Below are 57,671 nucleotides of genomic sequence, written 5' to 3' on the forward strand. Positions count from 1 at the left end.
CTCTCCGCGGCAAAGGGTCTGCTCTACGGCTGTTTGAATTTTTGGGCAGTTGTTCAGCGCAAGGCCCGGGAGATATCGGTGCGGTGTTCCGGAATGGTGCCGTTCTGCCGCGCCAGCCCGGGATGACCTGGCTATTCTCGGATTTTTTGTACGAGGACGGGGTGGAAGAAGCCTTGAAATATTTGCTGGCTGCGAAACAGGAAGTGGTTGTTGTGCAGGTGCTCGCCCGCGAAGAGCTAAGTCCCGGTCTCTCCGGAGAGCTGCGGCTCATTGACAGCGAATCCGGGGAGGCGAGGGAAGTGGCCATGAGCGGCAAAGTGCTGCAGGCGTACAGCGAAGCCGCCCAAGCGTATATTCAATCCTTAAGAGCATTCTGCCATGGGCGCGGTATCACCTATTTGCTTGCCGTCACGGATGTGCCTGTCAGTGATTTCCTGCTTGGGGAGCTTCGCCGCAGCGGATTGGTCCGCTAAAGTTTCACCGCTGCGGAAGAGGCATGCTGCGCTGCGCTTGCCAGAAGCTCCAACCGTAAATGATCAGGAAGATGACGATGAGTACAGTCGAGCAGCGGTACATAAGCGCATAGCTGCCCGTGATGTTAGCGAATGCTCCTAACACCATGGCGCCAAGTCCGATGCCAAGATCGTTGGCGGAGAAGAAAGTGCCGCTAGCGGCACCGCGCCGGTCCGGCGCTGCACGCGCGATGGTCCAAGCCTGCAAGGCCGGCTGCAAGGAACCGAAGCCTACGCCGTAGCACAGCGCGGCGATGGCGAGACTCAATTCCGAATGCGCGTAGGAGAGGAGCAGCAGTCCGCTGATAGTGAACAAAGCTCCCAGCAGCAGTACCCACACGGGACCTTTGCGATCGAAGAGCACCCCGGTTATCGGTCTCACGATCAACACCATAGCGGCATTACATAGGAAAAACCAGCCGACATTCGAAATGCCGGCTTCATGACCATAAAGCGTGATGAAGGTCACGATGCCTCCATAGCAGATGGCGGTGAACAGCAGCATAACCGAAGGGAGAATGGCAGACCGCTCCCACAAACGGTCGATAAGCTTCGGACGTTGTGCCTGTTTACGGGGAGACACGGGCTTCTCATAGGAAATAAACAGTGAGCTGAACAAAGAAAGAAGTGCCAGCAACGTGGAAATTAGCAGCACGCGATGGAAGCTGAAGGTTTGCATCAGCCATAATCCCGTCAGCGGGGCCAGCGCCATGGCAAACGTATTGGAGAGGCCGTAATAGCCCATGCCTTCGCCTCTTCGTTCAGGCGGAATGATGTCTGCGATGACCGTCCCTAAGGATGTGGTCGACATTCCCCATCCGATGCCATGGACGAAGCGGGCGGCTAAGATAAGCGCCACAACGGCCATATATGAATAACCGGCGATCGTCAGCGTACAGATGGCGAGACCGACAAGCAGTACATGTTTGCGTCCCAGCAAATCCAGCGCCCTTCCGGCAAACGGCCGGGTGATGAGCGATGATATCGTGAAAATGCCAATCACTAGCCCTACCTGCATATCGTTTCCACCTAATTGCGCTACGTGCGTAGGGATCGTCGGGATCAGCATTTGGAAGCTGAAAAAGAGCAGCAAATTCGATAGCGAAGTGATGAGAAAAGCTTTGGTCCAAAGCGGCTTACGCTTTTTTCTTTCATTTAGAGATAAAGATTCCATGGTACCTCCCTAGTTGGACATAGGCAAACCTGTTAGACAGGGGAAAACGGAATGACACGACTGTTTCGTAGTATGTCCAATGTCAAACAGCCTGACGCATGTTCACTGCGAACGATTAACGCTACGGAAAGGTGAGCAATTATGCAATTCGCAACGTTAAGCGGCCTATGGTTCGCGCTTGCAATCCCGATCATCATCCTGCTGTATCTGCTCAAAAGGCGGTATGCCGATACGGAAGTCTCCAGCCATATGCTTTGGCGGCGCGTGCTTCGCGAACAGGAAGCCACCCGTCCGTGGCAGCGTCTCCGCCGCCAAGCGCTGCTGTTCCTTCAGCTGCTTGCCGCAGCGCTGCTCGTCGTGGCGTTGATGCAGCCGTTCGTTCGGGGCCAACAGACGGCGAAGGCTCATATTTTTTTCGTTATTGACGCTTCGGCCAGCATGCAGGCGGTAACCGAACAAGGATCGACTCGGCTGGAGCAAGCGAAGCGGCATCTGATGGCCTATGTTCGCAATGAAGCCAGTCATCGGATGTATTCCTTGCTCGTCATGAAAGATCAACCGGAGTTGCTGGTACAAAGGGAAACGGATGTATCTGCACTTCAATCGGCGCTTGATAAAGTAACGCCTTTCTATGGCAGATCCAATGTCCAGGAATCCCTGTCCTTAGCCTCAGCCCTGACGCGAGAGGACCCTGACGGCGAGGTGCGCATTTATACGGACGCCCAGTGGGCGGAGCAGCCGGAAGAGCTGGTATTTTCAGTTCCGTTTCAGGTGGTTGGTCTGCAGGAGTTCCAAGCCGATCAGGTGCGGGAAGAAGAGGCGCCGATCAATGTATCGATTGCCCAGTTCGGGGTTAAAAGTGCCGACGCGGATACCCATCGGGCGGTTGCCGTTCTGAAAAATTGGGGAAATCGCAGCACGGACATCGAACTCCGTCTTTACGGCGATTCGCAGGTCCTTCGCTCCGGCGCCTACAAGCTGCAAGCGGGAGAGCAGCATACGGTCTTTTTCGACAAGCTGGCTTATGCCGGCCGCTATCGGCTTGAACTCGGAACAACCGATGCCTTGCAAGCTGACAACGCCGCAAACGCTTTTCCCGAAGGGACGGGGCGAACGCAAATTACCTATGTAGGCGAAGGCAATCTGTTTTTGCAGAAAGCGCTTCTTTTGGCGAAAACCGATGTCCTGCAAATTCAACGAAGCGATGACGGTACGTATCCGGTGCCAACCGTCCCCCCTGACATCATCGTGCTGGACGGAATTGACGATTCGGCGCTGCAATCGCCGTCATGGAAGAAACTTCTGGCATCAAAGCCTCTGTGGAGGTTTGCTTCTTCCGCCCAGGCAACTTCGAATCTAGCTTCCGAACGAAAGTTCGAGATTGCGGACCATCCTGTTACACGTTATATCTCCATGCAAGACGTTACCTTGGCACATGCGTACAATCGGAAACTTGCACCTTGGGAGAAAGTGCTTGTTTCCGCTGCGGGGATTCCGCTTATTGCGGCAGGCACCGAAGACGGCGTGGCAAGGATTTCGTTTGCTTTTCCGTTGGCGCAGTCAGACTTGGCTCTCCGCTCAGAGTTTCCTATTCTCGTGCAAAATACAATCACATGGTTGAATCAACAGCATGGGGGTCAGTTGGGCCGGGTCGTGGCAGGTGAACGCATCGATGTTAATTTCCATCCGCAGGCTGTGAAAGCGACTTGGACGCCGGAAACGGATGTCGCTGGTACAAACGCTGGAACTAATGCTGGAGGAACTAACGCTGGCACTAACGTCGGCGCTGGCGCCCCCGCAGAGCAGGCGGAGCTTCTGAATCATAGCTTGGCTGCGAGGCAGCCTGTACCGAAGCTTCCGGGTCTATATACTTTGAAGGAATATGACGAGTCAGGCAATCAAGTTCAGGAGAGACAGCTGGAAGTCGTCATGGACGCAAGAGAATCGAATGTGAACGGGAAGGCGGAGCTTAAGCTCCGCTATGCAGGTGAAGCGGAGGATCATCACCGGCCGGACGGTGCGGATACGACAGGAGCCTCTTCTCTCGTTCCATGGATCGTTGTTGCGCTGCTGTTGCTGTTAACCGTGGAATGGGAGGTGTACCGGCGTGGGTATTCAGCTTGATCACCCATCCATCTTATTCATGCTCTTGATGCTCCCAGTCTATATATGGTGGTTATGGCGCAGTGTTAACCGGCTGCAAGGCATGAGGAAAAAACTCGTCATCACGCTTCGCACCGGAGTACTGCTGCTTCTTGTATTGGCGCTCTCCGGTGCGCAGCTGTATACGAGCTTGCATCACAAGAACGTCGTCTTTGCTGCCGACCTCTCGGACAGCGTGAAGCAGGAAACGGCGGGAGCGCAGTGGATACGCGACGCCGTGAGAGGGCGCACGTCCGCAGAAGACGAGGCTGGGGTTATCTCGATGGCGCTGCAGGCTTCCGTTGAGAAGCCGCTGGATGCAAGAGACACGGACAGCTTCCAATTCGCCTCTCCGCCGCAGCCGCAATTCTCCAATATTGCGTCCGGTTTGCAGCTCGCCTCCGGTCTTCTTGCCCAAAGGAGCGGGCGTATTGTTCTCATGTCGGACGGCGAAGAGAATGTGGGGGACCTGCTGCGCCAGGGCAGGCTGCTGCGCGATCGCGGAATTGCGGTTGACGTTCTCCCGCTGGCGGGTCAAGAACGCAAGGATGCGGCAATCGCGTCTGTGTCGGTGCCGGAGAAGCTGTTTCAAGCGGAAGCTTATACGGCCGAGGTTGCCATACGTTCCACGACCTCGGGACCTGCGGCGCTTCGCGTGTTTGAAGACAATCAAGAGATCAGCTCGCGATCGGTTCAGCTGAATAAAGGGGAGAATCGCTTCGCTTTGCAGCTTCTTGCCAAAGAGCCGGGCTTCCACCGCTACCGGGCCGAAGTGTATATGGAAGGCGATGAGCTTTCGGCCAACAATACGCACTACGCTTTCAGCCGAGTAGAAGGTCCTCCGAAGGTGCTCATCGTTGAAGGGAAGTCCGGGACTTCCCCTAACCTTGAGGGAGCGCTGCAAGCTTCGCTCACTCCATACGAAACCGTACAGCCGGAGCTGCTTTCCAACGATTTTATGACGTACACCGGCTATGAAAGCATTATTCTGAACAATGTAGCGGCTACGCAGCTGCCGCAGCTCAAAATGGAGATGATCGAGACAGCCGTTCGTGATTATGGCGTCGGGCTCGTGATGTTCGGAGGCGACAACAGCTATGGGCTTGGCGGTTATTTCAAAACGCCGATCGAGCGCGCGCTGCCGGTGTATATGGATTTGCGGGGGAAACGGGAAATTCCTTCGCTCGGCATCGTGCTTGTGATCGATAAGTCCGGCAGCATGTCAGGCGATAAAATGATGCTGGCCCAAGAAGCGGCGTCCCGTACGGTCGATCTGCTCAGAGAGAAGGATACGCTGGGCGTTCTGGGGTTTGATTCTTCGCCCCAATGGTATGTGGAGCCGCAGAAGCTCAGTCGGAAGCAAGACGTCATCGCCAAGATCAATTCGATACCGGCAGACGGCGGAACGGAAATCTATACGGCGGTGGAAGAGGCTTATGCCAAGCTGTCCAAGGTGGATGCGCAGCGGAAGCATATGATTTTGCTGACGGACGGCCAATCCGCGACAACGCAAAGCTACGAGGCATTAGCGGAGCGCATGCAAAAAGATAACATCACGATGTCCACGGTCGCGATCGGTACGGATGCGGACCAGGCTCTGCTTAGCCGTATCGCGGAGCTGGCGAAGGGCAGGTATTATGCCGCCGTCGATCAAACGACGATTCCGGCGATTTTCAGCCGCGAAGCCGTACTGATCTCTCGAACGTACGTCGTCAATCAACCTTTCGTGCCAGCCATCACCGGCGGTGCGGATTGGTCCCCTCTGCTGGCCGGCGGCCTGCCTGAGCTGCAGGGGTATATCGCCACCACGCCCAAAGAAGCCGCCGAGGTGGTGCTGTCGAGTCCGGAGCCTGACCCCGTGCTTGCACGGTGGCAGTACGGTTCGGGCCGGTCAGTTGCCTGGACGAGCGACGTGACCGGCGCCTGGAGCGGCAATTGGGTGGGATGGCCGGCATTTGCTCCCCTGTTAACGGGAATGATCAAGTGGACGTTCCCGCAATTTCAAGCATCGCCGCTGGAACTTAACGGACATCTTGACGGCAGCCAGATGATGTTGGAAGCCAAGATCGGCCAGCTGGCGATGGACCAATCGGGCGGTAGCGGCGAGCTTCGGGCGACGGTGACGGATGAATCGTTAGGCACGCGGGAGATTGCCTTTACGTCGACGGCGCCTGGAGATTATTCAGCACAGCTATCTGTGGATAAGTCTGGCGTCTATTTGGCCAAAACCGAGCTGCTGGCCGGAGGCGAAGCCGAAGGGAGTTCGAAGCGCGTCATCGGCACTTCGACGACGGGGTTCGTGATCCCGTATTCGCCGGAATACCGGATCACGGACGGCTCCGGGCTCAGCAAGCTGCAGCAGCTCGCTGAGCTTACCGGCGGCCGGATGCTTTCGCTGGAGCATCCGGAAGATGTCTTCGCTTTCGCTTCCGCCGGGCAGAAGCGATACACCCCCATCAGCCATTACTTGCTGATGGCTGCTCTCGCGCTGCTGCTGCTGGACATTGCAGCGCGCCGCGTGCCTCTGCCGCCCGGCCTGCGGGCGGCAAGGTTCCGGCAGGCCCCTGACCACGCAGGGGGCCTGGCTGCTCCGGAGACGCCGCTGGGGCGTCTCCGGGAGCGCAAGCAGCTTGCGGAGCACAAGCTGCAGCGTAAGCGCGCGGCGGCGGAGGCTCCGCCGACTGCTGCGCCGGCTGCGAAGCCTGCGCCCTCAGGCACAGCGCCGGATGTGCCCGCGCCGCCTGGCGCTGAGCCGCCGTCCGCGCCGCCGCCGGACAGCATGAGCCGTTTGCTTGAGGCCAAACGGCGGGGACGCAAGTAGCGGGAAGGCTAGCAATTTGAGGCCAGGTGCGATACACTCTATGTTGAATGGTGTCGAACCGGACGCCGCGCTGATCATTGAATAGGAGGGAATTCGCATGGCTCGTAACAGCTATTCCATCGGCATCCTGTTAATTGGCCTGGCCGTATTGCTGCTGCTCGGTAAACTAGGCGTTTTTCATTTTCTTTTCTCATTTTTCTGGCCGATCTTTGTCCTCGGTCCGGGCTTGCTGTTTCACATTTTGTACTTTAACCGCACGTGGCCGGCAGGCGTCCTTGTCCCGGGAGGTATCCTTACGACGTACGGTTTGATGTTTTTTTTCTGCAACATATTTGGCTGGGGATCGATGGCGTACATCTGGCCGGGCTTCATTCTCGGCGTAGCCGTCGGGTTATACGAGCTTCATTTATTTGACAGGGGGAGCGACAGAGGCGTATGGATTGCCGCTCTCGTGCTCGGCATCGTCTCCGCCGTCCTGTTCGGGATCACGCTGCTTGTTCAGCTCGGGATCTATGTAATCGCTTTGCTCCTTGTGGCAGCCGGACTTCTTATGATTTTTCGCAGGCGCAGCGGATGGTAATGCAAGCGTTACGCTGGAAAGAAATGGCCCGGCCGCTTGTTAAAGTTTTATGTTGCCGTTCATTTTTCTTGCATAATGTCGAGAAACTGCGTATAATAAACATAAATGTCAAGCGTCGGCGCTTTTGTCCGACGCTTCTTTTATGAACAGAGACGAAAATTATAGGGTAGAGAGGGTTTGACAATTCATGCAGGCAAGAGACAAGATCCGCAATATTGCAATTATCGCTCACGTTGACCACGGCAAAACCACACTCGTAGATAAATTACTTCAACAGTCCGGCACATTCCGTGAGAACGAAGCGGTCCAAGAAAGAGCGATGGACTCCAACGATCTCGAGAGAGAGCGCGGTATCACCATTCTTGCGAAAAATACGGCGATTAATTATAAAGACTTCTTAATTAATATCGTAGATACACCAGGACACGCCGACTTCGGCGGTGAAGTGGAACGGATCATGAAGATGGTTGACGGTGTTCTGCTCGTTGTCGACGCCTTCGAAGGCACCATGCCGCAAACGAAGTTCGTGCTTCGCAAAGCACTGGAAAGCAATCTGTCGCCTGTCGTCGTTGTCAACAAAATCGACCGTCCTAACGCCCGTCCGGCTGAGGTGGTAGATGAAGTGCTGGACTTGTTCATTGAGCTTGGAGCTACAGACGAGCAGCTTGACTTCCACGTCGTGTACGCATCCGCTTTGCAAGGAACATCCAGCTTGGATCCGGATAAACAAGATTCGAACATGGAAGCTATCTATGAGACGATCGTAAGCCACATTCCTGCACCGACGGAAGATGTGGACCAACCGCTGCAATTCCTTGTTACTTTGATGGATTACAATGAATACCTGGGCCGTATCGGCGTTGGACGCGTTAACCGCGGTAAAATTCGCCAAGGTCAATCGGTTGCCGTCATGACGCGCGAAGGCGGTATGAAGCAAGCTCGTATCGAGAAGCTTTTCGGCTTCAACGGCTTGAAGCGCATTGAGATCGAAGAAGCGGCTGCAGGGGATATTATCGCGATCGCAGGTATCAAAGACATCAACATCGGCGAAACAGTGGCGGATCCGGCGAATCCGGAAGCTTTGCCTGTACTCAAAATCGATGAGCCGACGCTCCAAATGACGTTCGTTGTCAACAACTCTCCATTCGCAGGCCGCGAAGGCAAATGGGTAACTTCCCGTAAAATTCGCGAACGCTTGTACAAAGAGCTGGAAACCGACGTGAGCTTGCGTGTCGAAGATACAGACAGTCCGGATGCGTTCATCGTTTCCGGCCGCGGTGAGCTTCACTTGGGCATTCTGATCGAGAACATGCGCCGTGAAGGCTTCGAGCTTCAAGTGTCCAAACCGGAAGTCATCATCCGTCAAATCGATGGCCAGAAGATGGAGCCTATCGAGCGTCTGATCATCGACGTTCCGGAAGACAGCATGGGTTCCGTTATGGAGAGCTTAGGTTCCCGCAAAGCGGAAATGGTCAACATGATCAATAATGGCAGCGGCAACGTTCGTCTGGAGTTCTTGATCCCGGCTCGCGGTCTGATCGGTTACAGAACGAACTTCTTGACATTGACGCGCGGCTACGGAATTATGAATCATGCGTTCGACAGCTATGGCCCTTACCAAGGCGCTAATGTCGGCGGACGTCATGAAGGCGTGCTTGTATCCAGCGAAACAGGCGTCTCCACGCTGTACGGTATTCTTTCTGTCGAAGACCGCGGGATCCTGTTCGTACACCCGCAAACAGAAGTTTACGAAGGTATGATCGTCGGCGAGCATACGCGCGATAACGATATCATCGTTAACATCTGCAAAGAGAAAGCGGTCAACAACATCCGCTCCGCGAACAAAGAAGAAACCGTCAAAATGAAGACTCCACGCATTTTCTCCTTGGAGCAGGCGCTTGAGTACTTGAACGATGACGAGTATTGCGAAATTACGCCAAAATCGGTTCGAATTCGTAAGAAAATCTTGAACAAAAGCGAACGTGAGCGTGCAGAGAAACAACGTAAAATGGCAGAGGCGAACGCATAATTCACAAAGTTTTCTTAATAAGGGAAATGTTAGCCGATCGGCTGCATTTCCCTTTATTTATTTGCTTAATTGAGCGATAATGAGAGAATGAGCGTTGATCTTATTTAAAAAGTGAAATGGAGTGCATCCTGTTGACAGCTTTGAACGAATGGTTTGGCAATCACATTTATATGACTTACTTGATGATTTTTGTCTTCATGTCTTATGTATATAATAAGGTTTTTCGTACGCGTAAACTGCCCATCCTCAAGACAGCCGTCGTCTATGTGCTTATGGCCATCGGTTCGGTGATGCTGCTTGTATTCCAAGTGGCAGGTCTGCCGATCGTGCTGTGTCTGGCTGTAGCCATTTCTTTGATGTTTCTCGTACGCATCCGTTATTTCATCGAGAAGCGCAGCGGCACGAGGAGCACGCCTGAATGACAAGCTATTGGTTGACGCCGGTCGTAAGCGGCTCGCCGCTTGTGCTTGGAGCGGAACGCATCCGATGTACACCGCAAGCAGCGCTGGATTCGCTTCGCGAGCTGGCCGGCCGGAAGCATCCGCGGCTGTTGCCCCTATTCAAAGCCAGCTTATTGCTGAGCGATGACGAGGAGCTTTGCGGCTCTGAAGTCATGGACTTGGATTTATCGATATCCGAAGCGATTGTCTTCGACGGGGCCCCCTTCCATCTGTCCCATTGCGGAGAGGCCTTTCTGGATCATCTGCTTTCACGGGAGCAAGCGCTGCAGCTTGTGAGTGAATGGGAGTTAAACACGGAGGAAGAAGGCAGCGTTCATTACCGTTCGTGGATACGGGAGTGGCGGCGTTGGCTGGCTGCCGGTTATGATGTTATTTTACTCAGGGAGGATGGCTAGGATATGAATCTTCAAGACACATTTTTTAACTGGCTGCAAATGCACATTGTCCAAGAAGGCAGGCCGGATGATGAAGCTGCCAAAGAAACATTGGATTTCTTCGCGATGATTCTCCGTGAGGATCATGGCGTCGGCCACATGGAGCTTGTGAATGAAAGTGATCCGATGAAAATTCATATTTCCTATGAACGAGAAGGAACCCAGAGTGTTGTCAGCTTTGACCGCGAAGCTGCGGAGAAGCTGCTCGAAGACATCCGGGCTAATCCTGTTTACAATAACCAATAGGCTCATTTAGGACATATCTTGAATTATCCGACGTACAATAAGGTATATCTGGGTGATAAAGGAGTGTTCGCATGAGTTGAAAATAGATACATAAAGGTGGAACGCTTGCCACCGGCTATGCTATACTGTTAGTGTAAGGATCGTTTTCATCCACCTTGTAGGAGGCGCAGACGATATGGCGGTACACTTCCCAGCTTTACCGGAGCAAATGATTGACCGCGCCCTGACGATGACAACAGTTGAATATGCGAAAACTTGTGCAAGCCGTGAGTGTGCCAAGCCGCCCGGCCAAGTTTTTGATGTCATAAAAAAAGCCTAGATCTGCTTCGAGCAGTCAGGCTTTTTGTTGTCTTCCGCCAAATTATTGAGGGGGAGCTGCATGCCCGGCATGGTTCGCGTCATGAGCTCCAGTCGTGTCCTGAGGGTTGCGAATGTCACGTGGCAGCTGCGGCATAGCCCGGCCCATGATATCCGCCATTTGTTCAGCAAACCCGGTAATCGGCCTTCCTGCTCTCATATTATCCCGAATGTTGCGCAGTCGTTGATCCAGGTCGAGATCGGCGGTCACGATGGCATTCACTCCGTATGGATCCTTTTTGAGGGCTTCCGCGACCGAATATTTGACGGTTCCTACTTTAGCCCGGTCCATATCTTTGCGGAGATTGATGCCGACAACGGCCGTATTGCCGAACACGACGCAGTGCGCACTCTCCACTTGCGGGATCGAGGTGGCTAAGCTTTCCAAATGTTCAGCAACAGCTTTGGAATCTTTTATTTCCAGCTTTTGCGGAGCGATTTGTTGAACTCTTACTTGCTTTTGATTTGTATCTTGAGAGGGGGCACCACTTTTCGGCGCTTGACTACAGCCAGTCGCGAGGGTCAGTACCAACAAAAATACGCACAATAGTCTCACTAGAATCGATCCTTTCCTTGAATCTCGCGTTTAGTTTATCCGTTACTAACAGGTTGTATGTATGGAAATATAACCACTGATCTAACGCCAAATCTGGGAGGGGACACACCAATGAAAAAAATTTACGTGTTGGATACCAATGTGCTGCTTCATGACCCTAATGCATTATTTTCATTCGAAGATAATGAAGTAGTCATACCCGCCGTGGTGTTGGAGGAAATCGATTCGAAGAAACGGAATGCGGACGAAATCGGCCGTAACGCTAGGCATGTTTCGCGATTATTGGATGGTTTGAGGACCAAAGGAACCTTATCCGACGGCATCACGCTTGAGCGTGGGGGCAGCATCAAAGTGGAGCTTAACCATCGCAGTTTTGCTAAGCTGCAGGATACTTTTTCCGAATTGACGAACGATAACCGCATCTTGGCTGTTGCGTTGAATTATCATCTGGAAGAACAGGCGAATGATTTCCCGAGACCGGTCGTTATCGTAAGCAAGGATACGCTCGTTCGGATTAAGGCCGATGTGCTCGGCATCACTGCCCAAGATTATTTAACTGACCGCATCGTAGCACAAACGGATATGTACACGGGCTATATTACGCTGTATGTGCATCCGTCCGTGATCGATGAATTTTACTCCTATCGTTTCTTAACCGTGACATCGCTGAATTTATCGTATATGCTGCACCCTCATGAATTCGTTATTCTGCGGGATGAACTCGGTTCATCCAAATCGGCACTGTTGAAAGTGACGCCGGACGCCAAGAAGCTGGAACCGCTCTTCCTAAGCAACGATCCCATCTGGGGAATTGCCGCGCGGAATGCGCAGCAGCGCATGGCTCTGGAGCTTCTGCTCAACGACGAGATCCCGCTCGTCACCCTGACTGGGAAAGCGGGTACCGGCAAGACGCTGCTCACGTTAGCCGCGGGACTGATGAAGATCGAAGACGACCGGAAATATAAGAAGCTGCTGATTGCGCGGCCTGTCGTTCCTATGGGCAAAGATATCGGTTACTTGCCAGGCGAAAAAGAGGAAAAGCTGCGTCCGTGGATGCAGCCGATCTATGATAATTTGGAATATTTGTTCGATACGAAGAAGCCGGGCGACATCGAGAAAGTGCTTGCCGGTCTGGGCAGCATTCAGGTTGAAGCGCTCACGTATATTCGCGGACGGTCCATCCCGGGGCAGTTCATTATCATCGACGAAGCCCAGAACTTATCCAAGCACGAGATCAAGACGATCGTTTCCCGTGTAGGGGAAGGAAGTAAAATCGTACTGCTCGGCGATCCCGATCAAATCGACCACCCGTATCTTGATGCTTCAAGCAACGGTTTGACATATGTGGTGGAACGATTCAAGCAGGAGAATATCAGCGGGCACATCACCTTGGAACGAGGTGAACGATCACATCTCGCCCAGCTTGCTGCGGATTTGCTTTAGACAACAACAAACCCTCACTCCCAGACAGGGAATGAGGGTTTTCTTGGCTTAACGGAGGAATTCGATACGTACGCGGTACGCCTTGGCGATCCCCTGCATCAGCTCTTCGAGCTGACGGTCGACGACGTAAATATCTTGGCCCCCATCCTTATAAATGGCGAGAAGATGCTCCTCCATTTGTAGGGAGGCCATATCGACGTCATCTTGCTTACTATCCTCGGTAAAGTGGAAGGAGGCGACGATTTTATCGTACAAATAGTGATGTTCGGAACGGCTAGTAAAGCCATAATCGCCGAAAAGATCGGTTAATTCAGCATTCTCGGGCAGCAAGACCAGCTCCATCCGATCCGTTGGGATGTTGAACTTAGCCATGACGTCCAAGAGGGCGGTATGCTGCTCCTCGCTGCTGACAATGAGCATTTCTTTGTCTCGGTCGAACAGGTCAACCTTTCCTGCCAGTGCTTTCACGATTTGTGCATAGAAGCCCGGCAGTTTGCCTTCGGGTATATCCATGAGCAATCCAATTTTGTGTTCCATTTGAGTTCCTCGCTTCTTGAAATCGTCCTTGTCAGTTTACAAGGATATTTTGAGTTTCACAACAGCTGAGCCGTTTTTGGTTTCTACGCTAATGACATCGAGATAGGAGACGATTTTCTTCGGTATGAAGCCAAGCTGAAATTCTTTGGCGAAATCCTCGATCGTCGTATCCGGGAGCTCGAAGCCGTTGAATTCCAGTTTATCCACGGAGAAGCGTACTTCATTCATCTGGGGATTCTCCTTGAGCAGGAAACGGCCTTCGATGGCGACTTGTACGGAATCTTTCTGGCCTTTGGCCAAGATCGCGCCATCGGCAAATTGGAAATTCAAATTTTTCAATTGTTCGTTTTGGGCATGTAAGTAAGTATTGAAATCCGTATCGCTGATCGTGATGACCGGATTCTGGATGGATGATAAGTCCATGAATTTCTTATCTTGGGTTACATACTGCGGGAGCTCGCGGAAAGCGGCGGATAGGTTTTTCAAATATTCACGGAATAATGGAATGCCCTCTAATTTCCACTGCTCATTCAAGGACTTGATCTGATCTTGGATGGCTTGTGCTTGCGCGCTTACGGCGAGCTGTTTGTCCAATTCTTCCTGCAGCTTTACGAGTCTTTCGCGCTGCGCGAGATATTTCTCTTTGGTCTGTTGAAGCTCTTGGCGAGAGGTTTGGAGCTCTGTTTGCAACGTTTTTAATTTATTGAAAGATTCTATGAATGCAGATACTGCGCGCTGATCGTTCGACAAGATCATTTGCAAATATTCGAACATTCGCAATGCGTCGGCAAAGGAATTTACGGAAAACAGCAGCATCCAGATGGAGTCCCGGTCACCGGTATAGTAAGCTCTGATCACTTGGCCTGCGTGCTTTCGTGTGCTGTCTACATGGACGCTATGCGCTGTGATGTTGAGCTCGTTCTGTTTGATTTGCTCTACGAGCGTTGCATCTTGCTCATTCAGCCGGCTGAGTTCTTTATCAATCTCATAAATGGTAAGCCCTTTCTGCACGAGTCCCTTGGCTTCATCGGTTCCCGTTTCGACAGCGAATGCCGTGCCCAATGGGGCCGTCAGTTGCGCAAGGAGCAGCAGGCTCATCAACACAGCTATGTATGTACGTTTCATTGCATGCATTCTCCCCCTATAAACAGATTATCATATTTCTATTAAATGAAGCACAAAAAAATACTTACCTCCAAAGAGAAGTAAGTATTTCGGTCTGCCCGCTATTTTTTGGGGGGAGCGATAAGCTTCAGGATTTCGTCAAAGCTCTTGACGTTCTTCGGCACTTCCTTCGTTAGCGGCGTGCTTTGATTAATAGCATCGTAGGTTTGGTGGAGGACAATATGGTTATCCTGCACTTTGCCATCAACGGTGAGCTGGAAGACGAGATCGAGAGTTTGATCGCGGATAAAGCCGGCTTCATCGACGGCGACGGCCATTTTGCTTGGCGCTTTGATCTGGGCGGTACCAGGCTGCGATTTTTTGAGAAGCTCTGCCTTGTCGCTTGTAAGGAAGCCGTTATTTTGCAAATTGGAGATGAACTCCGGCAGTTTGGATTGAAATAATGTGTTGATGTCCTTTTCATTCTTGCTGGTCACTTCGACGCTGATGGATTTCGCGGTGCTTCCATCCTTTAATTTGACAGGTTCTTTGGCCTCATTGTACCATTTGGCGTCGATGCCGTTGAAAACAAGCGTAGCCAGAGCTGAAGACAGCTGCGATGTATTGGCGAGCGTATCCGGCGTCAGCGGCGATTTGCTGTTTTGACTCAGTTGCTGCAGATCGACTGCATAATACTCGTCCGGCGTTTTATTTAATGCTGGCATATTAAAATACATTTTGCTATCTTTAATGAGAATTGGTATCTCGATAGGTGAAGATGAGCCCTTAGGCGTAATTTTCATATCGGTCTGATACTGGATCGGGTTCAAGCCTGCTATCCCTTTCCATTCGATCGTGCTTTCTTTCACGAAGGATAGCAATCCGTTCGTCAAAGGGTTGGACCCTTTGAACAGAGCGTCGCCGATCGCAAGCGTTGTGCTGCCTTCAAAGGTATAGGATTTCATTTCCTTTTGCTTGTTTAGCGATTGTTCGAATGCTTCTTTCACTTTGGTATTGTCCGTACATGCGGTTAACGATAGCAAGCTGATAGCCGTTACCGCCGTAAGGGTGATCCACTTCTTTGACATGCGATTGTCGTCTCCTTCCATAATCATTCTTCATTATAATGGTTTCAAGCGGCTTTGTCTTTAAGTAAACAATTGGGGTGATCTTATGAAGCATCAGCTTGGGCATCCGGAAGTGATAGCGGCCTTGATAGAGGCAATCCGGTCAGCGCCGGAGGGGGCTATCACTTTCCGTGATTATATGGAACTATGTCTTTACAGCGAGCCCTACGGATATTATCGGAGTGAACGTCCCAAGATCGGGAAAGAAGGCGATTTCTACACCAGTTCCTCGATCGGTTCCGTGATGGGGGAAATGATTGCCGCTTTCCTGGCGGGACAAGCTAGCCAAGATCGTCCCCTTCATCTCGTCGAGTGGGGAGGAGGCAGCGGACGCTTAGCGCTGCATCTTCTGGATGAAATGCGCAGGATCGCTCCTGGCGTCTATGAATGCCTAACTTACACGCTCATAGAAAGCAGCGCGTATCACCGGAGTTTGCAGCAGCAGGCACTTCAAGGGCATGCGCCGCGGATTCGTTCGCTCAGCGAGCTGGAATGGCTGGCCGAAGAGCCGGAAGAGCAGGTGTATGTCTTGGCGAATGAACTGCTGGATGCTTTCCCTGTGCACCGAATTCGCTGGAAGGAAGGCGGCTTTCAAGAGTCTTATGTGACCTGGCAGGAGACGGATCAGGCTTTCGCAGAAATTTGGCGGCCTATCCGTTCCAAGCTTAGATTAGACAGCATAGAGAGTTTAAAAGTTCAATGGATCGACGGTCAAATCGGAGAGCTGAATCTGGAAAGTGAAGCGTGGATCGCCCGCATTTCACAGCGCATGATTAGCGGAGGCTGCATCCTCATCGATTACGGCGCAATCGAAGCGGAGCTATATGCCCCTCATCGATACCGGGGGACGTTGATGTGCTACCGGAACCACCAGGCGCACGATGATGTATGGGTTCATCAAGGGGAGCAGGATATTACCGCTCATGTCAATTTCTCAGCGGTGGAATCGGCAGCGCGCCTTCATGGGTTCGCCTCCTGCAAGCTTCAAACGCAGCGCGAGTTTCTGGTGGAGCAGGGCATTCTGCAGAAGCTGCAGGATCATGATGATTCGAACCCGTTCAGCGAAGTGTCCAAACGCAACCGTGCAATCCGCCAGCTGCTTCTAAGCGATGGGATGAGCGAGCTGTTCAAGGTATTTACCGCTGTCAAAAGCGGAAATGAAAAAAGGTGATCCGAAGGATAGCCCTCGGATCACCTTTTTTTGCTTTGTTGTTACTAGTGCCGGTATTAGACGGACATTTTGAAAAATGACCAGTACGTAAACCCGCTGAAGGAGAGAATCATATATCCCCAGAACAACAATATGTAAGTACGTTCTGACAAGCGCATATAGCCCAGAATGACGAATACGGCTGTTTGGAAAAAGAAAATCAAAGACATTGGGATCATATCGCCAGCCAAGCTCATTAGCGCGATTACAAGTGTCCAAAAACCTAAAACCCGAAACATGCGATCCATTCTCGTTACATCCCCCTCTCATACCACGTTGCACTTTAACTACATCACATTATACCTTTTGAATTGTTTAGTGTAAACCGTCAAACCGTGACGAAATTGAAAACATTTCATCATATAGTTGTAGTATGTCTTTTTATCCAGATCCCATGTATGAGTGTCAAAAAATTTGGCAATACCATTTAGTATCAAATAGATTCTATGAACTCTAGTACGGGCATAGAAATAGTAATAATGGCGCGAATCAATTTATACACCGGTACCTGCAAATTGATTCTTCTTATTCATACTGAAAGATGACCCCTATTTATCGTAAAAAGCTGGCCTCTTTCAGTTAGATGCATCTGTACATTATGTTAGGAGGTTTAACCTATGTCGGCAATTAGACAGGATGCTTGGAGCGATGAAGACGACTTGATCTTGGCGGAAGTGACATTGCGTCACATTAGAGAGGGAAGCACGCAATTATCTGCGTTTGAGGAAGTTGGAGAACGGATCGGACGCACGGCGGCAGCTTGCGGATTTCGCTGGAACAGCTTTGTCAGAAAGAAGTATGAAGCGGCGATTCAGATCGCCAAGGCACAGCGGCAGAAGAGAACGCAGATGAAGAAGCACGCCGCTGTATCGATCTCGGGCTCCTCTTCTATCGGGTTGTTGGATAGTACGGAGTTAACAACGGGGAAAGCAGAAGCTTTCACCGAGGAAACGCTTTCGATCGATGCGGTGATCCGGTTCCTTCGGCAATGGAGAAACACGTATCAAGATATGAACCGTCATATTAAAAACTTGGAAAAAGAGCTGCAAGACAAAGAGGACGAACTCGAGAGACTCGGCCGCGAGAACAATAAGCTTAACAAGCAAGTGAATGAAGTAGAAACCGATTACCGCGTCGTGAATGACGATTATAAAGCTTTGATTCAAATTATGGACCGGGCAAGGAAAATGGCTTTCTTGGTGGAAGAAGAGGAAGAAGAGAAGCCGCGGTTCAAGATGGATGCGAACGGTAACTTAGAGAGAGTAGAGTAAGTTCGTAAGTTTCAATCGAACTATTGCAGAAAGAGCTTCAGCTCAAGGAGATCCTTGGTCTGAGGCTTTTTTGTTGTATAATGATGACAATGGCAATGAAATGAGGGATCGACATGCGATTGATGATTATTGGAGCGGGTTCGTTGGGGCTCTTGTTCGCCGCAAAACTATCCGCCCTGTGCGAGTATATGAAGGTAGTTACCAGAACGCGAGAGCAGGCAGAACGGCTCAGAGCGGAGGGGATCCGTCTTGCCGGCACGGGCGTGCCGCATCGGACGACGCGCGGGGGAATCATAGAGTTCGAAAGTTATACGGAAGAGACGTCTGCAAGTGATTTGGTGCAATCTTACGACTATATTTTACTGATGGTCAAACAACCGGCGATCACGCCGGAGCTGGCAGCCTATATCCGTTCGAAGCTATCTTCCGGCACGCGTCTCATCAGCTTTCAGAACGGGGTCGGCCATGAATCGATACTAGGCGAGGCGCTTCCGGCAGAGCGACTGCTGCTAGCCGTTACGACCGAAGGGGCGCGGCGCGAAGGGGATACATCCGTTGCTCATACGGGGCATGGCGTTACTTACTTGGGGAGCTTGCGAGCCGATGAAGAAGAATCAACGCACTTTTTGTTAGTGAATCTTCTGAAGGAAGCAGGATTTCAAACATTCATGTCGAACAACATGGAAGAGAGAATCTGGAGCAAGCTGTTGATCAATAGTGTGATCAATCCGTTAACCGCCATCTTGCGTGTGAGAAACGGGCAATTGTTGGATTCTGCTTGGACAATGTCGCTCATGAGGGATCTGTACCGGGAAGCTTGTCTTGTCGTCGAGGCTCGGGGCACTCAAGTGCCCGATCATTTGTGGGACACCATCTTGCAAGTTTGTGAGGCGACAAGGCTGAATCACTCTTCTATGCTACAAGATATCGAACAGGCCAGAAGTACCGAGATTGACCGTATTAATGGAAGCTTGCTGCAGCTAGCGGATGAACTGAATCTTGAGCTTCCTGTACACCGTACGGTGTACCAGTTAGTGAAAGCGTTAGAATAAGCCGGTGTAGGTGGTTATCAGGATGGACATGTTATTCAGTTGGATTTCTACGGTTTACGCAGCACTTGCTGTGGCGCCTTTTATTACGTTTATATTGCTATGGTTCCTCGTATATATGTTTCTTCGCGATAAGAAGATGACGACTCGACTGACCATGGATGTGACGACCTTGTTCCTATTGGGCTCGGTTTCTTTGATGTGGAACCAGCTATTTCATACGGATTTCGGCTTCTGGCTCATTACCCTTGTACTACTTATTGCCTTCGGGATTATCGGCGGTTACCAAACGCATTTAAAAGGGAAGACGGATCTGGTAAGAGTCGGCAGAGTTGTTTGGAGGCTCAGCTTTCTAGGACTTGCGACGCTGTATATTGTGCTGTTCGTTCTCCACGTTGGTAAAAACTACTTGTTTTCGACCTAAGCCGGCTGCTTTGAGGTGAATTTACGAATTGAGCGATAATTCGAAAGTCTTTGTAATATTTATTTGAGTTTTGTAGAAAATAACAATGAATATCGTCTAGATTTTATTGACCGATGGTTGTATAATTAGAAACCGTGGGGCACTTTCATATTCATTATTTTTTTACAAATATTCTTACTTAGGTAAATTAACACTGGACAAAGCGTGGGTTTGTGTTATAATTCCTTGCGTAGAGTCTAGTAAATTTTTTTACCAGAGGTATGGGTTAACTATTATAACATCTATGAAGCGGTTTCATCCTTTTTTGGGTTTAAGGGTGTTAAGATCATGTTAGGAAAACTATCAAACACACCTGACCATAGATATTCTAGACATACATAATTTTAGAGGAGGCGTTTTATGAAAGCGACAAAGTGGGTTTCAACAGCAGTAGCATTAACGCTTATGGGCAGCGTTGCAATTGGTTGCGCGAAAAACGAGGAAAGTCCTTCTGCATCTCCAGCTGGCGATACGAAAGGTACAACAGCTCCTGCGTCCAACAAACCACAAGAAATCAAAATTAACTTCACTGCAGAGCCGCCGGTAATGGATAGCTCCAAAGCAACGGCGAATGCCGCGTTTACATTCATCAGCGCATTTAACGAAGGGCTTTACCGTACGGACAAAGACGGCAAAGCAACTCCAGCTCTTGCGAAAGATTTCCCTAAAATTTCTGCAGACGGTCTAACTTACACAATCGACATTCGCGACAACGCGAACTGGTCTGACGGCCAACCGGTTAAAGCTCAAGATTTCGTTTATTCCTTCAAACGTACTCTTGATCCTGCGACTAAAGGCCAATACAGCTTCATCGTTGCTTGGATTAAAGGCGGAGCAGATGTAACGAAAGCAAAAACGCCTGAAGAAGTTAAAAAAGCGCAAGACGCTCTTGGCGTTAAAGCGATCAGTGACAAGCAAATTGAAATCAAACTGGAAAAACCAGTTGCGTTCTTCACACAATTGCTTGCATTCGCAACATTCTTCCCGCAAAGAGAAGATTTCGTAACGAAAGCCGGCGACAAATACGGCGCAGAAGTGGATAAAGTCATCGGTGCAGGTCCGTTCATCCTGAGCAAATGGGATCACGGTCAAACACTTGAGCTTGTTAAAAACGAAAAATACTGGGATGCTGCTAACGTAAAACTTACGAAAGCAACTGTCAACATCGTTAAAGATAGCAACACAGGCCTGAACTTGTACGAAACAGACGCTGCTGATTTGACAGAAATCAACCGCGATCAATTGAAACTGTATGCCGGTAAGCCAGACAACCTGCCTAAGCCAGAGTTGACGAACTCTTACCTGATGTACCAAACGAAGAAAGTTCCTGCCTTGGCTAACAAGAAGATTCGTCAAGCCCTTGGTATGGCGATTGACCGTCAAGCTTACGTAGATACCGTACTTGCTAACGGTTCCGTAGCTTCCACGGGTCTAGTTCCAGGCGGTACTTCCGACGGTGCAGGCGGCGACTTCCGTAAATCCGCAGGCGACACGCAGCCGAAATTCGATGCAGCCAAAGCTAAGCAATTGCTTGCTGAAGGTTTGAAAGAAGTTGGCTTGACAGCTCTTCCGAAAATGAAAGTGAACGCAGACGATACAGAAACTGCGAAAAAATCACTTGAGTTCATCCTTGCACAATGGAAACAAAACCTTGGATACGAAGCGGAAGCGAACCCGGTTCCACACGCACTGCGTATCGAGCTTTCTTCCAAGCATGACTTCGAAATCGCACTTTCCCTATGGGGCGCAGATTACAACGATCCAATGACATTCTTGGATATGTGGGTAACAGGCGGAGAGTTTGACGAAGGCGACTACAGCAACCCAGAATACGACAAACTCATTAAGTCGGCTCAAACCGAAGTGGATCCGTCCAAACGTGCGAAAGCAATGGTTGAAGCTGAGAAAATCCTTATGGATGATCAAGGCGTATCCCCGCTGTACTTCCGTACACGCGCTTACTTGAAAAAGCCGAACATCGAGGGAATCATTCTTCCTTCCTTCGGTCAAGAGTGGGAATTGAAATGGACGTCCATCAAGTAATATAAAGTTTTTATAGGTTGAAGAATTAAAGGAAGGGGCCGTTCGCACCTCGTGGGAGCGGCCTCTTCTAGATTTCTTCGAGCTTTAAATGAATAAAGGAGGAGCAATATGGTCAGGTTCATTCTTCGCCGCTTCTTATATGCGCTTATCACGTTATGGCTGATCGCATCATTCACATTCGTATTGATGAAAAACTTACCAGGTAATCCACTAGGAGAAGGCGCTGAACGGATTCCTAAAGCTACGAGAGATATGTTGCTGAAGCAATACGGTTTGGATAAGCCATTATGGGAACAGTATTTAACTTTCATGAACAACATCATCCATGGCGATCTAGGAGCTTCCTTTCAATTTCCTGCTCACAAAGTTACAGATATTATCAAGCAAGCTTTTCCGTCTTCGCTTGAACTTGGTTTGATTTCGATCGCGATTGCGATTGTTGCAGGTCTGACGTTAGGGATTATCGCGGCGCTTAAGCATAACAAAGCAGGCGATTACACAGCAATGTTCATCGCCATTCTAGGCGTTTCCATTCCATCTTTCGTTCTTGGTCCACTTCTTTCCTACTATGTCGGCGTCAAATGGGGAATTCTTCCTGCCGGATTGTGGAAAGGGCCAAGCTATCGCATTTTGCCGGCGATTGCGCTTTCATTCGGAACCATTGCCATCCTGGCTCGTTTGATGCGGACATCGATGCTCGACGTTCTTAATCAAGATTACATCAAAACGGCGAAATCCAAAGGCTTATCCAACTTTACGGTCGTTGTGAAGCACACGATCCGGAATGCGATTTTACCGGTCATTACCATTATCGGTCCAATCTTCGTTAACGTCATTACAGGAACACTCGTAGTTGAACAAATTTTCTCAGTACCAGGCTTGGGTAAACACTTCGTTTCATCGGTTTATTCCAATGACTACACCATGATTTCTGGATTAACGATCTTCTATTCGGCCATTCTCATTTTGGTTATCTTTATCACAGATATCGTGTACGGTTTCGTAGACCCTAGAATTCGTCTTGGGAAAGGCGGGAAATAATACATGCAAACTCCGAATAATGCAACAGAGACTAACTACAAGTTTGCTCCCGTTGCAAAAGAAACATTAACCGGCGAAAGAATCGTAAGACCTTCGCTCAATTATTGGCAGGACGCTTGGAGACGACTTAAGAAAAATAGACTGGCAATGGCTGGCTTAATTATATTGGTTGCTTTAATCGTATTGGCGGTAATCGTTCCTTTTGTTTCGAGTTACGACTATCAAACGCAAGATCTGAAAATTAAAAATATTCCACCGAACGGACAGCATTGGTTCGGTACGGATGACTTCGGCCGCGACGTATGGACCCGCGTATGGTGGGGAACTCGGATCTCCTTGTTCATCGGGATCGTAGCTGCACTGATTGACTTGGTTATCGGTGTCATCTACGGCGGTATCTCCGCATACTACGGCGGTAAAGTCGATGAAGTGATGCAGCGTGCGATCGAGATCGTCTATGCGATCCCTTTCCTATTGATTGCGATTCTGCTTATCATGGTTATTGGCTCAGGGATTCCATCGATTATTTTGGCCATGGCCATAACCGGCTGGGTGCCGATGGCCCGCTTGGTCAGGGGGCAGATGCTCACGCTCAAAGAGCAGGAGTTCGTCCTTGCATCCCGTACGCTGGGCGCGTCGCCGATGAGAATTATCATGCGCAGCCTTATTCCGAATGCGCTTGGGATTATCATTGTTCAAATCACGTTCGTCGTTCCTTCTGCGATCTTCACCGAAGCTTTCTTAAGCTTCATCGGTCTTGGTGTTAAGCCGCCGCTCGCTTCATTGGGTAACCTGCTGTCCGACGGCGCTAACTATATCCGTTTGTACCCGCATCGCCTGATTTTCCCGACTATCATTTTCAGTTTGATTTTGTTAAGTTTCAACCTGCTCGGTGACGGGCTTCGTGATGCGCTAGATCCAAAAATGCGCAAGTAAGAAGGGGTGAATAATAATGAGCACCAAATCCAAAGGCAATTTGCTGGAAGTAAAAGATTTGCGGGTATCCTTCCGCACGTACGCGGGTGAAGTTCAAGCTGTTCGCGGCGTTAATTTTTCTTTGAAAAAAGGTGAAGTCTTGGCGATTGTAGGGGAGTCCGGCTGCGGTAAATCCGTAACGGCACAAACGCTCATGCGTCTAATTCCTACTCCGCCTAGTTATATAAAAAGCGGCTCGATCATGTTCGACGGTAAAATGGACATTACGAAGCTTTCCAATAAAGAAATGGAAAAAATTCGCGGATCCGAAATCGGAATGATTTTCCAGGATCCGATGACCTCGCTGAATCCGACGATGAAGATCGGCGATCAGATTACAGAAGGTATCATCAAGCACGAAGGGATCAGCAAGAAGGCGGCTACCGAAAAAGCGATCGAAATTTTGAAGCTTGTCGGGATTAACTCTCCTGAGGGCCGTATTCATCAATACCCGCATGAGCTTTCCGGCGGTATGCGTCAGCGTGTCATGATCGCAATCGCGCTTGCTTGCTCTCCGAAGCTGCTTATCGCAGATGAGCCGACAACGGCACTTGACGTTACGATTCAAGCGCAAATCATCGATTTGATGAAAACCATTTCCGTGAAGACGGACTCATCTATTATTTTAATTACGCATGACCTTGGTGTCGTTGCCGATATGGCGCAGCGCGTCGTGGTTATGTATGCAGGGAAAATTATCGAGCAAGGGACGGTAGACGAAATTTTCTACGATCCTCAGCATCCTTACACATGGGGCTTGCTGCGCTCGGTGCCTCGTTTGGATACGAACAGTGATGAAGAGCTTGTACCTATTCCAGGTACGCCGCCGGATCTATTCGCGCCTCCAAAAGGGTGTGCGTTTGCGGCGAGATGTCCGTATGCAATGAATCAGTGTTTGGAAGTCGATCCGGAGCATACGACGCTTTCCGAAACGCACAGCTCCGCTTGTTGGCTGCTGCATCCGGACGCGCCGAAAGTTGAACGTCCTGTAGGAGTGGGAGGTCATCAACATGTCTAAAACGAATCAACCCATCTTGCAAATTCGCAATATGAAGAAGCATTTTAATCTTGGCGGCGGCAAAGTGCTTAAAGCCGTTGACAATTTCTCGATAGAAATTAACCGCGGTGAAACATTCGGTCTCGTTGGCGAGTCCGGTTGTGGGAAATCGACTGCGGGAAGAACGATTATCAATCTGTACGATGTTACAGATGGCGAAGTCATTTTCGACGGTGAAAATGTTCATAAGCTCAAAGGCAAGAAGCTCAAAGAATTCAACCGGAACATGCAGATGGTATTCCAGGATCCTTACGCATCCTTGAACCCTCGTATGACGGTAGGGAATATTATCGCTGAAGGTATAGACATTCATGGTCTGTACAAAGGCACAAAACGCAGAGAGCGTGTGATGGAGCTGCTTCGCGCCGTAGGTCTGAACGACGAGCACGCGAACCGTTTCCCGCATGAGTTCTCCGGCGGTCAACGTCAACGTATCGGGATTGCCCGGGCGCTGGCGATCGAACCGAAATTCATCATTGCCGATGAGCCGATCTCGGCGCTGGACGTTTCCGTTCAAGCACAGGTTGTCAACCTGTTCAAACGGCTGCAGAAAGAAATGGGCTTGACTTACTTGTTCATTGCCCATGACTTGGCGATGGTGAAGCACATCTCCGATCGTATCGGGGTTATGTATCTGGGTAATCTCGTCGAGGTCACGACATCCGATGACCTGTACGCGAAGCCGCTGCATCCGTATACGCAATCGCTGCTTTCGGCGATTCCGATTCCGGATCCGGAAATCGAGCGTACACGCGAACGCATCATCCTGCAAGGCGACGTGCCGAGTCCGCTCAACCCGCCAAGCGGTTGCCCGTTCCGTACGCGTTGTCCGCAAGCGATGCCGCAATGCGCGGAATCGATGCCGCCTAGCAAAGAAGTGGAGCCTAATCACTTCGTCGCTTGTCACTTGTATTAATCCAATTAGAGCCGTCCCGTCAGGGGCGGTTTTTTTGTGAACAGCTCTCCAATCAATTGTAATTAATTAAAATACAGTTTTGACGATTGCGGTCCTACCGTGTACAATCAAAGGATAGTTGTTTTATTTGGTATGAAGAGGGGACACTAGTCGCATATGCAAATGGAATCTTTTCATTGGAAGAAGAGTCAGAAGCTGGCTGAGGATTATGTAAGCGGGGCGGATGAGGCCCGTTCGTTGTTCCCGTATCATTTCGGCGATGATGCCGATTGGCAGTCGCGGATGAAGTGGCTGGATGAAAGGAAGAGCGCGCCTCGCGCTGACAGAGGCCGCTTGATTGAAGTGCTGCGCACATATAATGAGAGAATCGGCAATAACGGCCCTGCAATGGACCAAATTGCCGCGCTTGCCGGTGAGGAAGCGCTGGCTGTAGTGGGGGGCCAACAGGCGGGTTTGTTCGGAGGCTCGCTGCTCGTTCTGTACAAAGCGATAACGCTCGTACAGTTGGCACGGGAGTGGAGCTCGAAGTTAAAACGTCCGGTCGTGCCGGTTTTCTGGATTGCCGGCGAAGACCATGATTTCGATGAAGTGAATCATATTTATACGCTTTCGCAATCACAGCAAATCGATAAAATCAAAGTGGATCATCCGACAGGAAGGCGCACGTCCGTCAGCAAGCTTCCGCTTGCCCCTGAAGCTTGGCGGGAGGCCTTGTCCGCTATGGACCAGTCGTTGATGGATACGGAGTTCAAGGCTTCGCTGATGGCCAAATTGGAGGGTGTAACGGCAGGGGGAGCGACGCTGTCGGAAGCCTTCGCCCGCTTAATGGCCGTGCTGTTCGGTGAATACGGCCTTGTGCTGATCGATGCCGATGAACCGTCCCTGCGCAGTCTGGAGTCGGGGATGTTCGAGCAATTGGTTGTGCACAATGAAGTACTGACAGCCTCCTTGTTGAAAAGTCAGGAAGAGGTGCTGCATGCCGGGTACAACGCTCAGGCGGATATTGCCGCTGATGGCGCAAATTTATTCGTATATGCGGATGGCCAGCGCTTGCTGCTGCATCGCGAAGGAGACCGGTTCGCCGATAAGAAGCAGGAGCACCGCTTCACGAAGGCGGAGCTTCATGATTTGGCGATGACGAAGCCTGAGCAATTCAGCAACAATGTGATGTCCCGTCCGTTGATGCAGGAGTATTTATTCCCTGTGCTGGCAACCGTGCTCGGACCGGGTGAAATTGCTTACTGGGCGCTGACCAAGCATGCGTTCGAGCAGTTCGGCATGCGAATGCCCATCGTTGCGCCGCGGCTGGAGTTCACGCTAATCGAGGGTACGGTACACAAGCAGATGAATAAATACGCGTACAGTTTCGAGGACGTTCTCCACCGTTTTGAAGAGAAGAAGCAGGCTTGGCTCGATGCGCAGGATACGCTGCACTTGAACGAGCGTTTCGATCAGGTTAAGGCGGACTTCCGCGACAGCTACACGCCGCTCGTGGAGGCTCTAGGGGCGATTAATCCAGGGGTAAGGAAGCTGGGGGATACGAATTTGGCGAAGATTGTGGAGCAGATCGAGTTTCTGCAGCATAAGGCGTCGGAAGCGTACAAAACGCAGTTTGATGCGACGCTCCGCCAGTTGGAGCGGATTCGCCTTACGATTTTACCGTTAGCAAAGCCGCAGGAAAGAGTGTATAATGGGTGTGCTTATATGAATCGATATGGGAATGATTGGCTTCGTGATTTGCTCGAGACGCCGATTCCTGTAGACGGTATGCACCGCGTTTATTATTTGTAGGAGGAACGAACGATGACAACTGTAGACAAAAGTATCGTTGCTGATATGGCGTTGGCCCCTGACGGTCATTTGAAAATTGATTGGGTACAGGCGCATATGCCTGTTCTGAATCGCATTCGCGAGCAATTCGAGAAAGAGCAGCCGTTCAAAGGGCTGAAAGTAACGATTTCCTTGCATCTGGAAGCGAAAACCGCGTACCTGGCCAAAGTAGTGAAAGCCGGCGGAGCGGACGTTACGATTACGGGAAGCAATCCGCTGTCCACACAAGACGATGTATGTGCGGCGCTGGTCGAAGACGGGATTACCGTTTATGCCAAATATAACCCGACTCCCGAAGAGTACAAAGAATTGTTGATCAAAGCGCTAGAAACGAAGCCTGATCTGATTATCGATGACGGCGGAGACCTGGTGTCGATTCTGCATTCCGAACGCAAAGATTTGGCTGCGCAAGTGCGCGGCGGTGCCGAAGAGACGACAACCGGCATTCTGCGTCTGAAAGCGATGGAGAAGGAAGGCACACTGGCATTCCCGATGGTCGCGGTCAACGACGCGTTCTGCAAATACTTGTTCGATAACCGTTACGGTACGGGGCAATCCGTATGGGATGGCATTAACCGGACGACTAACCTGGTGGTAGCCGGTAAAACCGTCGTTGTTGTCGGCTACGGCTGGTGCGGCAAAGGCGTTGCAATGCGGGCCAAAGGACTTGGCGCGAACGTGATCGTGACCGAGATCGATGCGATCAAAGGTGTGGAAGCGTACATGGACGGTTTTGCCGTCATGCCGATGATGGAAGCGGCGAAGCTGGGCGATTTCTTCGTTACGGTAACGGGCAACCGCGATGTGATTCGCGGCGAGCACTACAAAGTGATGAAGGACGGAGCGATCTTGTCCAATGCCGGACACTTCGACGTCGAAGTTAACAAGCCTGAGCTGGAAGCGCAGTCGGTGAGCAAACGTACGGTTCGACGCAACATCGAAGAGTACCAGCTGACGGACGGCCGCAAAATTTACATACTGGCGGAAGGACGTCTTGTCAACCTCGCGGCAGGCGATGGTCATCCGGCGGAAATTATGGATATGACGTTCGCGCTTCAAGCGATGTCGCTGAAATATGTGAACGATGAGTATGAGAAATTGGGCAAAACAGTTGCGAATGTTCCATATGTATTGGATGAGCAAGTGGCCAGATTCAAGCTGGAGTCGCTCGGCACTAGCATTGATTCCTTGACGGAAGAGCAGAAGCAATATTTGGATAGCTGGGCGGAGCACTAAGAGAAGTGAGTCTTCCAAACCACGATGGAGTGGGTTGGAAGGCTTTTTTTGTGTCGCCTCAGGGTGCCGCGCAAGAACCGAGGATCCGTCAGGCTGCATTTAGCAGTAGGGACTCCTGCTGTTGGCGGTACTTTCGGTGGAGGTTCTGGCTGGCTGCGTTTAACAGGAGAAACTCAGCTATGGGCGGGACTCTCGGTGAAGGTGGCCTGTCTTCTTGTTCTGCCACAGGGCGTAACTGGAATTTCTCCTGTTATTCCTGCGAAAATGAGCCCAGTTGTACGAATAGAAGGAATTCCTCCCGTTAATTTTCCCCTTTTTTGCGTAAAGTCGGCGGATGCGGGCTGATTAACGGGAGGAATTCCAGTTATTCAGCATTCGAGGATCCGTTTGGCTGCAATTAACAGGAGAAATTCCCGTTATGGGTGGGGATCTCGCTGAGGGAGGCCTGTCACCTCGTTCGGGCGCTGGGCGGCGCTACGCTGGACGACACTCTGGAGCCGATCTCTCTTCTGCCGCAGGGCGTAACTGGAATTTCTCCCGTTATTCCTGCGAATATGAGCCCAGTTGTGCGAATAGAGGGAATTCCTCCCGTTAATTTTCCCCTTTTTTGCGTAAAGTCGGCGGATGCAGGCTGATTAACGGGAGTTTTTCCTGTTACCCGGCATTTGTCGCTCGGCAAGCTGCAATTATCAGGAGAAATTCCCGCTATGGGCGGGGATCATAGTGTAGGCTTGGCTCGTTGAGGAATCTGACCTTGCACTTTGTAACGCTGGACGACACTCTGGAGCCTATCTCTCTCCTGCCGCAAGGCCCTAACTGGAATTTCTCCCGCTATCACTCATCGTCACCTTTGCTGCCTGCAACCTTTCCTCCTCATACTCCGTTTATAGGGTGTAAAACCTAAAATTTGGTAGCGAAGGGGTTGGCAAAATGGGGGTCAACACGTTAAGAAGAAAGGCAAGTCTGCTGCTTGCCATGTGCATGCTGGCAGGAAGCCTGCTGGCCGGCTGCAGCTCATCCAAGGAGGATTCCGCACCGGGGGCAGCTGCCAGCTCGTCGAAAGCTGATTCGCTTCACGTCGAGGGGCAAACGGCAGCAGTCGCGCCGGCGGTCAAACAGCAGTCGACGAAGAGCTCCGACGCCAAAGAAGCGCCCGCTGCAGAAGCCGGGGCGGCGCCGTCCGAAGGGAAGGACGCTTCGATGACGATCATACCGGCGGCGACAGGCAGCGACGAAGCGGCCGGATTCAACCGCAAGTTGATCTACCGTGCGAATCTGGTCATGCCTGTCGATGACTACGCCAAGGCGCAGACTGGACTGCGCGATCTGGTCGCGCTTAGCGGCGCGTATATTTTGCAGTTCTCGGAGAACGCCAATACAGGCGAGAAGGGCGGCACGTTCACGATCAAGGTGGCTGCCAGCGGCTTCGTTTCGTTACTGGACGGGTTGGAGAAAATCAGCCCCGCTCTTCAGCGCAGCGTGCAGGGGCAGGATGTGACGGAGGAGTACGTCGATCTCAGCTCCCGGTTGAAAGCGAAGCAGCTCGTTGAGGAACGTCTGCTCAGCTTCATGGAGAAGGCAACGAAAACCGACGATTTGCTGGCGTTTTCCAATGAATTGGCGAAGGTGCAGGAAGCGATCGAACAGATTAAAGGGCGCATGCGATATTTGGATCAAAATGTGGCTTATTCCACCATTGAAATTCGGATGTATCAGCTAACGGATAAGAAGCCGCTTTTGTCCGATCCGAGCAAGCTAACTTTAGGAGAACGGATCCAGAAGTCATGGAATTCTAGCCTTAACGTACTAGTCGCAGTCCTGCAGGCTGTCCTTGTTTTTGCGGCTGCCGCCTTCCCGGTACTCGTTATTTTACTGCTCATCGGGGTTCCGATTTGGGTATACAGGCGCAAAAGAAACAAACAGCTTCAAGCGGTGCGAAATGAACTGAAAGAACAAAATGCATCTTTGAACTCACTTGAAGAAGAGAAGCAAGGAACGAAAGACGCAGAATAGACCTAAAAAATGAAAAAATTTTCACAAATCCTGCTCATGAAGCAGGATTTGTTGCGTTTTTGGCGAATAACACTAAAAAAGTGGTGAAAAGTGGTACGAAGTGGAGGGAAAGGGGGCGCCATGCTATGTTCATGGGGGAATATCAACATAGCATAGACGAAAAAGGCCGCATGATTATCCCGGCCAAGTTTCGTGAAGCCCTGGGCGAATCCTTCGTTATCACACGCGGTCTGGATCAGTGCTTATTCGTATATCCCCGATCCGAATGGGCGATACTCGAGCAGAAGCTGAAAGCACTGCCGCTGATGAAATCGGATGCGCGCGCATTTACCCGCTTTTTCTTTTCCGGTGCTACAGAGTGTGACCTTGACAAACAAGGGAGAGCCAACATTCCGGGCAATCTCATCGAGCATGCCAAGCTTGAGAAAGATTGCGTCGTAATCGGTGTATCGAACCGGGTGGAGATTTGGAGTAAGCAAATTTGGGAAAGCTATGCAAATGAATCGGAACAATCATTTAATGAAATAGCGGAAAAGCTTGTCGACTTTAACTTTGATCTATAGTTGCCATAATTAGGAGGACATCAAGTGTTTCATCATGTGACGGTATTGAAAGAAGAATCTGTTGAAGGATTGCATATAAAGCCGGATGGCGTATACGTGGATTGCACGATGGGAGGAGCGGGGCATAGTTCCTTGATCGCTTCCCAATTAGGTCCGGAAGGGCTATTGATTTGTCTGGATCAGGATGACGTAGCTTTAGCGAATGCGCAATCGGTATTGGGACCTTACTTGGATCGTGTAAAGATTGTGAAGAGCAATTTCAGAGATTTGGAGCACGTGCTGCAAGGCGTGCCGAGAGCGCTGCGCGACGGGAAACCGCAGGTTGACGGCATTTTGTTCGACCTGGGCGTATCCTCCCCGCAGTTGGACGATGGAGAACGCGGCTTCTCCTATCATCAGGACGCGGAGCTCGATATGAGGATGGATCGTACCACGGAACTAACGGCCAAAACGATCGTCAACGAATGGCCGCAGGATCAAATCGCGCGAATTTTGTTCGAATATGGCGAAGAGAAGTTTTCCCGCCGCATTGCGGGGGTCATTGTCGAGGCTCGGGCTAAGGCACCGATCGAAACGACCGGCGAGCTGGTGGAATTGATTAAGGAAGGGATTCCGGCGGCAGCCAGACGTACAGGCGGGCATCCTGCCAAGCGAAGCTTTCAAGCTTTGCGCATTGCCGTGAACGACGAATTGGGCGCCTTCGAAGAAGCGTTGGAGCAATCCGTCCGCTGTTTGGCGCCTGGAGGCAGAGTTGCTGTCATCACCTTCCATTCCTTGGAAGATCGCATCTGCAAACAGTTTTTCGTTAAAAATGTGGAAAAATGTACATGTCCGCCGGGTTTTCCAATGTGTGTATGTAAGAAATCCGGAGATCTTAAATTAGTCACTCGTAAACCGATCATCCCAAGCGAGCATGAGCTAGAGGTGAATCAGCGGGCTAGATCCGCCAAGCTGCGCATTGCCGAAAAGCTTTGATACAAAAGGAGGAAATTGATATGCCATCTTATATCCAAGGGAATTTGGCGCTTGACCAGAAACGGAAAGTTCCGGCTGCGAAGGTTAAGATTAAAGAGACAACGAAGGTTGTTTACCGCAACAAGTCGCTGCCCCCTCAAGAGAAAATGCTATATCTGTTTACGGTGCTCCTCTGTGTCATCGTGGCAGGTGTCATTATTTGGCGATACGCGGCGATTTATCAAATGAATGCCAGCATTCTGAAAATGCAAGTCGAAATTCGCGACATTCAAGCTCAAAACAGTGCGCTGAAGCAAGAGGTCGAGAAATTGCAGAGCCCGGAGAGAATAAAGGGAGAGGCTATTCGCCTCGGCTTTAATTTGGACGACGTGAAGAAATCGGATACCCAAGCCAAAGCCTCCAAATCGACCGCCGCCAGCAAAAATACGAAAGTAGCTTCATCTAAACCGTAACGGGCAGGTATATGATATGACAAAAAAAATTAAGCTGCGTTCCTTACTTATCGGAGGGTTCTTCACCCTTCTTTTTGTTGTCCTCATAGTGAAAGTCTATTGGATTCAGGTTGTTGACGCATCGTGGTTGCTAGAGAAGGCCGAGCAGAAATGGGAGACCGACCGGATTATTGCGCCGGTGCGCGGAACGATCATGGACCGGAATGACAAGGTGTTAGCCGTGGAAGGCACGGCTTATACGGTCACGCTGAACCCCAAAATGATAGACGGGCTGCAGGTGGCAGACGATATTTCGCGAGGTTTGGCAGATATATTGAAAGAATCCGATGCGACCAAACCGGCGCTTGAAACGAAAATACGAGAGTTGGCGACAAGAAAGAAGCCGGATGGCAGCGATTATGCCGTCAATGTCGAGATCCGCAATGAAGGGTGGAAAATTGATAAAGAGAAGGCTGACCAAGTTCGCGATTTCATTGCCACGATGCAGACGAGATTGAATAAATCGTCCAAAACGAACATCGGCATAGGCATTATCGAAGAGAAGAAGCGCTACTATCCTGGCGAGACTTTGGCCGCGCATATTCTGGGCTATACGAACAAAGAAGGCAAGGCGTCGCTCGGCATGGAGCTGAAGCTGGACGATACGCTGAAAGGCGTGCCCGGTATGCTTAGCTATGAAAAGGACGGCAAAGGGGTGGAATTGCCCGATGCCAAGGTAGATTTCAAGCCTGCGGAAGACGGGAAAAATGTTCGTCTAACGATCGACAAGAACATTCAATTTTATTTGGAAAGCGCGCTGGCCAAGGTTACGGAGAAATGGCATCCGAAGAGCTTAACCGCGATTGCGGTCGATCCGCAAACGATGGAAATATTGGGGATGGCGAATACGCCGACCTTCAACCCGAACTCATACTGGAACATTAATGACCAAGCCGATTTCAAAAATGCCGCTGTAGCTTCGCGGTATGAGCCGGGGTCGACATTCAAGCTGGTTACCCTAGCCGGTGCCGTAGAAGAGGGGGTCTTTAACCCTACCGAAATGTATCAATCCGGGAAAATCAAGGTAGCGGACCGCGAGCTCCATGACCACAACTATGTGGGCTGGGGGAAAATCTCTTATTTGGAAGGGCTAAAGCGTTCCAGTAACGTGGCCTTCGTTAAACTCGGTTTGGAGAAATTGACAGAACCTAAGTTCCGCGATTATATTACGAGATTCGGTTTCGAGGAGAAGACGAATATCGATATGCCGAACGAGGTGTCCGGGCTCATCGATATGCGGTATAAACCCGAGGTCGCTACGGCGACGTACGGCCAGGGGAAAGTCGTGGTCACGGCGATTCAGCAGACAGCCGCCTATGCGGCAATGGCGAACGGCGGGAAGCTGATGTGGCCGCATATCGTGAAGGACATCGTTGATCCGAAAACCGGTAAAACGATTGAGTCTTTTGCGCCTAAGGTCGTCAGACAAGTCGTCAGCGAGAAAACGGCGAAGCAAGTTAGCGAATATTTGGAGCAGGTCGTATCGGATCAAGACGTTGGTACGGGTAAGCTGGCTTTCATGGAAGGTTATAGGGTAGCGGGGAAAACGGGAACGGCGAATATCGTCCGCCCGGGCGAGAAAACGTACTCGACGGATTCCTGGGTCATTTCCTTCATCGGTTATGCGCCTGTCGAGAATCCGAAGATTCTTGTCACCCTGATCGCGGATCAGCCGGAACTCGGAGGCAATTACCATCTGGGCGGCCAGGTGCTGGCGCCGGCCTTCAAAGAAATCGTCGGCGAATCTCTGCAATATATGGGCGTAAAATCTAGCAAGCAGGCGCAAATGGTCACGAAGGCAGCCAATAAGCTGACGGTGCCGAACTTCATGGCGATGACGGCAGAAAGCACTAAAGCTATGGCGAAAGAGAGCGGACTGACTCTGGAAGTGTTTGGTAAAGGTGAGAAAGTCGTCGATCAATTCCCTAAGCCGGGTACTGAAATCGTCTCGACGCAACGAATATATGTTGCGATGCAAAACGTAAGTGAAATGCCGCTTCCTAATCTGGTCGGCAGATCCTTGCGAGATGCCGTAGAGGCTTGCTCCTTTTTCAAAGTGAATTGCCAAACGACCGGTGAAGGATACGTATCGGAGCAAGCGTCGTTGGGTGAAGGAGAAGCGCGAAGCGTAACGCTGCAGTTGAACCCGCTCAATGAGAAAACGGCAGCTGCGGGTGCCGCGAGCGGAGCGACGCCGCCACCGACGAACAACAGCAAAAATGAAAAAAGCGATGCACAGAAACAAGTAGCCAAAAAGTCGCCTTAAAGCTTGCCGTAGAGCCGGAATAGAGCGCCATAGCGCAGGCAACTGTGAGAGCTTGTTCTAACCCCTGTTTGTCCCGAATAGTCATGTTAGGAATGAGACTGACTTATTCGGGAAGGGAGAATGAACGTTCATGCGAGTTTCTAACGTTACCGTCCGCCGCAGATTGTTCACTGCGCTCATCATTGGCACGATCATCTTCACAGCGCTTATTGTTCGACTCGCCTATGTTCAGCTTTGGATAGGACAAGAGTTGGCGAATAAAGCGGAGGACAGCTGGCGCAGACAGATTGAATTTGCGCCGAAAAGAGGAGAAATTCAAGATCGCAACGGCATTACGCTGACCTACAGTATGAGTACGCCAACGATTGTCGCCATCCCCGTACAGATTGAAGATCCGCAAAGCACGGCAGCCAAATTGGCGGAAGTGCTTCAAGGGAATGCAGACGACATTTACAAGCAAATCACGAAGAGAACGTCGCAAGTCGACATTAAGCCGTCGGGACGTAAAATTACGATTGAAAAGGCGCAGGAAGTCCGCAATCTTCACCTTCCCGGTGTCGTTGTTGCTGAAGACAATAAAAGATATTACCCTTTCGGCAGCTTGGCGGCTCACATTCTTGGCTTCGCCGGAATCGACAAGGGTCTGACAGGTATCGAGGCCAAGTACGACTCCCAGTTGACGGGGATTCCCGGCCATATCTCGTACATGACCGATGCGGCAGGCAGAACGCTCAAGGGGACGACCGACAAATATACAAGCCCCAAAGACGGGCTTAACGTCAAGCTGACGATCGACAGCCACTTGCAGTCGGTCATGGAAAGGGAATTGGATCAGGCGATGGTCCAATACCAAGCGCAGAACGTTGTAGCCATCATGATGGATCCGAACAACGGTGAAATATTGGCGATGGGCAGCAGACCGACCTATGAGCCCGGCAATTACAAAAATTATCCGTCCGAGACTTACAACCGGAATCTGCCGATCTGGAAAACGTACGAGCCAGGTTCGACATTCAAAATTATTACGCTCGCCGCAGCGCTTGAGGAGAAGAAAGTCGATCTCAAGAACGAGCCGTTCTACGATCCCGGCTTCATCGAAGTCGGAGGAGCCAGATTGCGCTGTTGGAAGCGTGGCGGGCACGGCAGCGAGACGATGCTGCAAGTCGTTCAGAACTCCTGCAACCCCGGCTTCGTCGTGATGGGTCAGCGGCTTGGCAAAGAGAAGCTGTTCGATTATATTTCCAAATTCGGCTTCGGCAAGAAGACCGGCATCGATATGGCCGGCGAAGAGAACGGCATCATGTTCAAGCCTTCGCAGGTCGGACCGGTCGAGCTGGCGACAACGGCGTTCGGCCAAGGCGTTTCCGTGACGCCGATTCAGCAGATTACGGCGGTTTCCGCAGCGATCAATGGCGGCAAGCTGTTCAAGCCATTCTTGGCCAAATCGTTCACGAACCCGGATACGGGAGAGGTCGTAAATAGCGTGGAGCCTGAGCTGGTGCGCAATGTCATCTCCGAAGACACTTCCAAACAAGTGCGCGAAGCGCTCGAGAGCGTCGTAGCCTTGGGCACGGGGCGCAACGCGTTTATCGACGGTTACCGGGTCGGCGGGAAGACGGGGACCGCCCAGAAGGTTGTGAACGGCCGTTACTCGCCGGATGAGCATATCGTTTCGTTCATCGGCTTCGCACCGGCGGATAATCCGAAGGTGATCATTTATGCGGCTGTCGATGACCCGAAAGGCATTCAATTCGGTGGTCTGATCGCTGCTCCGCTCGTTAAGAATATGATGGCTGACGCACTTCGCTATATGAAGGTGGAGCCGGACAAAAATCAGCTCAATAAAGAATACCGGTACGGCGAAACGCCGGTTGTCGAAGTTCCGGACTTGGTTGGAGCGTCGGTTGATGATATATTAGAAGATCTGAACATGAATTTTAAACTGGCCAAATCGGGGAACGGCAAATATGTAATCAGTCAGGCGCCCAAAGCGGGAACGCGGGTCGATCAAGGCTCTACGATTCGCATCTTTCTATCCGACAATGCGCCGCCGCAATAAGCCTCGCCAAAAAGATTTTGGCAAGTAAGACATGTTTTGCTTTTCCATATGCATAAAATTGTCCATAATAGTTAGGAAAAACGTTAAGGAGAGGTTGCTCATGAAACTGCAGGAGCTTGCTTCGGTACTCCTCATTACCTATATACACGGCAATGCGGACACGGAAATTACGGGGATTGAAGCAGACTCTCGTAAAATAAAACCGGGGAATCTGTTCCTTTGCATCCCCGGACTGACCGTTGACGGTCATGATTATGCCCCAAAAGCGATTGCGCTTGGGGCTTCTGCTCTTGTTACGGAAAGGGTGCTCGATCTGCCCGTGCCGCAGCTTGTCGTGAAAGACGCCAGATATGCGATGGCAGCCTTGGCGGCGCATTTCTACGGCTACCCCAGCCAACAAATGAAAATGATCGGCGTGACGGGAACGAACGGCAAAACGACGACGACCTATTTATTAGATAAAATCATTTCGGACCAGGGCTTCAAGACGGGTTTGATGGGAAATATTCATATTAAAATCGGCGAGCAGTATGAAGAAAATAAAGCGACCAATACGCAGGAATCTTTGGAGCTGCAGCGGATCCTGCGGAAAATGGCGGACGCTCAGGTCGATTATTGCGTCATGGAAACATCTTCCCACGGACTGGAAATGGGCCGGGTCAAGGGGATTCATTTCCGCTCGGGCATATTTACCAATTTGACGCAGGATCATCTGGACTATCATCAAACGATGGAAAACTATGCGGCAGCCAAAGGTCTCTTGTTCTCGCGGCTTGGGAACGGATTCTCCGGCGATCCGCAAGAGCGTCAATACGCCGTTCTGAACGCGGACGACGCCGCATCGGAGCTGTTCGGCCGATTGACGGCGGCGCAGGTTATTACATATGGCATTGAACAGCCTTGCGACGTACGGGCCACGAACATTCGCATTACGGCCAAAGGGACATCGTTCCAGCTTGTCTCCTTTGCGGGGAATGCCGACTTCCAGATGAAGCTTGTCGGGAAATTCAATGTCTATAACGCTCTGGGAGCGATCTCGGCTGCGCTGGCGGAAGGGTTCCCGCTGGAGGCAATCAAGCGTTCCTTGGAGAGCATTGCCGTCGTGGACGGACGCATGGAGGTGGTCGACGAAGGCCAGGATTACTTGGTCTTGGTGGATTACGCCCATACGCCGGACGGGTTGGAGAACGCGCTGTCCACCGTGCGCGAATTCGCCGAAGGACGGGTTGTGACGGTGTTCGGCTGCGGCGGCGATCGCGACAAGACGAAGCGTCCGTTGATGGGCAAGGTGACGGCGTCCTATAGCGACTATTTATATGTGACATCGGACAATCCGCGAACCGAGGACCCGGAAGCTATTCTTCGGGACATCGTTCCCGGCTTGCAAGAGGCGAATTACCCGGATAACCGGTACGAATTAATTGCCGATCGCAAAAAAGCGATACAAAAGGCTATTGAAGGGGCAGGCCCCAAGGATGTAATATTGATAGCGGGAAAAGGCCACGAAACGTATCAGGATATCATGGGAGTCAAGCATGATTTCGACGATCGTTTGGTGGCCAAGGCTGCGATAAAGGGGAGAACACGATGATTCGGCGCACATTACAGCAGATCGCAGACATGTTGGGGAGTGAATGTTCAGGCATAACAGACGGAGGTGCAGTGAGTATCGCCGGCATTTCTACGGATACCCGGACGATACCTGCAGGCAGTCTGTTCGTCCCGCTGATCGGGGAGAAATTCGACGGGCATACCTACGCGGAAGAAGCTTACCATAAAGGGGCGGCGGCCTTGCTCTGGCAGGAAAACCGTGGCGATGCGCCGGCCGGCGTGCCGCACATTCTGGTCAAAGACAGCCTCACGGCTTTGCAGCAATTGGCGAAGGCCTATCGCCAGGAGCTGCCCGTACGCATTATCGGGATTACGGGCAGTAACGGGAAAACGACGACGAAAGATTTGGTTGCCGCCGTTCTGGGTAGTACGTATAAGGTGCACAAGACGAAAGGCAACCTCAATAATCATATCGGCCTGCCGCTGACGCTGCTGCAGCTGGAAGAGACGACGGAATTCGCCGTTGTCGAAATGGGCATGAGCGGACGCGGCGAGATCGAGCTGCTCAGCAAATTGGCCGAGCCGGATGCCGCCATCATCACGATGATCGGCGAGTCGCATATGCTCCAGCTCGGATCGCGCGAGGAAATCGCTAGAGCGAAGGTGGAGATCGTCAGCGGCATGCCGAGCGGCAGTCTGCTCGTGTACAACGGTGACGAGCCGCTTATCGAGCAGGCGCTGAGCGAAATCAGCCTGCCGGAAGGACTGCGCAGGCTCCGCTTCGGTCAAGGACAGGAGCTCGCGAAGTTTCCAATCAGCATCCGGATGGATGCGGACGGCGCGCACTTCCATATCAATACTCCGGGCTATCCGGAATTGTACATTCCCTTGCTCGGCACGCATAACGTCATCAATGCGTTAGCGGCCATCGCGATCGGCGAAGCCTTCGGCGTTCAGCCGGAAGCCCTTGCAGCGGGGCTTCGCTCGCTGCAAATGACCAGCATGCGCATCGAGAAGCTAACGGCAGCCTCCGGGCTGACCGTGCTCAACGATGCGTACAACGCCAGCCCGGCATCGATGCGGGCTGCGATCCTGTTGACCGAGCAGCTGGGCGGCTTCGGTCGGAAGTTCCTCGTGCTCGGCGACATGCTGGAGCTTGGCGAGCACGAAGAGCGGTTCCATCGCGAGATCGGCGCGATGCTGTCCCCGGAACGTGCGGACTACGTCTTCACGTTCGGCCGGTTGGGCCGCTTCATCGCCGAGGAAGCGGCGGGGCGGTTTCCGAAGGAGCGCGTACGCGCCTTCGACGACAAAGAGCAGCTTGCAGGCGAGCTCGCTGCTGTGGCGCAGCCGGACGATCTCGTGCTCGTGAAGGGCTCGCGGGGCATGCGGCTGGAGCAAGTAGTGAACGCCTTGCTGGCCTAACCGCCGGCTCATTATCAATTATGAATCAGTAGATCGTTTTCGCATGGCGTTAACGAGCAGGGGGAACCAAACGTGGAGAACGCAATTTTATTAACGATGGGCGTTGCATTCGTGCTCGCCTTGATTATGGGGCCGCTGTTTATTCCGATTTTGCGGCGGATGAAATTTGGCCAGCAAATTCGCGAGGACGGCCCGCAAGCGCATTTGAAAAAGCAAGGGACACCGACAATGGGCGGCGTCATTATTTTATTGGCGCTCGCGCTGGCGACGCTTCGTTTTGCCGATAAAAATACGGATTTGCTCATCTTGCTGATCGCGTCGCTTGGGTATGGTCTCGTCGGCTTTCTGGACGATTACATCAAAATCATTTTCAAACGCTCGCTAGGCCTTACGGCGAAGCAGAAGCTGTTCGGGCAGCTGCTCATCTCGGCGATCGTGTGCTATCTCCTGGTCATGCAAGGGCATAGCACGGACTTATATATTCCGTTTGTAGAGTTTCATTTCAATCCGGGCTGGCTGTATTTCCCGCTGATGGCGATTCTCATGCTGGGCGCATCCAACGCGGTGAACTTCACCGACGGGCTTGACGGCTTGCTGGCCGGGACAAGTGCAATCGCATTCGGCGCATATACGGTAATCGCAATGAATAATACGCAGCCGGAGGCCGCGATTTTCTCGGCGGCCATGGTTGGCGCTGTGCTTGGCTTTCTTGTGTTCAATGCGCATCCGGCCAAAGTATTCATGGGAGACACCGGGTCGCTCGGTATCGGCGGCGGGCTTGTCGCCGTGGCGATTTTGACGAAAGCGGAGCTTCTGCTGGCGATCGTTGGCGGCGTGTTCCTCGTCGAAATTTTGTCCGTTGTCATCCAGGTCGTTTCTTTCAAGACTAGAGGCAAGCGGGTGTTCAAAATGAGTCCGATCCATCACCATTTCGAGCTGGTCGGATGGTCGGAGTGGCGTGTCGTAATTACATTCTGGGTCGCAGGTCTCGTACTTGCCGCGCTCGGACTATATATGAATGAGGTGTTGTAGAACATGAGGCATCCGCGGGAATATCGTGGACTTGAAGTGGTTGTTCTGGGCTTGGCTCGCAGCGGCGTCGCTGCGGCTAAGCTTTTTCATCAAAAAGGAGCCCTTGTCACTGTCAATGACAAAAAAGAGCGGAGCGCATGCCCTGAGGCCGACGAACTGGAGGCCCTGGGTATTTCTGTTGTATGCGGGCATCATCCGGAGTCCCTGGTGCACGAAGGGGTTTCGCTTGTCGTGAAGAATCCGGGCATCCCTTACACGGTTGAGCCGGTCCGCAAAGCATTGGAGCTCGGTGTTGAGGTTGTGACCGAGGTCGAAGTGGCTTATCAGTTCTGTGAAGCGCCGATTATCGGCATTACCGGATCGAACGGCAAAACGACGACGACGACGCTGATCGGATTAATGCTGGATGCAGCAGGCTTGTCTCCGGTGGTCGCCGGCAACATCGGACGTGCGCTGACCGAAGCGGCTCCCGAAGTGACGAAGGAGAATTGGATGGTTGTGGAGCTGAGCTCCTTCCAGCTCAAAGGAACGACTTCGTTCCGTCCGAGAATAGGAATGCTGCTGAATGTGTATGAAACTCATCTGGACTATCACGGTTCGATGGATGACTATATTGCCTCCAAAGCGAAGATTTTCGCCAATCAAACGGCGGAAGATACGGCCGTGCTGAATTGGGATCATCCGGTTTGCCGGGCGCTGATGCCGTCGCTGCAAGCGAAGCTGTTCCCGTTCTCGATGAAGGAAGCGCTGGATTACGGGGTTTATTTCGAGCAGGGCTCGGAGAACCTCGTTTATGCGAATGGGCAGGGCGAGGTCGTGACCATTATGCCGGCCAACGAAATGGGGATTCCGGGCAGTTTCAACCTGGAGAATGCTTTGGCAGCGGCTGCAGCCGCCCTGACAGTAGGCGTACAGCCTCAGACGATCGCCGAGGTGCTAAGAAGCTTCCATGGCGTAGAACACCGTCTGGAGCTCGTGAGAGAGCTGGATGGCGTGACCTTCTACAATAACTCCAAAGCCACGAACGCTGCGGCAACTATCAAGTCGATTGAAGTGTTCGAGGGGAAGCTCGTTCTGATTGCCGGCGGCCTTGACCGCGGTTCCGATTATATGGAGCTGCTTCCGACGTTCCGCGACCGGGTTAAAGGTGTCGTAACGCTGGGGCAGTCGAAGGAGAAAATTAATCATATTGCCGAGCTGGCAGGGATTAGCCGCATTCAAACCGTCGATACTGCTAAGGATGCAGCGGATGCGGTGGCTCAAGCCGTGCAGCTTGCCTGGCAGATGAGCGAACCCGGGGATATCGTCCTGCTTTCACCTGCTTGCGCAAGTTGGGATATGTTCCCCTCCTATGAGGAGAGGGGACGCATGTTTAAGGAGTCCGTGCATAACCTTTAAATAGGGCTTATCCACATTTGGCCCAGAACACATAAAGAGGTGTCTGTTATGGGTAAAGCACGGTCCGCTCCTGATATCTGGATAATTATTCCCACCTTGCTGCTTTTGACGATTGGCATTATTATGGTGTACAGCGCGAGCAGCGTACTCGCGTTTCGCGAGTTCGGTGATTCGCTCTACTACTTGAAGCGGCAGTTGATATTCGCCGTTCTCGGTGTTGTCGCCATGTTTTTTACGATGAATGTGGATTATCTCGTTTTGAAGAAATTCGCCAGAATTACGCTGATTGTGTGCTTCATCATGCTGGTCATCGTGCTGATTCCCGGCATCGGCGTCGTTCGCGGCGGCGCGCGCAGCTGGTTGGGGATCGGCGCCTTCGGCATTCAGCCGTCGGAGTTCATGAAGATGGGTATGATTCTTTATTTGGCCAAACTGCTCTCCGAGCAGCAGTCCAAAATCACCCATTTTACGAAAGGGCTTTTGCCGCCTCTTGGCATTATGGGGCTGGCTTTCGGGCTTATTATGCTGCAGCCTGACCTGGGGACCGGCGCTGTGCTCGTCGGCGCATCGCTGCTCATCATCTATACGTCGGGCGCAAGATTGCTTCATCTCTCTTATCTAGGTATGATAGGAGTTGCCGGTTTCGTAGGGTTGGTCATCGCCGCACCTTACAGGCTTAAGCGGATCACCGCTTTCCTGGATCCTTGGCAGGATCCGCTGGGTGCAGGTTATCAATCTATTCAATCGCTTTATGCGATAGGACCGGGCGGTTTGGTAGGTTTGGGGTTGGGCATGAGCCGGCAGAAATACAGTTACTTGCCGGAGCCTCAGACGGATTTTATTTTTTCCATCATTGCCGAAGAACTTGGCTTCATAGGCGGTACGCTGGTGCTGCTTCTGTTTACGATTCTTGTTTGGCGCGGTATGCGGGCGGCGATCACGGCCCCGGATACGTTCGCGAGTTTGATTGCTGTCGGCATCATCGGCATGATTGCCGTGCAGGTTATTATTAATATCGGCGTTGTCATCGGGATGTTCCCGGTTACCGGCATCACGCTGCCGTTCATAAGCGCAGGGGGTTCATCGCTCACGCTCATGCTGACCTCGGTCGGCATCCTGCTTAATATATCCCGTTATTCGAGGTGACAGGGGAATGAAAACGATTGTCTTCACCGGAGGAGGCTCCGCAGGACATGTGACACCCAACATCGCCCTCATGCAGAGGCTGAAGGAGCTGGGTTGGGAAATTAAATACATAGGTTCAGCTACAGGCATCGAGAAAGACATCATCGGACATGAAGGGGTTCCGTTCTACGGGATTTCGTCCGGGAAGCTGCGTCGGTATTTTGATCTGAAAAATTTCAAGGACCCTTTCAAAGTCATGAAAGGCGTGTATGAATCTTATAGATTGCTCCGCCGTTTGAAGCCCGCCATCGTCTTTTCGAAAGGCGGGTTCGTTTCCGTCCCGGTCGTTGTGGGCAGCCGCCTCAATAAAGTGCCGGTGATCATTCACGAATCCGATATGACGCCAGGCTTGGCTAACAAAATATCGATACCGCTGGCGACGAAGGTATGCGTGACGTTTCCGGAATCGCTGCAGCATGTCTCGAAAGATAAGGCGGTACTGACCGGCTTGCCGATCCGCGCGCATATCCGCAGCGGCAAAGCGTCTGCCGGCTACCAGCTGTGCGATTTCCACAAGCAGAAGCCGGTAATTTTAATTATGGGGGGCAGCTTAGGCTCCCAAGCGATTAACCAGGCGGTGAGAGCGAATCTTCCCCGCCTGCTGGAGCAGTTCCAGATCGTGCATTTGTGCGGCAAAGGCAATATTTCGGCGGAGCATGCCGCGCTGCGCGGTTATAAGCAATTCGAGTACTTAAATGAAGAGCTGCCGGATGTGCTGGCGATGACCGAGCTGGTTATTTCACGCGCCGGCGCAACGTCGATTTATGAGTTTCTAGGTTTGGAGAAACCGATGCTGCTCATTCCGCTTTCCTTGCAAGCGAGCCGTGGCGATCAGATCCTGAATGCGAAGTCCTTTCAGAAAGCCGGATACGCCGATGTTCTGCAGGAAGAGGAATTAACACCTGAGACACTGCTGGCGCGCGTAGAGTCGCTATACGCCGACAGAGCTTCCTATAAGGCCGCCATGCAGGCGCGCAACGACAGCGATGCCGTGGCAGCCATCGTGAAACTGATTGAATCCCATAGCTTATCAAGTTAGATTTTCGAAAGCGAATGGGCGATTGTCACACTCTATCCGATTTTACATAAACTATACTATAACCGTGACAGACACCTAAGGCTTGATACGGCACCGCTGAAAGAAGACCGGCCAACTTCAAACAGGGTCCGTATTTATGAAATTATGGAACTTCAAACCGATGGCTCAATAATTTCGCCCTACGTTCTGTGAAGGAGGTTTTCCCATGCAGCAGTTAATATCCGACTTACAGGCAGCAAATATTGGCGAGATTCGAACGAATGAACGACTGGCCCCTTACACGACTTGGAAAATCGGAGGTCCGGCCGATTGTCTTATCCTCCCTCATTCGAAAGAGCAGGTTGCAGCATGCATTCGCTTCCTGCATCAGCGCGGAGTGCCGTGGACGATTATCGGCCGAGGATCCAATCTGCTCGTCAGTGACAAAGGCATTCGTGGAGTCGTCATTAAGCTAGGCTCGGCGCTGGAGACTTTGCGCTTCGAAGGCGCGACCGTATATGCCGGCGGTTCCTATTCGTTCATCAAATTGTCCGTCTTAGCGGCCAAAGAAGGTTTAACCGGACTGGAGTTTGCTTCTGGCATTCCCGGTTCTGTGGGAGGCGCCGTTTACATGAACGCAGGGGCTCACGGGTCCGATGTGTCACGCATACTCAAGCAGGCTGAAGTCATCCTGGACACAGGGGAATTGGTCACCATGCAGGTGGAGGATTTGCAGTATGCTTATCGGCATTCCATTTTGCATACATTACCCGGCATTGTAACGGAAGCTGTCTTTGAACTGCAGGTCGGAGAACGCAAAGAAATTGCGGGCGCCATGGCGGCGTACCGGGATCGGCGTCTCCGCACGCAGCCGCTGCAATTAGCTTGTGCCGGCAGTGTATTCCGCAACCCCGCAGGGGGATTCGCAGCAAAGCTCATCGAAGATGCCGGCCTGAAAGGCAAACGTGTCGGTGGAGCGGAAATTTCTACGCTGCACGCCAATTTCATTGTCAATACCGGAGATGCTAAAGCCGAGGACGTTCTCACTCTCATAACCGAAGTACAGCAGATCGTACAATCGAAGTACGGCATATCGCTCGTACCTGAAGTGCTGGTGATGGGTGAGAGGTAAATCGGAGGTGGAACTTTGGAGAAGCTCGTTATCGAAGGTGGAAGACCTCTCACGGGAGCCATCCAGATACACGGCGCGAAAAACGCCGCATTACCAATCTTAGCAGCATGCATCCTAGCTAGCGGCACTCATACTCTGCACAACGTTCCGAACTTGCTGGATATCGACACGATGATGCGTATTTTGCGCGCACTGGGCTGTCGTGCCGAACAGCAGGAGGATACGGTATCCGTTACAACATCCACAGCACATTCCTCACATATTCCGGAAGAATTGATGGGTCAGATGCGATCTTCCATCTTTCTGATGGGTCCGCTGCTCGCCAGATTCGGCAGTGTCACGGTGTATCAGCCCGGCGGCTGCGCGATCGGCGAACGTAAAATCGATTTGCACCTGAAGGGCTTGCAAGCGCTCGGTGCCAGCATCGAAGAATTCGCGAACAAAATTGTTTGCACGGCCGACTCCTTGCATGGGGCAGAAATCGTCCTCGATTTCCCCAGTGTCGGAGCTACGGAAAATATTATGATGGCCGCTGTTAGGGCGGAAGGCATCACAACGATTTATAATGCGGCAAGGGAGCCGGAAATACAGGATTTGCAAAATTTCCTGAATGCAATGGGCGCCGACATTATCGGAGCCGGGACGGACACCATCACGATTCGCGGTGTAACGTCACTAACGCCTTGCGAATACCGGATCATCCCGGACCGCATCGTTGCCGGTACCTTCTTGGTTGCCGCAGCCGCAACCAAAGGGAACATCACCCTGGAGAAGGTCAATCCCGCTCATTTGACATCGGTAATTCATGTCCTTAAGCGCGCAGGTGTTCAAATCGTCACTGACGATGATATAATACATGTAAGCTGTCCGACGAGGCCGAAAGCCGTTGAACGCATCGTCACCTCACCGCATCCTTCGTTTCCTACGGATCTGCAATCGCAAGTTATGGTGCTGCTCTCTCTAGCAGACGGCATGAGCGTAATGAAAGAAACGATATTCGAAGGTAGATTCAAACACGTAGATGAACTGTCCCGCATGGGTGCAGATATCCGTGTGGATATGAGTTCAGCCTTTATCCGCGGCGTTCCTAGGCTGTATGGAGCGACTGTGGAGGCTACTGACTTGCGTGCTGGCGCGGCACTCGTTATCGCCGGTCTGGCTGCGCATGGCACGACGATTGTTGAGCAAATTCACCATATTGATAGAGGCTATGATAGAATAGAACAAATGCTTTCCAGGTTGGGAGCCTCCGTGCATCGCCAATCACCGGTCCCGAGTGAATAAGAGGAACATTTGAATGATTTCCGCGCATCCCTTCCTGGCAGCAGGCGGGGATTCACGGTTTTCATCGATGTTCGGAAACAGGGCCATAGATATGTAGATATGATCCTCCATACGAAACTATTAGGTGGTGCCCATCTTGTCAGAAGACCGCAATGTGCCCGCTCTGCCGCCTGTACCCAAGCCACGAGCGCGTACCAATCGGAAACTGCTCATTTTTTTGTTCATTTTTTTCATCATCATTTTGTTCATTCTCTTCTTTCAATCGTCGCTGAGCCGAATTAGTGCGATCGAGGTTGAAGGAAATGAGCTTATGGCTGCCGAAACTATTGGACAAGCCAGTCAGATCGCGGTCGGAGACCGTTTCTTCGCCGTCTCGTCGGGAACGATCGAATCGCGGATCACTTCCCTGCCGATGATCAAAACGGCATCCGTGAAGAAGCACTTTCCCGGCGTCATCCATATAACCGTGGAGGAGTTTCCGAAGGTCGCGTTTCAATTGGGCGCAAACGGCACGAAGCAAGCCGTGCTCGCAGACGGGGCAATCGTCGAACTGCCTGCAGGCAGCAGCGTTCCGCTGGATATGCCGATCCTGACCGGGTGGACGGACGGGGACCCGAACAAGGCCGCGCTTTGTAAAGTGCTAAGCGAAATTCCGGAAAGCGCACTCTCGGATATTTCCGAGATCAAGCCGGATCCTTCCGAGCCGTATCCTGACAAAATCAAACTGTACACAAGATCCCAGTTTGAGGTGTATACAACCATTGCCTATTTGCCCGAGAAAATTGACAATCTCCCGGCATATATAGCAAGCTTACATGAAGACCATATTACCAGCGGAGTGATCACCATGCTGGAAGTTGAATACCATGCTCCATTCGAACCGAATGAACAGCCCCGGAGCGATTCGGGCAGTACGTCCGGTGCCAAATCCGGAAGCGGTCAGCCAAGCACTACCCCCGATGCTAACAAAGATTCTGGCAAATCCGCCACGAAGCCGTCGCAGTAGCCGGCACAAAGCCGAAGCCGAAATTGACCGCTCAAGGGCCATAAGAGGAAACACCGCGTCATGACTCGCAAAAAAACGCTTTAATGGGCTACTCAAGCATGAAAATTAATGTTAAAATTAGTTTTATGGTTAAATAGAAACCTATTAACCTGGCAATTTGGAGAATGATTTACTAGACGCGTTTTACCCCAATTCTATCGAAAATGGAATGTTGAAAAAAACGACTTGATGTCCAGCAAAAAAAATGTAGAAAAAAGAGGGAATATGGCGGTTGTGTGGAATACGTATTTATGTAATTGTCATGAAATCACTTTATTATCCAAGTTATAGGAGGTGCCAGGGGCTTGAGCAACAATGACATCATTGTTAGTTTAGACATCGGTACATCCAAGGTTCGTGCTATTATTGGGGAAGTTGTTAACGGAACCATTAATATAATAGGTGTGGGATCTGCCGAGTCAGAGGGTATTCGTAAAGGCGCTATCGTTGACATCGATCAAACTGTGAACTCCATCCGCAGTGCCGTTGATCATGCTGAACGTATGGTAGGCGTACAAATTTCCGAGGTTTATGTTGGAATTTCAGGAAATCATATTGCTCTGCAATCCAGTCACGGTGTCGTCGCGGTCTCTAATGAAGACCGGGAGATTGGAGAAGAGGATATCGATCGTGTCATTCAAGCGGCAAGAGTCATCGCATTACCTCCCGAACGTGAAATTATTGGTGTCGTACCGAAGCAGTACTTAGTAGATGGTCAAGAGGGCATTAACGATCCTCGCGGCATGATCGGCGTTCGCTTGGAAGTCGAAGCGACGATTATCACGGGCGCGAAGACGGGGATACATAATTTAATCCGTGTTGTGGAAAAATCCGAACTGAAGGTCGCAGGTCTCATCTTGATGTCGCTTGCATCCGGACAGCTGGCCTTATCCAAGGATGAGAAATCGGTTGGAACGGTTCTCGTTGATATCGGTGCAGGTTCGGCGACTATTGCTGTGTTTGAGCAAGGCAATCTGGCAGCTACGTCGACGATCCAAATCGGCGGCGAATATATCTCCAACGATATCTCGATCGGTCTTCGGACACAGCTTGAGATCGCAGAGAAAATCAAGCTGAAGTACGGCTGTGCTTCCGTAGACGACTCCGCTCCCGATCAAGTGTTCAAAGTAACGAGAATGGGCAGCAACGTGGAGAAAGAGTTTTCGCAAGTTGATCTGGCGAATATCATTGAACCCCGTGTGGAAGAAATTTTCCAACTGATTCGTGCCGAGGTGCACCGACTGGGCTATGGCGATCTTGCCGGCGGTTATGTGCTGACAGGCGGTACCGTCTGTATGCCTGGCATCCTTCCGATTGCGCAGGCGCAGTTGGCCACATCCGTTCGTATTGCCGTCCCTGATTTCATCGGTGTGCGTGACCCGTCTTACACAAGCGGCGTCGGCATCATACAGTTCGTATCCAAATATATGAAGAACCGGAATTCTGGCATCTCCAAGAAAGTAGTGGCGAAGACGGCTGCTGCAGCAACAAAAAAATCCTCCGATAGTTCAAAACCAGGTTTTATCGAACGTGTCAAAAGTTTTTTCAGTGAATTTATATAGTGAATGCAAAGTTAGGGGGATATGACTCACATGTTTGAATTTGATATGGATTTGGACCAGTTGGCTCAAATAAAAGTCATCGGTGTAGGTGGCGGCGGTAGTAATGCGGTTAACCGTATGATCGAGAACGGCGTCAAAGGCGTTGAGTTTATTACGGTGAACACGGATGCGCAAGCGCTGCATCTGGCGAAATCCGAGCATAAATTGCAAATCGGGGACAAGCTTACGCGCGGTCTTGGCGCAGGCGCTAACCCGGACGTCGGGAAGAAAGCGGCAGAAGAGTCAAGGGAGATGATTCTGAACACGCTTCGCGGCGCAGATATGGTATTCGTTACAGCCGGTATGGGCGGCGGTACGGGAACAGGGGCGGCTCCGGTCATTGCGGAAATCGCCAAAGAAGTAGGCGCGCTAACGGTAGGCGTCGTGACGCGTCCGTTCACGTTCGAAGGCCGCAAGCGTTCCTTGCAAGCTGAGCAAGGGATTGCGGCGCTGAAAGAGAAAGTAGATACGCTCATTATCATTCCTAACGACCGATTATTGGAAATCGTAGATAAGAAGACGCCTATGCTTGAAGCATTCCGTGAAGCGGATAACGTGCTTCGTCAAGGCGTACAAGGGATCTCCGACTTGATCGCAGTTCCTGGTCTCATTAACCTGGACTTCGCCGATGTCAAAACGATCATGACGGAACGCGGCTCCGCGCTTATGGGCATCGGGGTAGCGACCGGCGAGAACCGTGCCGCAGAAGCAGCGAAGAAGGCGATTTCCTCACCGCTCTTGGAAACGTCGATTGAAGGAGCGCGCGGGGTTCTGATGAACATTACCGGCGGTGTGAACCTTAGCCTCTATGAGGTTAACGAAGCGGCAGATATTGTTGCCTCCGCTTCCGATATTGAGGTGAACATGATCTTCGGTGCGGTGATCGATGAGAAGCTCAAAGACGAGATTCTTGTAACGGTTATTGCAACGGGATTTGAACATAAAGCGATGCCGATGAATCAGCAGACGAGACGTCCGATCTCAGGACAACCAGAGCAGCCGTCAACCCAGCAGACTTCGGACAACCGCTTGAACAATCTCAAACCTTTCGGTTCTACACCATCGAACGACCAATTGGATATTCCGACGTTCCTGCGCAACCGCGGACGGAATAACGACAAATAATTACATCAAATATGTAAAGAGACCGAAGCCCTACAGATCGTAGTGGCTTCGGTTTTTTGCTATTTCTAGGGCTTTTCTAGCGAACCGGATGCCGCGTCAACTGACAAAAAAAGTAGTAGCCTATCAGCACATTTAGACAGACTTTGAAATAGGTTTGCCCTATACTGATTTAGAACCTTAAAGTTTCGTCAGGAAAATGGTTGAAATAGCATCTGTCATGGAGGTGAGGACATTGTGATCGTTTACGCGGATCTCATTTTCCTGCTGAACTTTCTGATCGATGCGGCCATGTTGATCGTGACGGCCAAAACGCGGAAAATCTCGTTCAAGTGGTGGAGAATCGCAGGTTCGTCGTTCTTAGGAGCCTCCTATGTCGTCATTATGTTCCTGCCGGTGCCGGCGTTCTTATTTACATTTTCTGTGAAATGTATATTTTGCATAGCGATGATTATGACAGCTTTTGGGTTCGGTTCTTTACAAAATTTAATAAGAAACGTCGGAACGTTCCTGTTAGTCAATTTCGCTGTGGCCGGCGGCATGTTCGGCATCCATTATGTCGCAGCCTCTTCATCCGACGTGATGAAGGGAATTGTCTTCACATCATCCGGTGTTCCGATGTTTCAGCTGCAAATCGGCAGCGTACTATTTGTCCTAATGCTGCTGCTTCCTTTGCTGTGGTGGTTTAGAACCGTCCTGCAAAGCACGAAGCAGCGTGAGGTGCTGACTACGTTCGTAGCGGAGGTAACGATACACGTAGGGGATTACACGGCGACTTGCAAAGGGTTGATTGATACAGGCAACCAACTGTATGACCCGTTGACGCGTACCCCAGTCATGGTGATGGAGGTCTCGGAATGGGGCGATGTCTTGCCAGTAGAATGGCTGCAGAGGATCCGGTCGGCAGATGTTGACCAGATCATAAGTGGTTTGGGTGTGGAAGAGTTCGTATGGCAGGACCGATTGCGTCTTGTGCCTTACCGGGGCGTTAACCGGAACACCCAATTCATGCTGGCCATTAAACCGGATAAGGTGGTGATCACCCATAATCATACGCAGATTGAAGCGTCAAAAGTACTCATTGGACTCGACGGAGGAAAGCTATGCAGCGACGGATCGTATCAAGCGATCATTCACCCAGCCTTACTATCAGCCGGTTAGTAGATGAGCCATATGCCTTCTGCAACACAGCAAAGCTAACGAAACCAGCTTTGCCAATGCAAAACTCTTAGGAGGAAACTAACATGTTCTTGAAGTGGAAAATGCTTTTTCAACTAGCGTACTACCGACTTTTGATGTTTCTCGGCCTTAAGGGAGAAGAAATCTACTACATCGGTGGCAGTGAAGCTTTACCGCCGCCGCTCACGAGAGAAGAAGAAGAATACTTATTGGAAAAATTACCGTCCGGGGACGCCGCCATTCGTGCTATGCTGATCGAGCGCAACCTGAGATTGGTTGTTTATATAGCTAGAAAATTTGAAAATACGGGGATCAATATCGAGGATTTGGTCTCGATCGGAGCAATCGGCTTAATCAAGGCCGTCAATACCTTCGACCCGGAGAAGAAGATCAAGCTCGCCACCTACGCTTCGCGATGTATTGAGAACGAGATTCTGATGTACCTGCGGCGCAACAGCAAGATCCGTACGGAGGTCTCGTTCGATGAACCGCTGAACATTGACTGGGACGGCAATGAGCTGCTCTTGTCCGACGTGCTGGGTACGGAGAACGACACGATATACCGAAATATCGAGGAGCAGGTTGACCGTAAGCTGCTGCATAAAGCGCTGGATAAGCTGAGCGAGCGCGAGCGGATCATCATGGAGCTGCGCTTCGGCCTGCAAGACGGCGAGGAGAAGACGCAGAAGGATGTAGCGGATCTATTGGGCATTTCCCAATCGTACATATCGAGGCTGGAGAAGCGGATTATTAAGCGGCTGCGCAAGGAATTTAATAAGATGGTGTAAAGGAAAGGGAGAGCATCGAATGGCTGACGCCATTCAGCCTCTCTTTTTTTTGTGAAAATTTTTTTGGCGGCCGGATATCGAAATTGTTCAGCAGTCTCAGGGGGGAGCGAGTCGCAGCCCTTTTGTCAAGTGGTCATGCACGGTTCGGACGAGGAATAAATCGGTCGCTCGCGGGGATAATTAACATTAATGTTTCTCCTTGGGAGGTAATCACGGTGACCCGAAATAAAGTTGAGATATGTGGTGTTGATACCGCCAAACTGCCTGTTCTGACCAATGCTGAAATGCGCGAGCTGTTCGCTGATTTGCAGACCAAGCAGGAGCGAACGGCAAGAGAGAAATTGGTGAACGGGAACCTCAGGTTGGTTCTAAGTGTGATCCAGAGGTTCAATAATCGCGGGGAGTATGTGGACGATCTCTTCCAGGTTGGCTGCATCGGTCTGATGAAGGCTATTGATAACTTCGATTTGAGCCAAAATGTCAAATTCTCAACCTATGCTGTACCGATGATTATAGGTGAGATACGCCGCTACTTACGAGACAATAACCCGATTCGCGTTTCTCGTTCCTTAAGAGATATTGCTTACAAAGCGCTGCAAGTCAGAGACAGCCTGACGAATGCGAATTCGCGCGAACCCACGATTTATGAAATTTCCGAGGCGCTGAACGTGCCCAAAGAGGATGTCGTCTTTGCACTCGACGCCATCCAGGACCCGGTTTCGTTGTTCGAGCCGATCTACCATGACGGCGGAGATCCAATCTATGTCATGGATCAGATCAGCGACGAGCGGAACAAAGATTTGTCCTGGATCGAAGGCATTGCGCTGAGAGAAGCGATGCGCAAGCTGAATGCCAGGGAAAAGCTGATTCTCTCCATGCGCTTCTTCGAAGGCAAGACGCAGATGGAAGTTGCCGATGAGATCGGCATTTCACAAGCACAGGTTTCCAGGTTGGAGAAGTCGGCCATCGGCCAGATGCAGAAACATGTGAAATCGTAATTTCATTACATAAAGACCGACGCGGATCTGACAAGCCGTGCGGTCTTTTTTTCGTATTCAGGACATTTTGCCCACCCGGTACATATACTAGTACAAAATCAGTTCAAATCTAATGAGATTCGTGGTGATAAGCCTCATGAAAATATCTGATTTCCAGACGAAGGATGTAATCAATATTGTGGACGGCAAAAAGCTCGGTCAAATCAGTGACTTGGAGCTTGATCTGCGCCAGGGTCGCATAGAATCGATCGTTGTGCCGAACCAAAGCCGCTTCTTCGGATTGTTCGGAACGGGGACGGACGTTATCATTCCGTGGAAGCATATTGTGAAGATCGGCGCTGATGTCGTGCTGGTGAAACTGGAAGAGGTAAGGCCGTATCGTCAAACCGAGGATACGAACGAGGGCGTTTACGAATTTAACCGCCAGTTCCGCAATTAAGCTGTGGCACACGAGAGGACTGCTGGCCCTGGGCCTCAGAAGATCATCGTGTGTCTTTTTATTTTTTTATGCTAAAGTAGAAGGAGACGGATGGAAGAGGAGAGAGGCAGACGAATGGAACCGTTTGTTCAACAAACCAAAGAGGATCAGCCGGTCCTTTATACGATAGCCAGTTGGATGGATCAATTCGAAAAAGTGACGGCGGGGTTTACGTCCCGCCACGGCGGCGTAAGTGAAGCGCCGTATTCGACGCTGAATTGCGGACTGCATGTTCATGACTTGCCTGACCATGTGATCAGGAACCGCGAGCTGCTGGCCGAAGCCGTCGGCGAGCCGTTCGAAGCCTTTACCTATGGGGAGCAAGTGCACGGGAATGAAATTGCCATCGTCCGGCAGGCGGATAAGGGGAGAGGGAGGACTTCGCGGGAATCGGCTATTCAAGCGAGGGACGGTTTCGTGACGAATGAAAAGGGAATCGTGCTGTGCGCGCAGTTCGCGGACTGTGTGCCGCTGTTTTTCTATGATCCCGTCCGTCATGTGGCAGGACTTTCGCACGCGGGTTGGAAGGGCTCGGTACTAAACATTTCCATGGCTACAATATCCTTAATGACGCATACTTTTGGTAGCCAGCCCTCGGACATTCGGGCGGCTATCGGACCTTCCATCGGCGTTTGCTGCTATGAGGTGGACCGAACCGTTGCGGATCGCGTCTACGCCGTGCTCGCCGAGATCCAAGCTTCACAAGCGGAGCAGCTTGAAGTCATTCGGAGCAAGGAGAATGGGAAGTACATGCTGAATTTGCAAGAACTAAACCGAAAATTGTTGCGCCAAGCAGGAATTTTGTCGTCCCATATCGAAGTATCCCAGTTATGTACGAGTTGCAGAACCGACACTTTCTTTTCTCACCGAAGAGAAGGGGGTTCAACAGGGAGAATGGTTGCTTGGATCGGTCTTCGATAAGATGAGCTGGGCAAGCGGCATTGTGGAATTGAGGTGTTCATAGCGAAATGAGTTTACTGACACGCATGAAGGAAGTGGAGTCTCGCGTCGCTGCCGCCTGTCAACGGGCGGGGCGGGATACGAAGGAGATCAATATCATTGCGGTGACCAAATATGTTTCCCTAGAGACGACCAGGAGCGTCCTGGATGCGGGCATGCGGCATATCGGCGAGAACCGCTGGCAGGACGTCAAGCCCAAGTGGGAGGCGCTGCACGAGCGCGGAACCTGGCATTTCATCGGTCACTTGCAAACGAATAAAGTGAAGGATGTCATCGGCAAGTTCGCCTACATCCATTCGCTGGACCGGATGTCCCTCGCCAAGGAATTGGACAAGCAGGCTGCAGCGCTTGGCATCCAAGTAAATTGCCTGCTGCAAGTGAACGTCTCCGGCGAAGAATCGAAGTACGGCATTGATCCCCAGCAGTTCTTCGAGTTCGCTTCCGAGGTAAGCAAGCTTCCGCATATTCAGGTTACCGGCTTGATGACCATGGCTCCCTATGAGATGGAAGCTGAAGCGACCAGACCTGTGTTCAGAGGCTTGCGGGAACTGCGGGACCGTTTGAACGATCAGCGTATTTTTCCTTACGAAATCAAGGAGTTGTCCATGGGGATGTCCGGCGATTTCGAGGTTGCGATCGAGGAAGGGGCCACCTGGATACGTTTGGGGACCGTCTTGGTTGGAAAAGAAGAATAATGGTTACATAGGATTGAAGATGAGGACAGGAGGGAACGATAATGGGAGTTTATAACAGGTTTATGAATTTTCTGGGGCTTCAGGAAGAGGAAGAAGTTGTAGAGCGTGAACGAATCGTGGAAACGCCGGAAGAACCTGAAACCAATCCTTATGAATTGCGTAATAAAAATAAGGCGAATGTCGTCAGCATTCACTCACAGAAGAACGCGCGCGTCGTACTGAGCGAGCCGAGAACGTATGAAGAAACGCAAGACATCGCCGATCATCTTCGCTCCCGCAGAGCGGTGGTTGTCAATCTTCAACGAGTTCGCAGCGATCAGGCCGTACGCATCGTAGATTTTTTAAGCGGTACGGTATATGCTTTGAATGGGTCTATTTCCAAACTGGGACCGAATATCTTCCTCTGCACGCCGGATACAGTTGATATTCATGGCCACATCTCCGAAATGGCAAGTGAGGAATAGACGCATATCCTAACACAGAGGTGGATGCGTACGTGGAATACGTTCACTATTATTTAAGCATTTTGATGGAAATTTATTATTTCATGATTATCGGGTATCTCATTCTCTCCTGGTTCCCGAATGCACGTGATAGCTTTATCGGGGGGCTGCTTGGGAAATTGGTCGAACCTTACCTGAGTCCTTTCCGCAAAATCATTCCTAGCATCGGCTTCATCGATCTTTCGCCGATCGTGGCGTTGATCGCATTGCGCTTCGTCGTTATGGGGATTGCAGCTGTTCTAGATTTCATCGTAGGGATGTTTTAATCTTGCAAAAAGAACTTTATCGGCATTTTCATTCGGATGAACATTACTTTGTAGATAAAGCCTGGGATTGGGTGGAGCGGGCGGCACAGCAGCACGCTGTGAAGCTGACGGACTTTCTGGATCCCAGACAAGCTTTCATTCTCACCTCCTTGGTGAACCGGCATCCTGACGTCCATTGCCGCTTGGACGGCGGCTATGAGGCCGCTGAGCGCAAACGGGCGCTCATTGCACCTGATTACCGTTCATTGGATGATGACGACATGGAGATGGCGGTTCTCTCCGTTTCATCCGGGGACCGTAAGTTTCTGACATTAGAACATGGAGATTACATGGGCGCCATTCTTGGACTCGGCATGAAGCGGGACAAGGTTGGCGATATTCATGTTATAGAAGGTGGCTGCCACTGCTTGGTTACGCGCGATGCCGCCGATTATTTGCACCTGAACTTGTCGCAGGTTCACCGTGTGCACGTCTTAACGGAGCTGCTTCCGCCGGACAAGCTGGTGACGTCCTCCGCCAAGCTGGAGGAACTGACGCTATCCGTAGCGTCCATGCGGTTGGACGGAATTGTAAGCGATGTATTCAGGCTTAGCCGCGCCAAAGTGCTGATGCCGATCCAAGCCGGACGCTGCCGCGTGAATTGGAAGCTGGAGGAAGATCCGAGCAAGCCGCTGAAAGAAGGCGATATGGTATCTATGCAAGGGTTCGGCAGATTCAAGGTGCTCGAGGTTGAGGGCGTCACGAAAAAAGGGCGAATGCGTGTGAAGATCGGCAAGTTTGCCTGATCGTGGATAAATTATCCACGAACTTTGCAGGAATTGCTTAGTTTCTGTCGAAGTGTTCTTTATAGATGTGAGTTTTGCTAGGCAAAACGCTAAGGAGGGGCACTGATGCCATTAACACCGCTAGATATACATAACAAGGAGTTCTCCCGTTCTTTCCGCGGTTATGATGAAGATCAAGTGAATGAATTCCTCGATCAAGTCATTAAAGATTATGAGGCATTGATTCGTGAGAATAAAGACATACA

At 51.2% G+C, this 57,671-nt stretch carries 54 protein-coding genes (2 of these 54 cut by a window edge); 48 read left to right on the top strand and 6 right to left on the bottom strand.

Annotation, left to right across the window (positions count from 1 at the left end):
* On the top strand, positions 1–473 hold the 3' portion of the coding sequence (locus J2X61_RS09260) for a DUF58 domain-containing protein (protein ID WP_310187496.1). It extends 439 nt beyond the left edge of the window; the window shows 473 of its 912 coding nt (coding positions 440–912); its start codon lies beyond the left edge, outside the window; it ends in the stop codon at positions 471–473.
* Between the two features lie 4 nt (positions 474–477).
* On the opposite strand, the gene J2X61_RS09265 is transcribed toward J2X61_RS09260, so the two are convergent.
* A complete protein-coding gene (locus tag J2X61_RS09265; protein ID WP_274470952.1) occupies positions 478–1,686 on the bottom strand; it encodes an MFS transporter in 1,209 nt (402 codons plus the stop codon).
* 141 nt (positions 1,687–1,827) lie between these two features.
* On the opposite strand from J2X61_RS09265, the gene J2X61_RS09270 reads away from it, so the two are divergent.
* The 8 genes from J2X61_RS09270 to J2X61_RS09305 all read left to right on the top strand — a co-directional run bounded on the left by J2X61_RS09270 (position 1,828) and on the right by J2X61_RS09305 (position 10,718).
* Positions 1,828–3,810 (top strand): vWA domain-containing protein, encoded by a 1,983-nt coding sequence (locus J2X61_RS09270; protein WP_310187498.1) that lies wholly within the window; start codon positions 1,828–1,830, stop codon positions 3,808–3,810.
* Positions 3,794–6,649, top strand: a complete 2,856-nt coding sequence (locus tag J2X61_RS09275) for a VWA domain-containing protein (RefSeq protein ID WP_310187500.1) — start codon at positions 3,794–3,796, stop codon at positions 6,647–6,649. The genes J2X61_RS09270 and J2X61_RS09275 overlap by 17 nt, the downstream gene beginning before the upstream one ends.
* A gap of 97 nt (positions 6,650–6,746) precedes the next feature.
* Positions 6,747–7,229: a hypothetical protein gene (locus J2X61_RS09280; RefSeq protein WP_274470955.1), complete on the top strand. Its 483-nt coding sequence runs from the start codon at positions 6,747–6,749 to the stop codon at positions 7,227–7,229.
* 187 nt (positions 7,230–7,416) lie between these two features.
* On the top strand, positions 7,417–9,258 hold the full coding sequence (gene typA, locus J2X61_RS09285) for a translational GTPase TypA (protein WP_274470956.1): 1,842 nt from the start codon (positions 7,417–7,419) through the stop codon (positions 9,256–9,258).
* A 140-nt stretch (positions 9,259–9,398) separates the two neighbouring features.
* Positions 9,399–9,680 (top strand): YlaH-like family protein, encoded by a 282-nt coding sequence (locus tag J2X61_RS09290; RefSeq protein ID WP_274471652.1) that lies wholly within the window; start codon positions 9,399–9,401, stop codon positions 9,678–9,680.
* Positions 9,677–10,114, top strand: a complete 438-nt coding sequence (locus tag J2X61_RS09295) for a hypothetical protein (protein ID WP_310187502.1) — start codon at positions 9,677–9,679, stop codon at positions 10,112–10,114. Before J2X61_RS09290 ends, J2X61_RS09295 begins: the two co-directional genes overlap by 4 nt.
* A 3-nt stretch (positions 10,115–10,117) precedes the next feature.
* On the top strand, positions 10,118–10,399 hold the full coding sequence (locus J2X61_RS09300; protein ID WP_274470958.1) for a hypothetical protein: 282 nt from the start codon (positions 10,118–10,120) through the stop codon (positions 10,397–10,399).
* 175 nt (positions 10,400–10,574) lie between these two features.
* Positions 10,575–10,718 carry a hypothetical protein gene (locus J2X61_RS09305; protein ID WP_274470960.1) on the top strand — a complete coding sequence of 48 codons (144 nt, stop codon included), beginning with the start codon at positions 10,575–10,577 and terminating at the stop codon, positions 10,716–10,718.
* A gap of 42 nt (positions 10,719–10,760) precedes the next feature.
* On the opposite strand, the gene J2X61_RS09310 is transcribed toward J2X61_RS09305, so the two are convergent.
* A complete protein-coding gene (locus J2X61_RS09310) occupies positions 10,761–11,291 on the bottom strand; it encodes a YhcN/YlaJ family sporulation lipoprotein (RefSeq protein WP_310187505.1) in 531 nt (176 codons plus the stop codon).
* 132 nt (positions 11,292–11,423) lie between these two features.
* Between J2X61_RS09310 and J2X61_RS09315 the strand changes: the two genes are divergently transcribed.
* On the top strand, positions 11,424–12,755 hold the full coding sequence (locus tag J2X61_RS09315; RefSeq protein WP_274470963.1) for a PhoH family protein: 1,332 nt from the start codon (positions 11,424–11,426) through the stop codon (positions 12,753–12,755).
* A 48-nt stretch (positions 12,756–12,803) separates the two neighbouring features.
* On the opposite strand, the gene J2X61_RS09320 is transcribed toward J2X61_RS09315, so the two are convergent.
* The 3 genes from J2X61_RS09320 to J2X61_RS09330 form a co-directional block, all read right to left on the bottom strand.
* Positions 12,804–13,292: a hypothetical protein gene (locus tag J2X61_RS09320; protein WP_310187508.1), complete on the bottom strand. Its 489-nt coding sequence runs from the start codon at positions 13,290–13,292 to the stop codon at positions 12,804–12,806.
* A gap of 36 nt (positions 13,293–13,328) precedes the next feature.
* The gene (locus tag J2X61_RS09325; protein WP_310187510.1) at positions 13,329–14,417 is read right to left on the bottom strand and encodes a hypothetical protein; all 1,089 of its coding nucleotides are present in this window, start codon (positions 14,415–14,417) and stop codon (positions 13,329–13,331) included.
* A gap of 101 nt (positions 14,418–14,518) precedes the next feature.
* Complete coding sequence (locus J2X61_RS09330; RefSeq protein WP_310187512.1) at positions 14,519–15,484, bottom strand: hypothetical protein; 966 nt, start codon at positions 15,482–15,484, stop codon at positions 14,519–14,521.
* An 85-nt stretch (positions 15,485–15,569) separates the two neighbouring features.
* Between J2X61_RS09330 and J2X61_RS09335 the strand changes: the two genes are divergently transcribed.
* Positions 15,570–16,694, top strand: coding sequence for a class I SAM-dependent methyltransferase (locus tag J2X61_RS09335; RefSeq protein ID WP_310187514.1), 1,125 nt, complete (start codon positions 15,570–15,572; stop codon positions 16,692–16,694).
* A gap of 56 nt (positions 16,695–16,750) precedes the next feature.
* On the opposite strand, the gene J2X61_RS09340 is transcribed toward J2X61_RS09335, so the two are convergent.
* The gene (locus tag J2X61_RS09340) at positions 16,751–16,981 is read right to left on the bottom strand and encodes a DUF2626 domain-containing protein (protein ID WP_274470971.1); all 231 of its coding nucleotides are present in this window, start codon (positions 16,979–16,981) and stop codon (positions 16,751–16,753) included.
* A gap of 369 nt (positions 16,982–17,350) precedes the next feature.
* On the opposite strand from J2X61_RS09340, the gene J2X61_RS09345 reads away from it, so the two are divergent.
* The 37 genes from J2X61_RS09345 to J2X61_RS09525 form a co-directional block, all read left to right on the top strand.
* Positions 17,351–18,004 (top strand): RsfA family transcriptional regulator, encoded by a 654-nt coding sequence (locus J2X61_RS09345; protein WP_274470972.1) that lies wholly within the window; start codon positions 17,351–17,353, stop codon positions 18,002–18,004.
* 113 nt (positions 18,005–18,117) lie between these two features.
* On the top strand, positions 18,118–19,056 hold the full coding sequence (locus tag J2X61_RS09350; RefSeq protein ID WP_310187516.1) for a ketopantoate reductase family protein: 939 nt from the start codon (positions 18,118–18,120) through the stop codon (positions 19,054–19,056).
* A gap of 22 nt (positions 19,057–19,078) precedes the next feature.
* Positions 19,079–19,477, top strand: a complete 399-nt coding sequence (locus J2X61_RS09355; RefSeq protein ID WP_274470974.1) for a DUF3397 domain-containing protein — start codon at positions 19,079–19,081, stop codon at positions 19,475–19,477.
* A 399-nt stretch (positions 19,478–19,876) separates the two neighbouring features.
* On the top strand, positions 19,877–21,559 hold the full coding sequence (locus tag J2X61_RS09360; protein ID WP_274470975.1) for a peptide ABC transporter substrate-binding protein: 1,683 nt from the start codon (positions 19,877–19,879) through the stop codon (positions 21,557–21,559).
* A gap of 108 nt (positions 21,560–21,667) precedes the next feature.
* The gene (locus J2X61_RS09365) at positions 21,668–22,600 is read left to right on the top strand and encodes an ABC transporter permease (protein WP_274470976.1); all 933 of its coding nucleotides are present in this window, start codon (positions 21,668–21,670) and stop codon (positions 22,598–22,600) included.
* A 3-nt stretch (positions 22,601–22,603) separates the two neighbouring features.
* Positions 22,604–23,536, top strand: coding sequence for an ABC transporter permease (locus tag J2X61_RS09370; RefSeq protein WP_274470977.1), 933 nt, complete (start codon positions 22,604–22,606; stop codon positions 23,534–23,536).
* A gap of 16 nt (positions 23,537–23,552) precedes the next feature.
* On the top strand, positions 23,553–24,593 hold the full coding sequence (locus J2X61_RS09375; RefSeq protein ID WP_274470978.1) for an ABC transporter ATP-binding protein: 1,041 nt from the start codon (positions 23,553–23,555) through the stop codon (positions 24,591–24,593).
* Positions 24,586–25,548, top strand: a complete 963-nt coding sequence (locus J2X61_RS09380) for an ABC transporter ATP-binding protein (protein ID WP_274470979.1) — start codon at positions 24,586–24,588, stop codon at positions 25,546–25,548. The genes J2X61_RS09375 and J2X61_RS09380 overlap by 8 nt, the downstream gene beginning before the upstream one ends.
* A 156-nt stretch (positions 25,549–25,704) precedes the next feature.
* Positions 25,705–27,339, top strand: coding sequence for a bacillithiol biosynthesis cysteine-adding enzyme BshC (gene bshC / locus J2X61_RS09385; protein WP_310187517.1), 1,635 nt, complete (start codon positions 25,705–25,707; stop codon positions 27,337–27,339).
* Between the two features lie 12 nt (positions 27,340–27,351).
* Positions 27,352–28,614 carry an adenosylhomocysteinase gene (locus tag J2X61_RS09390; protein WP_274470981.1) on the top strand — a complete coding sequence of 421 codons (1,263 nt, stop codon included), beginning with the start codon at positions 27,352–27,354 and terminating at the stop codon, positions 28,612–28,614.
* Between the two features lie 930 nt (positions 28,615–29,544).
* Positions 29,545–30,627 carry a DUF4349 domain-containing protein gene (locus J2X61_RS09395; RefSeq protein ID WP_310187518.1) on the top strand — a complete coding sequence of 361 codons (1,083 nt, stop codon included), beginning with the start codon at positions 29,545–29,547 and terminating at the stop codon, positions 30,625–30,627.
* A gap of 125 nt (positions 30,628–30,752) precedes the next feature.
* A complete protein-coding gene (gene mraZ, locus J2X61_RS09400; RefSeq protein ID WP_274470983.1) occupies positions 30,753–31,190 on the top strand; it encodes a division/cell wall cluster transcriptional repressor MraZ in 438 nt (145 codons plus the stop codon).
* A 24-nt stretch (positions 31,191–31,214) separates the two neighbouring features.
* On the top strand, positions 31,215–32,165 hold the full coding sequence (rsmH, locus tag J2X61_RS09405) for a 16S rRNA (cytosine(1402)-N(4))-methyltransferase RsmH (RefSeq protein ID WP_274470984.1): 951 nt from the start codon (positions 31,215–31,217) through the stop codon (positions 32,163–32,165).
* A 20-nt stretch (positions 32,166–32,185) separates the two neighbouring features.
* The gene (ftsL, locus tag J2X61_RS09410; protein ID WP_274470985.1) at positions 32,186–32,617 is read left to right on the top strand and encodes a cell division protein FtsL; all 432 of its coding nucleotides are present in this window, start codon (positions 32,186–32,188) and stop codon (positions 32,615–32,617) included.
* Between the two features lie 16 nt (positions 32,618–32,633).
* Positions 32,634–34,922 (top strand): penicillin-binding transpeptidase domain-containing protein, encoded by a 2,289-nt coding sequence (locus J2X61_RS09415; protein WP_274470986.1) that lies wholly within the window; start codon positions 32,634–32,636, stop codon positions 34,920–34,922.
* Between the two features lie 130 nt (positions 34,923–35,052).
* Complete coding sequence (locus tag J2X61_RS09420) at positions 35,053–36,981, top strand: stage V sporulation protein D (RefSeq protein ID WP_274470987.1); 1,929 nt, start codon at positions 35,053–35,055, stop codon at positions 36,979–36,981.
* 100 nt (positions 36,982–37,081) lie between these two features.
* Positions 37,082–38,572 carry a UDP-N-acetylmuramoyl-L-alanyl-D-glutamate--2,6-diaminopimelate ligase gene (locus J2X61_RS09425; RefSeq protein WP_310187521.1) on the top strand — a complete coding sequence of 497 codons (1,491 nt, stop codon included), beginning with the start codon at positions 37,082–37,084 and terminating at the stop codon, positions 38,570–38,572.
* Entirely contained in the window at positions 38,569–39,957 is a 1,389-nt protein-coding gene (locus J2X61_RS09430; protein WP_310187522.1) for a UDP-N-acetylmuramoyl-tripeptide--D-alanyl-D-alanine ligase, read from the top strand. Before J2X61_RS09425 ends, J2X61_RS09430 begins: the two co-directional genes overlap by 4 nt.
* A gap of 96 nt (positions 39,958–40,053) precedes the next feature.
* Positions 40,054–40,989, top strand: coding sequence for a phospho-N-acetylmuramoyl-pentapeptide-transferase (gene mraY, locus J2X61_RS09435; protein ID WP_274471653.1), 936 nt, complete (start codon positions 40,054–40,056; stop codon positions 40,987–40,989).
* Between the two features lie 3 nt (positions 40,990–40,992).
* On the top strand, positions 40,993–42,387 hold the full coding sequence (murD, locus tag J2X61_RS09440) for a UDP-N-acetylmuramoyl-L-alanine--D-glutamate ligase (RefSeq protein WP_310187524.1): 1,395 nt from the start codon (positions 40,993–40,995) through the stop codon (positions 42,385–42,387).
* A gap of 48 nt (positions 42,388–42,435) precedes the next feature.
* The gene (gene spoVE / locus J2X61_RS09445; RefSeq protein ID WP_274470993.1) at positions 42,436–43,533 is read left to right on the top strand and encodes a stage V sporulation protein E; all 1,098 of its coding nucleotides are present in this window, start codon (positions 42,436–42,438) and stop codon (positions 43,531–43,533) included.
* Between the two features lie 7 nt (positions 43,534–43,540).
* The gene (locus J2X61_RS09450; protein ID WP_310187525.1) at positions 43,541–44,611 is read left to right on the top strand and encodes an undecaprenyldiphospho-muramoylpentapeptide beta-N-acetylglucosaminyltransferase; all 1,071 of its coding nucleotides are present in this window, start codon (positions 43,541–43,543) and stop codon (positions 44,609–44,611) included.
* A 205-nt stretch (positions 44,612–44,816) separates the two neighbouring features.
* Positions 44,817–45,722, top strand: coding sequence for a UDP-N-acetylmuramate dehydrogenase (gene murB, locus J2X61_RS09455; protein ID WP_274470995.1), 906 nt, complete (start codon positions 44,817–44,819; stop codon positions 45,720–45,722).
* A gap of 15 nt (positions 45,723–45,737) precedes the next feature.
* Entirely contained in the window at positions 45,738–47,006 is a 1,269-nt protein-coding gene (gene murA, locus J2X61_RS09460) for a UDP-N-acetylglucosamine 1-carboxyvinyltransferase (RefSeq protein ID WP_274470997.1), read from the top strand.
* Between the two features lie 136 nt (positions 47,007–47,142).
* The gene (locus J2X61_RS09465; protein ID WP_310187527.1) at positions 47,143–48,012 is read left to right on the top strand and encodes a cell division protein FtsQ/DivIB; all 870 of its coding nucleotides are present in this window, start codon (positions 47,143–47,145) and stop codon (positions 48,010–48,012) included.
* Between the two features lie 344 nt (positions 48,013–48,356).
* Complete coding sequence (gene ftsA, locus J2X61_RS09470) at positions 48,357–49,613, top strand: cell division protein FtsA (RefSeq protein WP_274470999.1); 1,257 nt, start codon at positions 48,357–48,359, stop codon at positions 49,611–49,613.
* A 30-nt stretch (positions 49,614–49,643) separates the two neighbouring features.
* Entirely contained in the window at positions 49,644–50,777 is a 1,134-nt protein-coding gene (gene ftsZ / locus J2X61_RS09475) for a cell division protein FtsZ (protein ID WP_274471000.1), read from the top strand.
* Positions 50,778–51,011: 234 nt separating this feature from the next.
* Positions 51,012–51,935 carry a sigma-E processing peptidase SpoIIGA gene (gene spoIIGA / locus J2X61_RS09480; protein WP_274471001.1) on the top strand — a complete coding sequence of 308 codons (924 nt, stop codon included), beginning with the start codon at positions 51,012–51,014 and terminating at the stop codon, positions 51,933–51,935.
* 83 nt (positions 51,936–52,018) lie between these two features.
* Complete coding sequence (gene sigE, locus J2X61_RS09485; protein WP_274471002.1) at positions 52,019–52,741, top strand: RNA polymerase sporulation sigma factor SigE; 723 nt, start codon at positions 52,019–52,021, stop codon at positions 52,739–52,741.
* Between the two features lie 215 nt (positions 52,742–52,956).
* Positions 52,957–53,739 carry an RNA polymerase sporulation sigma factor SigG gene (sigG, locus tag J2X61_RS09490; protein ID WP_274471004.1) on the top strand — a complete coding sequence of 261 codons (783 nt, stop codon included), beginning with the start codon at positions 52,957–52,959 and terminating at the stop codon, positions 53,737–53,739.
* A gap of 136 nt (positions 53,740–53,875) precedes the next feature.
* Positions 53,876–54,178, top strand: coding sequence for a YlmC/YmxH family sporulation protein (locus J2X61_RS09495; RefSeq protein ID WP_274471005.1), 303 nt, complete (start codon positions 53,876–53,878; stop codon positions 54,176–54,178).
* A 114-nt stretch (positions 54,179–54,292) separates the two neighbouring features.
* A complete protein-coding gene (pgeF, locus tag J2X61_RS09500; protein WP_274471007.1) occupies positions 54,293–55,138 on the top strand; it encodes a peptidoglycan editing factor PgeF in 846 nt (281 codons plus the stop codon).
* Between the two features lie 47 nt (positions 55,139–55,185).
* Positions 55,186–55,872 (top strand): YggS family pyridoxal phosphate-dependent enzyme, encoded by a 687-nt coding sequence (locus tag J2X61_RS09505; protein WP_274471009.1) that lies wholly within the window; start codon positions 55,186–55,188, stop codon positions 55,870–55,872.
* Positions 55,873–55,913: 41 nt separating this feature from the next.
* A complete protein-coding gene (locus J2X61_RS09510; RefSeq protein ID WP_274471012.1) occupies positions 55,914–56,336 on the top strand; it encodes a cell division protein SepF in 423 nt (140 codons plus the stop codon).
* A 65-nt stretch (positions 56,337–56,401) separates the two neighbouring features.
* Positions 56,402–56,641, top strand: coding sequence for a YggT family protein (locus J2X61_RS09515; protein ID WP_379240621.1), 240 nt, complete (start codon positions 56,402–56,404; stop codon positions 56,639–56,641).
* Positions 56,642–56,643: 2 nt separating this feature from the next.
* Complete coding sequence (locus J2X61_RS09520) at positions 56,644–57,426, top strand: YlmH family RNA-binding protein (RefSeq protein ID WP_396135422.1); 783 nt, start codon at positions 56,644–56,646, stop codon at positions 57,424–57,426.
* A gap of 105 nt (positions 57,427–57,531) precedes the next feature.
* Positions 57,532–57,671, top strand: the beginning of a protein-coding gene (locus tag J2X61_RS09525) for a DivIVA domain-containing protein (protein WP_274471016.1). 343 nt of this gene lie beyond the right edge of the window; the window shows 140 of its 483 coding nt (coding positions 1–140); it begins with the start codon at positions 57,532–57,534; the stop codon falls past the right edge of the window.

It is taken from the genome of Bacillus sp. 3255 (genome assembly GCF_031456485.1).
Lineage (GTDB): Bacteria > Bacillota > Bacilli > Paenibacillales > NBRC-103111 > Paenibacillus_E.

Bases quoted from the DNA above. Each gene is read 5' to 3' on its own strand.
- J2X61_RS09265 (WP_274470952.1), bottom strand. From the start codon at position 1,686: ATGGAATCTTTATCTCTAAATGAAAGAAAAAAGCGTAAGCCGCTTTGG.
- J2X61_RS09270 (WP_310187498.1), top strand. From the start codon at position 1,828: ATGCAATTCGCAACGTTAAGCGGCCTATGGTTCGCGCTTGCAATCCCG.
- J2X61_RS09280 (WP_274470955.1), top strand. From the start codon at position 6,747: ATGGCTCGTAACAGCTATTCCATCGGCATCCTGTTAATTGGCCTGGCC.
- typA (WP_274470956.1), top strand. From the start codon at position 7,417: ATGCAGGCAAGAGACAAGATCCGCAATATTGCAATTATCGCTCACGTT.
- J2X61_RS09295 (WP_310187502.1), top strand. From the start codon at position 9,677: ATGACAAGCTATTGGTTGACGCCGGTCGTAAGCGGCTCGCCGCTTGTG.
- J2X61_RS09300 (WP_274470958.1), top strand. From the start codon at position 10,118: ATGAATCTTCAAGACACATTTTTTAACTGGCTGCAAATGCACATTGTC.
- J2X61_RS09305 (WP_274470960.1), top strand. From the start codon at position 10,575: ATGGCGGTACACTTCCCAGCTTTACCGGAGCAAATGATTGACCGCGCC.
- J2X61_RS09315 (WP_274470963.1), top strand. From the start codon at position 11,424: ATGAAAAAAATTTACGTGTTGGATACCAATGTGCTGCTTCATGACCCT.
- J2X61_RS09320 (WP_310187508.1), bottom strand. From the start codon at position 13,292: ATGGAACACAAAATTGGATTGCTCATGGATATACCCGAAGGCAAACTG.
- J2X61_RS09325 (WP_310187510.1), bottom strand. From the start codon at position 14,417: ATGAAACGTACATACATAGCTGTGTTGATGAGCCTGCTGCTCCTTGCG.
- J2X61_RS09330 (WP_310187512.1), bottom strand. From the start codon at position 15,484: ATGTCAAAGAAGTGGATCACCCTTACGGCGGTAACGGCTATCAGCTTG.
- J2X61_RS09335 (WP_310187514.1), top strand. From the start codon at position 15,570: ATGAAGCATCAGCTTGGGCATCCGGAAGTGATAGCGGCCTTGATAGAG.
- J2X61_RS09340 (WP_274470971.1), bottom strand. From the start codon at position 16,981: ATGGATCGCATGTTTCGGGTTTTAGGTTTTTGGACACTTGTAATCGCG.
- J2X61_RS09345 (WP_274470972.1), top strand. From the start codon at position 17,351: ATGTCGGCAATTAGACAGGATGCTTGGAGCGATGAAGACGACTTGATC.
- J2X61_RS09350 (WP_310187516.1), top strand. From the start codon at position 18,118: ATGCGATTGATGATTATTGGAGCGGGTTCGTTGGGGCTCTTGTTCGCC.
- J2X61_RS09355 (WP_274470974.1), top strand. From the start codon at position 19,079: ATGGACATGTTATTCAGTTGGATTTCTACGGTTTACGCAGCACTTGCT.
- J2X61_RS09360 (WP_274470975.1), top strand. From the start codon at position 19,877: ATGAAAGCGACAAAGTGGGTTTCAACAGCAGTAGCATTAACGCTTATG.
- J2X61_RS09365 (WP_274470976.1), top strand. From the start codon at position 21,668: ATGGTCAGGTTCATTCTTCGCCGCTTCTTATATGCGCTTATCACGTTA.
- J2X61_RS09370 (WP_274470977.1), top strand. From the start codon at position 22,604: ATGCAAACTCCGAATAATGCAACAGAGACTAACTACAAGTTTGCTCCC.
- J2X61_RS09375 (WP_274470978.1), top strand. From the start codon at position 23,553: ATGAGCACCAAATCCAAAGGCAATTTGCTGGAAGTAAAAGATTTGCGG.
- J2X61_RS09380 (WP_274470979.1), top strand. From the start codon at position 24,586: ATGTCTAAAACGAATCAACCCATCTTGCAAATTCGCAATATGAAGAAG.
- bshC (WP_310187517.1), top strand. From the start codon at position 25,705: ATGCAAATGGAATCTTTTCATTGGAAGAAGAGTCAGAAGCTGGCTGAG.
- J2X61_RS09390 (WP_274470981.1), top strand. From the start codon at position 27,352: ATGACAACTGTAGACAAAAGTATCGTTGCTGATATGGCGTTGGCCCCT.
- J2X61_RS09395 (WP_310187518.1), top strand. From the start codon at position 29,545: ATGGGGGTCAACACGTTAAGAAGAAAGGCAAGTCTGCTGCTTGCCATG.
- mraZ (WP_274470983.1), top strand. From the start codon at position 30,753: ATGTTCATGGGGGAATATCAACATAGCATAGACGAAAAAGGCCGCATG.
- ftsL (WP_274470985.1), top strand. From the start codon at position 32,186: ATGCCATCTTATATCCAAGGGAATTTGGCGCTTGACCAGAAACGGAAA.
- J2X61_RS09415 (WP_274470986.1), top strand. From the start codon at position 32,634: ATGACAAAAAAAATTAAGCTGCGTTCCTTACTTATCGGAGGGTTCTTC.
- J2X61_RS09420 (WP_274470987.1), top strand. From the start codon at position 35,053: ATGCGAGTTTCTAACGTTACCGTCCGCCGCAGATTGTTCACTGCGCTC.
- J2X61_RS09425 (WP_310187521.1), top strand. From the start codon at position 37,082: ATGAAACTGCAGGAGCTTGCTTCGGTACTCCTCATTACCTATATACAC.
- J2X61_RS09430 (WP_310187522.1), top strand. From the start codon at position 38,569: ATGATTCGGCGCACATTACAGCAGATCGCAGACATGTTGGGGAGTGAA.
- mraY (WP_274471653.1), top strand. From the start codon at position 40,054: ATGGGCGTTGCATTCGTGCTCGCCTTGATTATGGGGCCGCTGTTTATT.
- murD (WP_310187524.1), top strand. From the start codon at position 40,993: ATGAGGCATCCGCGGGAATATCGTGGACTTGAAGTGGTTGTTCTGGGC.
- spoVE (WP_274470993.1), top strand. From the start codon at position 42,436: ATGGGTAAAGCACGGTCCGCTCCTGATATCTGGATAATTATTCCCACC.
- J2X61_RS09450 (WP_310187525.1), top strand. From the start codon at position 43,541: ATGAAAACGATTGTCTTCACCGGAGGAGGCTCCGCAGGACATGTGACA.
- murB (WP_274470995.1), top strand. From the start codon at position 44,817: ATGCAGCAGTTAATATCCGACTTACAGGCAGCAAATATTGGCGAGATT.
- ftsZ (WP_274471000.1), top strand. From the start codon at position 49,644: ATGTTTGAATTTGATATGGATTTGGACCAGTTGGCTCAAATAAAAGTC.
- sigE (WP_274471002.1), top strand. From the start codon at position 52,019: ATGTTCTTGAAGTGGAAAATGCTTTTTCAACTAGCGTACTACCGACTT.
- J2X61_RS09495 (WP_274471005.1), top strand. From the start codon at position 53,876: ATGAAAATATCTGATTTCCAGACGAAGGATGTAATCAATATTGTGGAC.
- pgeF (WP_274471007.1), top strand. From the start codon at position 54,293: ATGGAACCGTTTGTTCAACAAACCAAAGAGGATCAGCCGGTCCTTTAT.
- J2X61_RS09505 (WP_274471009.1), top strand. From the start codon at position 55,186: ATGAGTTTACTGACACGCATGAAGGAAGTGGAGTCTCGCGTCGCTGCC.
- J2X61_RS09510 (WP_274471012.1), top strand. From the start codon at position 55,914: ATGGGAGTTTATAACAGGTTTATGAATTTTCTGGGGCTTCAGGAAGAG.
- J2X61_RS09515 (WP_379240621.1), top strand. From the start codon at position 56,402: ATGGAAATTTATTATTTCATGATTATCGGGTATCTCATTCTCTCCTGG.